Below are 54,053 nucleotides of genomic sequence, written 5' to 3'. Positions count from 1 at the left end.
CGAGATCAGGCGTCCGTAATCGGGCTCCTTGCGATGCGTGGTGCGGCGGTAGCTGAAGAACCGCTCTTCATCGGAATAGGTGCAGAGCCCGAGATTGGTGAAGCCGCCGATCCCGGCTGCGTTCAAGCGGGCGCCGATGAAGCCGGGAAGATCGAACATCGCGTGATCCGGCTTCTCGGAGGGGCGGAAGAAGTGTTCATGCCCAGGCGCTACTTCCGCGAATCGCTGCACGAATTCCGGGCCGACCTCGTAAGCCGCCTGACTGATCGTGGGGCCCAGCACCGCGACGATCCGGCTACGCTCCGCGCCCAGGCGTTCCATCGCTTGGATGGTGGACTCAAGGATGCCGGTCACCGCTCCGCGCCAGCCCGCATGAGCTGCGCCGATAACGCCGCTCTCGCTATCGGCAAACAGCACCGGGCCGCAATCCGCCGTGGTGATGGCAAGCGCCAGTCCCGGCACCTTCGTCACCATGGCATCGGCTTTCGGACGCTCGGATCCCCAAGGGCCCTCCACGAGCACCGCATCCGGCGAATGCACCTGATACACGCTGATCAGTGCATCGGGTGCCATATTCAGCGTGTCCGCCATGCGGCGGCGGTTTTCCTTCACCCGTTCAGGCTTGTCCGATGAGCCGATGCCGCCGTTGAGCGAGGCATAGATGCCCTCCGACACGCCTCCTTGCCGCGTAAAGAACGCATGGCGGATTTTAGAAAACGTAGAGAGGGCGGGGGCTTGAATGAACATGATGCAAAACTTCAGGGCGCTGACGACAGGGGCGGCAATCCGGGAACGGCTTGAAGGCTCATATGGGTAATAGCGAAAACCTTAAAGAGCTCACCCATGCCTTTATCGCCGCGTTCGGTCAGGCGCGAGAGTGCTGCGTCGATGGCGACGGCTTGGGCTGGCGTCGCGCGCTTTTTCAGCGAAGAGGCGCGTGCATCGATGCCGAGCGCCTGAAGGAATTCTCCTTGAGTGCTGAGGCCGTGCACCTGAAGGCCTTGGGCCGAGGCTGCCTGCGCCAGCCGGTGAAAATCCACATGGGTCGTCAGGTCGGCCTCACCCGGTTCCTCCAGCGGATCGACATAGGTGTGCCGTTTCAGCGCCTGCAATGTGTCGCCGAAGGCAGGGCCCCAATAGCCGTAATCGATGACGAGCGCGGCGCCGTTATCGCGCGCGAGCCTGCGGGAGAGATCCTGCATGATGTCGATGGACAGGGCAGGCCATTCGAGCACGTCCCCGATGCGCAACGGCTTGCCGAGCGATTGCTCGGCCTCGGCGCGAAGACCGAAAATCAGGTGGTCATCTTCCAGCCCAACGAGGCGCTCGCTCCAGCCGCGTTCCGTCGCGATGAACTGGCGGATGGGAAGCGCGTCGAAGAACTCGTTGGCGATGAGGAGCATCGGGCCTTCGGGCACATCCTCCAAGCGCTCATGCCAATGGACGGGCAGGCTTGATGAAGCGAGCGTCGCTTGCTGCCGCTGCTTCAGGACGGGGCTCATCTCCACGAGGTGCACTTGCGCGGCGCTTCCAAAATCCGGCAGCAGCTTTGTGGCGCGAAGAAGATCGGCCATGAGAGTGCCGCGCCCCGGTCCCAACTCCACGAGGTGAACGGGATTGGGCCGGCCCATGGCATTCCACACCTCCAGCATCCAGAGGCCGATCAGTTCCCCGAACATCTGGCTGATCTCGGGCGCCGTCGTAAAGTCGCCTGCCGGTCCCAGCGGATCGCGCGTGGCATAGTAATGCTGCAGGCACAGGCTCATGTAGCGCTCGACCGTGATCGGCCCCTCAAGGGCGATCAGCTCGCGCACATGTTGGCTGAGTGACTTCATGCGGCTTCGGCGGCCTTGGCAGGCCGGGTATAGCCACGCGCTGCCATGACGATGAAGGCTGCGCCGACAACCGCCATCGGAACAGACAGCAGCATGCCCATGGTGATGCCGCCGCCCAGGCCCTCAACGGACGAGCCGAAGAGGAAGCCGAGCTGCGCATCGGGCTCGCGGAAGAACTCGCAGACAATGCGGGCAATGGCATAACCCAGCACGAAGATGCCGCCGAGCAGGCCCGGGCGCTTGAAGCCGAACTTGCGCGCGGCGACCGCCATCACGATGAACAGGATCAGGCCCTCGCCGAGAGCTTCATAGAGCTGGCTGGGGTGCCGGGGTTCGGGGCCTGCATGGGGAAACACCACCGCATAAGGAAAATCGGGGGCGGGGCGGCCCCATAATTCGCCGTTGATGAAATTGGCGATGCGCCCGAAGAACAGGCCGATGGGCGTCACCACGGCGGCCATGTCGAGCAGCGCCAGGGCGTTGAGCCCGCGCGAGCGGGCAAAGAGCACGAGGGCGAGGACCGCGCCGAGGAAGCCGCCGTGGAACGACATGCCGCCGCGCCAGATGGCGAACATCTCGAGCGGGTTCTGGAGATAGGCGTCGAAATTGTAGAACAGGACATAGCCCATGCGGCCGCCCAGGACGACGCCGAGCGCGACCCAGACGATGAGGTCATCGATGTCCGTGGGCTTCGGCTGAGGTGAAGAACCCCAAAGTTCCGCCTTGGCGGCCAGGCGCTTGGCGTAGAACCAGCCGCCGAGAAGGCCCGCCACATAGGCAAGCGCATACCAGCGGATCGCGAAGGGGCCGATGCTGAAGGCGACGGGGTCGAGAAGAGGAAATGACAGAGGCATGGCAGGCCTTGGATTAGCGGTTCGCCATTGGACCTTGTGGGGACGGATCGTCAACCCTGTTGCAGTTTTGCCTGAATGCGCCCACATCTGGCTTTCCCGGGCTTATAAGCCTCTCGAAAGGTGTGGACTTCCAATCATGGCTCAATCCTCCAATCGGATTTTCGATGAACTCGCCCGTCTGGCTACCGATGCCGCAGGGGCTGCGCAGGGCGTCCGGCGAGAGGTCGAAACCGTGGTTCGCAGCCAATTCGAGCGCCTGATCAAGGACATGGACGTCGCCACCCGTGAGGAGGTGGAGGTGCTGCGTGAGATGGTGCTGGCTGCACGCGCCGAGAACGAGCGCCTGGAAGCCCGCCTGAAGGTCCTGGAAGAAAAACTTGCCCAATCCGCCGCAGGCACCCCTTCTGCCTCCTAGCCTTTGTGGGTAGACACCCCTGCTTCAGGCGCATCCCTCCTGTTGTGGACAGGGTTGGAAGGCGCATTGTGACAAGGGTCAAAATCTAAGACTGTGATTCATGAGTTGATTCGGGCCTGCCGTGATAAGAAGCCTGGATGCTTTTGTGTATTCAGGAAGCTCTTCTCAAATATTGCTCGAGTTGATGCAATGATATTGCCTGGATGTGTTTACTGTAATTCAGGCGTTCGAGCTTTTTTTGGGTCAACATGTCTCAGCATCACATCGAAATCGATCGTCTGGAACATCCTCTCGACGTGGTCGAGCGGCTCGCTTCGCTGCGCCACTGGATCTTCGATCGTGCGGATGCTGACGAAATGTCGGTCTCCGTCGCCGGGCGCTGGGCCGATTACGACATCGCCTTCACCTGGATCGAGGATGTGGAGGCGCTCCACGTTGCCTGTGCCTTCGACCTGAAGGTGCCGGAGCGTCGGCGCCAGGATGTGCTGCAGCTCATCTCCCTTATCAACGAGCAGCTCTGGGTCGGCCATTTCGATCTGTGGAGCACGGAGAACGTCGTGATGTTCCGCCACTCCCTGCTATTGGCAGGCGGCGCGGACCCGACGCAGGGCCAGTGCGAGACCATGCTGCGCGTGGCGGTGGAAGCCTGCGAGCGGTACTTCCAGGCCTTCCAGTTCGTGATCTGGGCCGGCAAGTCAGCACGTGAAGCTCTCGACAGTGTTCTGTTCGAGACCGAAGGCGAAGCTTAAACCTTAAACAATAGACCGGCCTCGACAGGGCAGGGGGCCTTGTGAATAGTAGCGGCCTTCGCTTCATTCACATGCCGGAAGATTCCTATGCCCGCCAATCATCAGCACCTGCCCTCGTCCCTCATTCTCGTCGGTGCCGGCAAGATGGGCGGCTCCATGTTGGAGGGCTGGCTTAAAGTAGGCATGAAGCCTTCCGGCGTGACGGTCATCGATCCGCGGCCCTCGGAGGAGATGACGCGCTTCTGCTCGGAGAAGGGCATTGCGCTCAACCCCGCCAATCCGTCGCCTGCCGATGTGCTCGTGCTCGCCATCAAGCCGCAGATGCTGGAAGACGCCGCACCTGCGCTCAACGGCTATCTTGGGCCCCAGACGCTCATCATTTCCATTCTCGCGGGCAAGACGATCGGGAATCTGAAGGCAAGGTTGCCCGCTGCCTCGGCAATCGTGCGCGCCATGCCGAACCTGCCCGCCAGCATCGGGCGTGGCGCAACGGGGGCGGCTACCAATGCAGAAGTGAGCGAGAAGCAGCGCCTGATGGCCGATGCGCTGTTGTCCAGCAACGGCATCGTCGAATGGCTGCCGTCCGAGGATCTGATCGATGCCGTGACCGCCGTGTCCGGTTCGGGCCCGGCATATGTGTTCCACCTCGTGGAGTGCCTCGCAGAAGCGGGTGCCGCGGCCGGCTTGCCGCTCGAACTCGCGCAGCGTCTTGCACGCGCCACGGTGACGGGAGCCGGCGAGTTGCTGTTCCAGAGCGATTTGCCTCCCGCAACGCTGCGCCAGAATGTGACCTCGCCCGGCGGTACTACGGCCGCGGCGGTCGAAGTGCTCATGCGGGATCCCGACGGCCTCAAGGCCCTCATGCGCGAGGCCGTGGCTGCGGCGAAGCGCCGTGCGGAGGAACTCGCGGGCTGACAGATCAGGTAGGAGGCCTAGATCAATCGGCAGATCGCAGTTCAGGAGAGTGCCATGACGACGGACGCCCCGGTCGATAAGCGCAAGGCCATCATCGATGCGTTGATGAGGCTCGCCGCCACGCGCGCCTGGAGCGAGATCGAGATCACCGATATCGCGCGGGAAGCTGGCGTGTCGCTCGCGGAATTCCGCGACCTCTTCCCTTCCAAGGGAGCGGTTCTTGGTGGCCTCTCGCGCCAGATCGATCGCAAGGTGCTGGAGGAGACGACCGACGATCTTGCCGGAGAACCCGCGCGCGAGCGTATCTTCGACGTGATCATGCGCCGCTTCGATGCGCTGGAGCCTTACAAGGCGGCGCTCCGGCGGATCAATCGCGATCTGCAATACGATCCGGTCTCGCTTGCGGCGCTCCGTCAGGTTGCCGTCAATTCCATGCGTTTCATGCTGGCTGCCGCAGGCATCAGTACGGAAGGGCCGCTCGGCGCGCTCAAACTCCAGGGCGCGGTGCTCGTTTACGCCAACACGATGCGCACATGGCTTGAGGACGACGATCCGGCTCTCGCCAAAACAATGGCGCGTCTCGATCGCGAGTTGCGGCGCGGCGAGCGCGTGCTGGAGAGAGCCGATGATCTGCGTCGTCTCACGGCACCTTTGCGCGCACTTGGACGGGCCCTCATGGAAGGTCGCCGCTCGCCGCGCCGTGAGCGGCAGGAAACCGACGAGGGCGATGCGGACAATCCCGCAGCAGCAATCTAATCGAAAACGGGGGTATCATGGACCAGGCACAATCGCTGACACCAACGATTACGTTCGACGACTTTCTGAAAGTCGATATCCGTGTTGGCCGCATCGTCGCTGCCGAGCCGTTCCCGCAGGCTCGCAAGCCTGCCTTCAAGCTCACTATCGATTTCGGCCCCGAGATCGGCACCAAGCGCTCGTCCGCGCAGATCACGGTGAATCACACGAGCGAGGGACTCGTCGGCTCGCTGGTGCTCGCAGTGGTCAATTTCCCGCCGCGCCAGATCGGCCCCTTCATGTCGGAGGTTCTGACGCTCGGCGTGCCGGATGCGAACGGCGACGTCATGCTTATTCGTCCTGATCGGGACGTGCCGATCGGTGGGCGGCTTTATTGAAAGTTCGTCCTGTCCCACCTCCACGTCATCACCGGCCTTATGCCGGTGATCTCGATTGGGAAAGGCGCCGCGCTTTTCCGCATCGGGATGGCCGGGACTGATTCCCGGATCAAGTCCGGGGACGGCTATGACAAGGTGAGTGTCGTCAGGCCGGCAACCGCACTGTTGCGCGCAAACCGCCGAGCGGGCTGTCGCCTAGCGTGATATCGCCGCCATGAGAGCGGGCGATATCACGCGCGATTGCGAGGCCCAGGCCTGAGCCGCCCTCATCCTGGTTGCGCGCTTCGTCGAGACGCACGAAAGGTTTGAATACTTCCTCGCGCATGTCGGGCGGAATGCCTGGGCCGTCATCGTCCACATGCAGAATAAGCCAGCGCGTTTCGTGATTGGCGGTGATCGCAATCCGCTCTCCATGGCGTGCGGCGTTGGAGACGAGATTGAAGAGAAGGCGGCGGAACGCATCAGGACGAACGATGATGATCGGATCGCCGACGATATCGAGTTCCGTCACATGACCCTGGCGCTCGGCATCGGATTGCGCCTCTTCGAGAAGCTGGCGCAGATCCGTCTCGCTGGCCTGCTCGCCCGCATCGCCTCCTTCGCCACGCGCAAAGGCAAGATAACCCTCGAGCATGCGGCTCATCTCGTCGACATCTCGCTTGAGATCCTCGACCTCGGGTGTTGGCTGCATGAGCGCAAGCGATAGCTTGAAGCGGGTGAGGATGGTGCGCAGATCGTGGCTGACGCCGTTGAGCATCGTCGTGCGTTGTTCGATGTTGCGCTCGATGCGCCGCTTCATTTCGAGGAAGGAGTATCCGGCCTGGCGCACCTCGCGTGCGCCGCGCGGGCGGAACTCGATCTCACGTCCCATGCCGAGCGCTTCCGCCGCTTCTGCAAGGCGCAGGATCGGCCTGATCTGATTGCGCAGGAACAGGATGGCGATGCCGAGCAAAACGAAGGATGAGCCGCCCATCCATACGAGGAAAATGTGCGAGTTCGAGGCATAGGCCTGGCTGCGCCGTGCGAGCACCCGCATGACGGTGTTCTGGTTGAGCTTGACGCGAATCTCCACGTAGTTCGAGCGTCCGACGGTATCCAGCCAATAGGGCCGGTCGATCTGGCGGCGCAGCTCGTTGGAGAGGGTCTCGTCCAGAATCGAGAAGAATGGCTTCGGGCCAGGTGGCGGCAGATCGGTGTTGTGCAGGATGTCCACGTCGAGCTGCAGGCTGTCGGATGCGATGCGCGTAAGCGTCGTTGCTTCCCTGTCCTGCGGATAGCTTTCGTAGATCTGGATGAGGGCTGCGATATCTGCTGTGACGGCCGAGGAGAGACGGCGCGTCACCAGCTCGTAATGCCGCTCCATGAACACGTAAGCGACGACGGATTGCAGCAGGATCACCGGCGCGATGATGATGATAAGCGCGCGCGCATAAAGCCCCTTTGGCAGAAATCGGCTGAACCAGCGTGCCGCGCGATCGAGCGGCGTGTAGTGAAGGACCGCGCCAATCTTCATCGGTCAATCACGAGGCGATAGCCGATGCCGCGCACGGTCTGCAGGAAGATCGGATTGGCCGGATCGTTCTCGATCTTGCGGCGTAGGCGATTGATCTGCACGTCCACAGTGCGCTCGTTCGCGGCTGCACCATTGCCGGCCAATGCCTCGCGTGGAACGTTGTCGCCTGTTGCTGATCCCAAGATCGTCAGGATCTCGCGCTCGCGCTCGGTGATGCGCACGATGTCATCGCCGCGCCGCAGCTCGCCACGATCGAAGCGATACGAGAAAGGGCCGAAATAGATGACTTCAGGCACATCGCCGCTCGGTGCACCCGCCGCGGGCAAGGCGCGCTTGAGGATGTTGCCAAGACGCAAAAGCAGCTCGCGCGGCTCGAAGGGCTTGGGCAGGTAATCGTCCGCGCCGATCTCGAGGCCTTTGACCCGGTCGGACGTATCGGACCGGGCCGTGAGCATGAGAATTGGAACCTGCGAGTTTTCCCGGATGCTGCGCGCGTAGTCGAAGCCGGACTCGCCGGGCATCATCACGTCGAGCACGAAGGCGTCGAACAGGAAGCTCTCGGCTTTGGACCGAGCTTCCGCCGCGCTGGCCGCCGCCGTCACGCGATAGCCATTCTCGGTCAGGAATCGGGTGAGGAGGTCGCGCAGGCGCCGGTCGTCATCCACCACGAGAACGTGGGGGGCGTGGTCGGGAATGTCGATGCGGGGTGCTTCCATGGGCTCCGGGGCGCTTGTTCAAGGGCCCCCTGCTTTATCAGGTTTTGTCCGGCCCGAATACGAGGTGCTTCACATGCTCACGGTCGTCGGGGTCGATGAGGCACAGGAGGTATTGGCTGATCGCCTCCTTGGCCTGCGGTTCCGCACCCGACAGCGCGCGCATGATGCGGCGGGTCTGGAGCTTGGCGAGCTTCAAGGCGAGATCATGACCTTGGGGCGTGGCATGGAGCAGCCGCTGACGCCGGTCGGCGGTCCCCATCCGGCTCTCGATGAAGTTCTTCTCGATCAGCTCCTTGAGGACGCGGTTGAGGCTCTGTTTCGTGATCCTCAAGATATCCAGAAGCTCGGCAATCGTCAGGCCTGGCTGGCGGCTGACGAAATGCAGGACCCGGTGATGCGCCCGGCCAAAGCCATATTCGTCCAGGATCCTGTCCGGATCGCTGACGAAGTCGCGATAGGCGAAGAAAAACAGCTCGATCAGGTCATAGGCCGGCATCTCGGCCAGGATGTCCCTGTCGAGGCTCTGTTCGGGGGCCTGGGGTTTGAAAGCCGGGATCGCGTCTGGCACCGTCCTTATCCAATTTTATGTCAGCCTTGTTGACATATCTCAGGACGATTGTTACTCGTCAAGCGGCTTTCGTGAAATGAATGAAACTGAAATGGCACGGAAGCGACCGGAAATTACACGGCCCCGGTTGCCACAGAGGTCGACAGTAAAGGAGAAAACGATGTCCGCGACCCCTTTCGATCAACGTGATGGTTGGATTTGGTACGACGGGCAACTCGTACCCTGGAAGGATGCCAAGCTCCACGTCCTCTCGCACGGCCTCCACTACGGCTCGAGCGTGTTCGAGGGCGAGCGCGCCTATGGGGGCGAGATCTTCAAGTCGACTGAGCATTCCGAGCGCCTGAAGAAGTCCGCCCAGATTCTCGATTTCGAGATCCCCTATACGGTGGCCGAGATCGATGCCGCCAAGCGCCTCGTTTTGGAGAAGAACGGCCAGACGGATGCCTATCTGCGTCCGGTTGCCTGGCGCGGCTCGGAGATGATGGGCGTGGCCGCTCAGACCAACAAGATCCATCTCGCCATCGCCTCCTGGGAATGGCCGAGCTATTTCGATCCGGCCCAGAAGATGAAGGGCATCCGCATCGACATCGCGGAATACCGCCGTCCCGATCCGGCGACTGCTCCGTCGGCCGCGAAGGCTGCGGGTCTCTACATGATCTGCACCATCTCGAAGCATAAGGCGGAACGCAACGGCTATGCCGATTCCCTCATGCTCGACTGGCAGGGCCGCGTTGCCGAATGCACCGGCGCCAATGTGTTCTTCGTGAAGGACGGTGTGGTCCATACTCCCATCGCCGATTGCTTCCTCGATGGCATCACCCGCAAGACGGTGATCGAACTCGCCAAGCGCCGGGGCCTCGAAGTGGCCGAGCGCCGGATCATGCCGGAGGAGCTCTCGAGCTTCCAGGAATGCTTCATCACCGGCACGGCGGCGGAAGTCACGCCCGTGTCCGAGGTCGGCCCCTACACCTACACGCCGGGCAGCATCACCAAGACGCTGATGGACGACTACACGGCCGAGGTGCAGCCCAAGGCCAGGGCCGCTTGAAGCCTCTCATATCCATGCGTCTCGTCATGCCCGGCCTTGTGCCGGGCATCCACGTTTTTAAGCCTCAGTGCCTCCTAAGACGTGGATCCCCGGGACAAACCCGGGGATGACGGTGGAAGGCTATGTTCTTCCTCAAAAATCCTCAGCGTCGGGAATGCGGTTGAAGGCGATCTTCGCTCCCGCATAGCCGCCAGGGATGTCGACCCAGGGCCCGAAGTGCAGAAGCGTCTGCCCATGGCTGGTGTTGAGCCGGTCGGCGATGACGGACAGATATTCCATGCTTGATGCCGAGCGCCTTCGCCTTGCGACTGACGGCAATCAGTCCCGTATGTTCGGAATCGACCGGAATAACTCCGATAGGCCGGCCGCGAAGATGCGGCTGTAGGTGCTACTCAGCACTGGCAAAGAAGGTATCGAAATCGACATAAAGCCGCTCCAGGCCCGCTGGCCTGCGTATGGTTGCTCACCGGTCTTTCTGTGGGGCGAACGAACAGAGAACATAAGCCTAGCCATAAGTCGAGCACTCAACCTGTGGATAATGGGGACGAGTCGCCGGGGGTAGCCCGTCTTTCCGTATGGGAACCAAGGGCCTGATTCCGATGTTCTCATTTCAGAACAAAAAGCGAACAATAGGAGTCTCACATGTCGTCGAGAAACCCAGCCTCCCACCACGGCCCTCATAAGCGTAAGCACGCGGCAGAGACTGATAATCCAAAGGTCAATCCAGATGCCACGGGCAACCGGGTCAAAGATCCGGAAGATTGGGTGACGGGTCACGAACCCATGACGGAGGCCCAAGCGTCCTACCTTAAAACCCTCTCCGAGCAGGCGCATGATCCGAAGGCCTTCGACCCTGACCTCGACAAGGCCGAGGCGTCGAAGCGCATCGATCAGCTCAAGAAGGGCAAGGGCCACTGAGCTTCTCCGGACCAATCTGACCCGCATGGCGTCGCGATTTGCAGGCCCGGCCCTTTGAAAAGGCCGGGCCATTACCACATAAAGGTCTGGAGCGTCGTGCTCCTTTGGGATGAAAACGAAACGATGATGAAATTTGCTTCTCGCCGAAGCCGCGTCATGGTCGCTCTGGCTGCCGCCTTGGTTCTGGCCGGCAGCGCCGCCGAAGCACGCGTCGGCGGCGGACGAGGCAGCTTCGGATCGCGCGGCGCGCGCACCTATACGCCTCCTCCGGCAACCCGAACGGCGCCTGAGGCTGCTGCGCCCATTCAGCGCTCGCAGACTCCGAACCAGGGCCCGACCTACAACAATCCGGGTCTGCAGGGCCCGAACGTGGCGCAGCCGCGCCGCTTCGGCTTCGGTACGGGCCTGATGGCCGGCCTCTTCGGCGCGGGCCTGCTCGGCCTGCTCATGGGCAACGGCTTCTTCGGCGGTCTCGCAGGTCTGGCCTCGGTCGTGGGGCTTCTGCTCCAGATCGGCCTGATCGTGCTGCTGATCTCGTTCGCCATGAAGTGGTTCCGCCGGCGTGAGGCACCGTCCTATGCGGGTCCGCAGGGCTATCAGCGAACTACGGCAGGCGGCAGCGTGCCTCCGAGCGGCGGTCGCCCTATGGCGAGTGGCTTAGGCGGTTTGGCTGGTGGCGCTCTTGGCGGTGCATTGGGCGGCATGAACCAATATCGTCGCCGCACCGATGTGCGCGATGAGATCGGCATCGGCGAGCAGGATTACGCAGGCTTCGAGCGCTCGCTTGTCGAGTTGCAGGATGCCTATTCGCGTCAGGATATCGAAAAACTCTGGACATTGGCCACGCCTGAAATGGCGGGCTACATCCAGGAGGAGCTCAACGACAACGCTGCGCGCGGTGTCGTGAACAAGGTCTCGAACGTACGCCTGCTTCAGGGTGATCTCTCCGAAGCCTGGCGTGAGGGCGCGACGGAATATGCGACCGTTGCCATGCGCTTCTCGCTAATCGACGTCCTGACCGACAAGGCGACTGGCCGGGTGTTGGAGGGTGATCCCACGAAACCTGAGGAAGCCCGGGAGGTGTGGACCTTCCGTCGCGTCCAGGGCGGTCCGTGGAAGATCTCCGCGATCCAGCAGGCGTAAGCTTTGATACTGATCGACATCAAAGCGGCCGGTGCGAACCGGCCGCTTTTCGTTTCACGATCGCGAGACGATCATTCTGCCGCCTGGCGGCGACCGGCGTGAGACCCTTCGCGGATCTCCTCGACGATCTTGCTCACGAAGGCGTCGAGATCGCCTGGATTGCGGCTCGTGATCACGCCTTGATCTGTCACGACTGTCTCATCGCGCCACTGGCCGCCGGCGTTCATCACGTCCGTCTTGATGGAGTGATAGGAGGTGCATTGCTTGCCCTTGATGATGCCTGCTTCGACAAGCAGCCACGGCGCGTGGCAGATGGCGGCAATCACTTTGCCGGATGAGTAGAAGGCGCGGATGATCTCGATGGCTTTCGGCTCAACGCGCAGCTTGTCGGGGTTGATCTGTCCACCGGGCAGCACGAGCGCATCGTAGGCGGACGCATCGATCGTCTCGATATCTTTGTCGACCGTCACGCTCTTGCCCCAATCCTTCTCGTCCCACCCGCGGATCTCATCCGGCTTCATGCGTGACCGAGGCGCTGCGACTTCAACCGTTGCCCCTGCTTCCGAGAGCTTTTTCTGCGGCACCATGAGCTCTGACTGCTCGAAACCATCCGTCGCCATAATGAGGATCTTGGCCTGTTGTATGTCAGGCATGACGCTCTCCATCGTTTTGTAGCGGACGCCGGTGGAACGGGTGAAGAGGGCAGGGGTTCCGAAAGCCATTCGCATGCGGAACCTGACCTGCATGGCCTTGTTGACCCAATCACGAACAATTCAAGAAGGATGCAAAGGATGGCCAATCCAGGCGCTCCCACGAACGAACCACTGCCCGGCGGAAACATTCCGAGCGAGGTGCCGCCCGGCACGGATCCTGACGATCTGCCGGATACGGGGCCGACAGGTCCGCGCACGCCTTACCCCGTAAACGATCCGGGGATCACCGATCCGAGAGGACCCGGCTCCGAACCTGATTACCTGCCCGGCAATCCGACAGGTCCGGGAACACGGTTCTGATCCTTGAGCATCGGACCCAAAAGTTCAAATCCACTTTTCACGTCCGATGCTGTAGCGAATAACCGCGTCCACTTGTCCGCACGTGCGCTAGCGGAGTTAGATTTCGAGAATGGCGTAGGATTTCCCTCCTGGCTTCTCGATGTGCTTGGCCACGTTGTAGACCGGCTGCCCTCCAGGCGTGCGTCCTTCGAAGCGGCCGCGATGCGCGTGGCCGTGCACGATGGCGCTCACCTTGAAGCGGTCGATGGTCTCGGCCAGCCGTGAGGAGCCGAGGAAGGGATAGATCTCAAGCGGCTCGCTTTCAATGGTGTCAACGACAGGCGCATAGTGGAGAATGACGACGGATCGCTTGGCTTTGACATGCCGCATGGCATTCTCGAGTCGCAATGTCTCGTTCATGGTCTCGTTGACGAACTGCTTCATGGCAGGCTCGCCGAAGTAGCCCAGCATGCGTCGTCCGAAACCGCCGGCAAATCCCTTCACGCCGACGAAGCCGACGCCGTCGATCTCGACGGATTGCCCGTCGAGCAGTTTCATGCCCGCGTCGCGAAGAATATGCGCCACCTGTTCATGGGCTCCGCACTCGTAATCGTGGTTGCCGAGCACGCCGACAACGGGGATCGAGCAAGCCTTGAGGTCCTGCGCGAGGAGCTCCGCTTCCTTCGGCTTGCCGAGATCCGTCAGGTCGCCGGCAAGGACGAGGACATCCGCCTCTCGCGAGATTTCGCCAAACAATTCGCGGTAGCATTCCGCATTGTCTTCACGCACGTGAAGATCGCCCATGGCCGCGATCTTCAAGGTCTTCTCAATTTCACTCATTCCGCCATTCACCTTCGCCGCCGACATCGGCGAAGCCCCATTGCTTCACGTCAATTTCATAGTCGATGCGGGAGAACATCCGCCCGCGGCACACCTTCATCTGCGGCGGCGGGAGGTCGAGCTGCTTTGCAAGCCTGTCGAGCAGTTCGTCCATGACCCAGCGCGGAACCTTGTCACGCTCGGACGGATAGATCCAACGGAAGTTGAGCAGGTGCATAAGCAGCACTTCCCAATGCACTTCCATGTAGGCGAGCAGGCCATGCCAGTCGATCTGATCATGAGCCTTGAGGATGGTGTGCGCCACATCTGCACCATCATAGCGGTGACGAAGCTGAATGAAGCACTTGGACCAGACGAGTTCCGTCGGTCCTACGATGCGGACAGACGAGCCGAACACTTCGATTTGCCGCGCGTGCTCGAACCATTGATCGCCAATGGGCATCGTGCCGTTCGAGGAGGCGAAGATCACATCGAAGAAATACTGCCCCTTGAAAACTTTGCCGAGCCAGCGGTCATCCTCGATCTCGACGGAATATCCAAGATTCTTGAAATGCGATAGCACGCGCGTGTAGTCGCCCGCCTTGCAGAAAATGTCGAGATCCTTCGTCGGGCGCGTGATGCCGGTATAGGCCGAGAGAGCATAGGTGCCGGCGAGCAGGAAGGGTAGGCCGAGTTGGTTCAGCTCCCGCAGAGCCTCGGCGTAGAACGCCTCGGACTCCGGGTATTTCAGCGTCGGCTCTGCCTTGGCATCCATGATCGGGACGCTCTGGGGAGGATGGGAGGTAAGGTTTGGGTCGTGAGCTGCCATAGGCTTTGTCCAAAGCGGAGCCGATGATGACCCGCGTTCGACAACCGTATGGCCGTAATGAAGTTCCGCAGCGGCTCAGCTTAAGCTGAGAGAGCTCGGATGTTCCCGTGAGCATGCCCGCATCACGATGGACATCGATGTGGCTAATGATCCCCGTGAGAAGTGCGGACGTCCCTCGGGCTGTTGAGGATCTCCAGCAGGCTTGTGGCGATGTGCCGGGCCTCGTCATCCTTGAGACGCAATAAGAAAGGCGGCAGCATACCGGCCTGCAGACCCACCACCGCCAGTCCATGCTCATCCGTGCCGACATCGATGGTTGAGGACGTGACCTCCACCAGTTCTTCCGGGGCGTCATCGCCTGTCTCGCCGCCTTCGCCGATAGCAATGAGGAGTTGGCTCAGGGCCTTGACGAGCGAGCGGGCGGCATGCGGGTCCATGACGACCGCGGTTGATTGTTCGCCCTTCTGGAAGGCGAGCTGGATGTTGTCGCCCTCGAGCGTAACGGAAATACCTGCCATTGCTTGTCCTCATCCTTCCCAATGGCATATGGGGTCGCGCGCATTCGGGAAAAGGTAAGGTCTTGGTACGACAGATGCGCCCCGTCCCCAAGAGGTAGAGGCGCATCTATGTTGGCAGCGGTCAGCTTTTCAGGGGAAATCCTCCCCTGAAAAGCTGGAAGTCAGGTGCTGCTCTTGCGCCCCGAGGACCCGCCTTCACCTGTTCCTGTCGTGCTCATTTCAGGCCGCCCGACCGTTCCGGCCCCTGCTGCGCCCGTGCCGGAAAGTATGCTGCCGCCCATGCCCATGTCGGCATATTGCTGGACGCGCAGGTTGTTCTGCACATGCGTGACGCCCGAGACGGTTTCCGCGATGTCCTCCGCATGACGCTTCTCGAAGCGGCTGTTCACCGTACCGCTCAAGGTAACCTCGCGATTGGACACCGACACCTCGATCTCGGAAGCATCGATATGGGGATCGTCGGTCAGGCGATCGTTCACGTCTTCCATGATCCGCGCGTCGGAGCGCTGATAGCCTTTCGGGCCGCGGCCGCGATGGTGGCTCGCCCGGCGCACATCCTGCTCGCGGCGGCGTTCGGCTTCCTCATCGCCGAACCAGGAGCGAACCTCGTCTCCGGCGCGCTCGAAGAAGCCTCTGTCCTCATTGTAATCCCGAGAGCCCCGGCCGAAGCTGGCGGAGCTGAAGCGGTCTTGGTCGCGGCCATAGGAGCCGACGGCGCGGGGACGATAGCCCCGGTCACGGTCCCAGGTTCTGTCGGAGCTGAAGATGGATGAAGGATCGTAGTCACGGTCCCCGCCGACGACATCCCGCCAGTCGCGGGCCGAGCCGCCCGTGCCATAGCCCGCAGAATCCCCGTAATCGCGCCTGGGCGTCCTTTCGTAGCCGGGATCACGGCTGCGGTCGGGGTCGTAGCCGGCGCGTTCATTGCCGAAGCCTCGACGGGCAATGTAACCATCATCGTCGCGATAGCGATTATTAGCCATGGGAGCGCTCCTTCCATTGTTTTGGGGATAGGCCCGCCATTGGGCGAAAGCCTTGCTCCATCAACGTGAGGCCGCACGAGCCGTTCCTCTCGGTGCATCCTGAAAGGCCGCGCTTGAACGCCTTCGCCGGGATCGCATTGACGGGGTGGTTCAATCATCCGAAGCCGAGGTTCCCATGGCGGATCTATCAGGTTTGAGCGACGAGGCTTTGGCGGTTTTCGCCTTTGCGGCCTATCACCAGCTCTCCAGCGGCCAGATGGTGAGAAGCGTGGTCCGGCGCGACGGAGCAGGTCACAAGGCCAGCGACAAGGCCGTTTCCGAGTTGCAGGGCAGAGGCCTCATCGAGGCCGACTGAGAAGAGATCCGCTTCACGAGCGAGGGGGAAAAGGTCCTCCAAGCTCTTGTCTCAGGCTTCAGGGGCGCGGGGACTACCTAACATGGCTTTGCCGTCCTGCCTTGCAATTGCCCTATCCTTACCCTACCTTTCCGTCATCGACATTTGGCCGGACGACTGGGCTACTTCGCTTTGGCACTGCCGGGCGCACGTTCCTTCTCTCTACCAATATCGACTAACGGGCGAATTGGCCTCGAGCCCCCGCCCACGTGCAAGCGACAGTGAAAGGATTTCCCATGGAACAGGGAACCGTGAAGTGGTATAATGAAACCAAGGGTTATGGTTTCATCCAGCCCGACAACGGCGGCAAGGACGTGTTCGTGCATGCGACGGCGCTTGAGCGCGCCGGTATGCGCGGTCTGCGCGAAGGTCAGAAGATCTCCTACGAGCTTCAGACTGACCAGCGCACCGGCCGTACCTCTGCAGTGAATCTGCAGAACGCGTAAGGTTTGATACTTGAGAGCGTGCCGGGCACGCTCTCTTGCCTATCGGCCGTTCCGCTTGAGGGGCGGCTTTTTTGTTATGAGAAAGGCTTTGCATGGCAAAGGAAGAACTGATCACCTTCGAAGGACTTGTGACCGAAATTCTGCCGGATGCGCGCTACCGCGTGCAGCTCGACAATGGCCATGAGGTCATCGCTTACACGGCCGGCAAGATGAAGAAGAACCGCATCAAGACCCTCGCGGGTGACCGCGTCACGGTCGAGATGTCGCCCTACGATCTCGAAAAGGGCCGGCTCATCTTCCGCCACAAGGATTCGGGTGCATCGTCCGGCCCGCGTCCGCCGCAGCGTGGCGGCCAGCAGTTCCGGCGCCGGTAAGCCGATTGCGCGTACTTTAAGCGGCGCAATTCCTGTCCATCATTCGATGAATGAAAGCCCGGGAGCGGTCTTCCGCTTCGCCGGGCTTTGGCGTTTGAGGTCGACGGTGATCAGGCGACCGCGTGCATGACCGAGAGAGTGACGCGATCGGGGCCGATATCCTCATCCATGTCTTCGAAGTGCATGAGCTCTGCGAGGCGATTGCGCGCACGGTTCACGCGGCTCTTGATCGTACCCACCGCGCAGCCGCAGATCTCCGCCGCCTGCTCGTAGGAGAATCCCGATGCGCCGACCAGCAGCAGCGCCTCGCGTTGATCATGCGGCAGACGCGCGAGAGCCTTCTGCAGATCCTCGAAATCGAGGTGGGGTATCTGATCCGGCTGCACCGAGAGGGCGGCTGCGTACTTTCCGTCCGCATCCTCCACCTCGCGCCGCCGCTTGCGGTACTCGGAGTGGAAGAGATTGCGCAGGATGGTGAAGAGCCATGCCTGCATGTTGGTGCCGGGTTGGAAGCGATCGATATTGGCGATTGCCCGCATCAATGTTTCCTGCACGAGATCGTCCGCGCGGTCCACGTTGTTCGTCAGAGAAATGGCGAAGGCGCGCAGGTTGGGCGTTGCCTTGAGCATGGAATCGCGAAGATCGGTATCGATGCTCATGATTGCTGTTTCTCCGGCTTCCGCTCGTCCAAACGATTGATGATCTCGATGAAGCGATCCGGAACCGGCTGCTCGCCGAGCGCCAGCGTTTCGTAAAATTGACGCAGACGCTGACCGAGCTGGGCCTGAACCGAACGGCTAAGCGCTGGTGACGAAGATTTTCTGAGGCCCGGAACAGGCTCTGGATCGTAATGAGGCATGTGATTTGGATTCTTTTTCTGCATCGGGTCGTCCTGGTCCGTAGAGAGCGGCGACCTCCCGCAGGGGTCGCGCTACACGGCGGCACCCAATCGCCGTGAGGGTAACGCCAAGCCATCTTGATCGTTCCGTTACGGCAAAGATTCATTCCGGACGCTTTCATAAGGCGTTTGGGAACCAAATTGTTACAGCCAAGTTTCCCTGCAACAGCTCAGTTCCGGCTGAGGAATGCTGATCCTGTCTTGTGGATCGTCCATGCAGGAAGAAGTGCTCCTCCAGCCGAAGCCAAAATGGAGGCACTCATGGCCGTCAGCACCATCTTGCTTATCCTTGTCATTCTCCTGCTCATCGGCGCTGTGCCGGCGTGGCCCTACAGCCGCGGCTGGGGCTACGGTCCAAGCGGTCTTCTCGGCGTAATCCTGCTGATCCTGATCATCCTGCTGCTGATGGGAAGGCTCTGACGGGAACCGGACACGGTGAAAAAGGAAAGGCGGCCTTCAAGCCGCCCTTTGCCTTTGGGCTAGAGCATCGGATCCAAAAGTGGGATGCACTTCTGGGATTGATCCGATGCTCCCTTTTTGGAATCGCGCATCGTTGAGTGCGGAAAACCGGATCCACTTTTCGCTGACGCGGACCTTCGGTTCCGCACGATGCGCTAAGATCTGCTCTGGCGTCAGGGTTGCTGCTCAGCTCGTGCGCATCCGCACATCCTCGTCGGCAAATGCATCATAGTTTCATTGCCGTCGCTGGCATTCAGGAGCTTGCCTCTTGAGGGATGCAGGCCCCTTGAATGGCACGGCCGACTTTCATCAAGCCATTGTGCTGAGAAAGCCCCCCGTCATCTGTTATCCCCTTAGCGAATGACGGGGGAAGCTCCTCAACGTCCCTTCCGTCCACCCTTGTATTTCGGCTTCTGTCCCGCAAAGCCCTGTGTCGAACGGCCCGTCGGACGTTCGCGGAAGTTCAGCGGTATTTCGCGATCCGTGCCTGGGCCCATCTCGTCGAGGCCAGGCTTGCGGATGCGCGTGCCTTCATCCGAGCGACCCTTGCCGAGCGGGCCGTAAGCATCCGAATCCTCGTCACCTTCGCTCGCGCCTTCCCCTGAAGGCGGCAGTCCCTTCGGTGGCAGGTTGGCATTGCGGCCATATTTGCGCGAGCCGCCATACTTGCCGGCATCGCGCTCCACATCGCTCTGGCGCGCCATGGGGTCGTCGCTGATGGCAAGCTCCGTGGCCTGCAGGCGCTTGAGTTCGTCGCGCAGGCGCGCGGCTTCCTCGAACTCCAGGTTCGCGGCGGCTTCGCGCATGCGCTTTTCCATATCCGCGATCACGGCCTTGAGGTTGTGGCCCACGGTCTTGTCAGCGAGACCTGTATCGACGGAAACATGATCGCGCTCATAGACGCTTTCCAGAATGTCCGCGATGTTCTTCTTCACACTCTGCGGCGTGATGCCGTGCTCGGCGTTATAGGCGAGTTGCTTCTCGCGGCGGCGGTTGGTTTCCGCAATCGCGCGCTCCATGGAGCCCGTAATCTGATCCGCGTAAAGGATCGCCTTGCCTTCCACGTTGCGCGCTGCGCGGCCGATGGTCTGCACGAGCGAGGTCTCAGATCGCAGGAAGCCTTCCTTGTCCGCATCGAGAATAGCGACGAGCGCGCATTCCGGAATGTCCAAACCTTCGCGCAGCAGGTTGATGCCGATGAGCACGTCGAAGGCGCCAAGGCGCAGGTCGCGGATGATCTCGATGCGCTCCAGCGTGTCGATGTCCGAGTGCATGTAGCGCACGCGCACGCCGTTCTCGTGGAGATATTCCGTGAGGTCTTCCGCCATGCGCTTGGTGAGCGTGGTGACGAGGGTGCGGTAGCCTTTCGCGGAGAGCTCCTTCACCTCGTGCAGCAGATCGTCCACCTGCGAACGGGCGGGGCGGATCTCCACCACCGGGTCGACGAGGCCCGTCGGGCGAATGACCTGCTCGACGAAGACGCCGCCGGTCTGCTCCATCTCCCATTTGCCGGGGGTCGCCGACACATGGATCGATTGCGGGCGCATGGCATCCCACTCCTCGAAGCGCAGGGGGCGGTTGTCGAGGCAGGAGGGGAGGCGGAAGCCGTATTCAGCGAGCGTCGCCTTGCGGCGGAAGTCGCCGCGATACATGCCGCCAATCTGCGGCACGGTGACGTGACTCTCGTCGGTGAAGACAAGCGCGTTGTCGGGAAGATATTCGAACAGGGTCGGCGGGGGCTCGCCGGGCTTGCGGCCGGTGAGATAGCGCGAATAGTTCTCGATGCCGTTGCACACGCCGGTGGCCTCGATCATCTCGAGGTCGAACTGCGTGCGCTGCTCCAGCCGCTGCGCTTCGAGCAGGCGGCCCATGCGGGCAAGCTCCTGCAGACGGTGCTGCAGCTCTTCCTGAATACCCTTCACGGCCTGCTGCAAGGTCGGGCGCGGCGTGACATAGTGCGAGTTCGCGTAGACCTTCACAAAGGAAAGATCGTTGGTCTTCTTGCCGGTGAGCGGATCGAACTCGACGATGCTCTCGATCTCATCGCCGAAGAGGCCGATGCGCCAGGCGCAGTCTTCCAAGTGGGCCGGGAAGAGTTCAATGACATCGCCGCGCACACGGAACGTGCCGCGCGCGAAATCGCTCTGGATGCGCTTGTACTGCAACGCCACGAGATCCGCGATGAGCTGGCGCTGTTCGATGCGCTCGCCCACCTTCACGGAGAAGGTCATGGCGGTATAGGTTTCCACCGAGCCGATACCGTAGATGCACGATACCGACGCCACGATGATCACGTCGTCGCGTTCGAGCAACGCACGCGTCGCCGAGTGGCGCATGCGGTCGATCTGCTCGTTGATGGAGCTTTCCTTCTCGATGAAGGTGTCCGAACGTGGAACGTAGGCTTCCGGCTGGTAGTAGTCGTAGTACGAGACGAAATATTCCACCGCGTTGTCGGGGAAGAACGACTTGAACTCGCCGTAGAGCTGAGCGGCCAGCGTCTTGTTGGGCGCGAGGATGAGCGCGGGGCGCTGCGTCTCCTCGATCACCTTCGCCATGGTAAAGGTCTTGCCCGAGCCGGTGACGCCGAGCAGCACTTGGTCGCGCTCGGCGCGCCGCACGCCGTCCACGAGTTCGCGGATCGCCTGCGGCTGGTCGCCGGAAGGCGTGAAATCGGACTTGATCTTGAACGGAATGCCGCCTTCCGATTTCTCGGGGCGGGGCGGGCGATGAGGCACCCAGGGCTTGCCGTTCTTGAAGCGCGGATCGCCTTCGGTCAGCAGCTTCGTGAGCGCATCGACCGTGGCCGTGACGCCGGAGCCAGGCGCGAGGTCTCCCAGCTCGTCCGCCACATCCGGCCCATCGTCAGGCCCTTTGAGGCCTAGCTTCTTGGCCAGCGCCGGATCGACATCCGTAATGTCGCCGTGGATGAAGGTTTCCTGAGCGCGCTCGGCAAAACCCTCGGCCGCCTCCCGTTCCCGGTTGACGGCGGGATTCAAGAGATCGGCCAGATACGGATCCAGCGGCTTGAGCTCAGGTTTGGACGCCTTCCCGGTGGAAAGCTTGGGCTTCTTGGGTGACTTGGCCATAGAACGAATATGGTACAAAAGAGTGAAGATTGAAAGGGTCGGGGATCTCTTCCTGACCGTCATCCACCCGTCATGAGACTGACGCAGAACAGCCCCGCCAGGCTCAACCATGTCGCGGGGATATCATGAACCGTTCTCTCGTTGTCGGCTCGCTTGCCGCCATCCTTCTGTCGGGTACTGCTCTTAACGCATCAGCCGCCGAATATTTCGATCGCATCGCCAGCTTCCCGATCACAGCCAATCTGCCGCCGGCCGATGCCGATCAGAAGGCCGAGACCGTGGCCGAGATCGTCTCAGCGAGCGAGGACGGCAAGCTCCTGATTTATACCGATAGCCCGCGCAAGGCGCTGGGCTTCATCGACATCGCCGATCCTGCCCAGCTTAAGGCGGGCGGATCGATTCCCGTTGGCGGCGAGCCGACTTCGGTGAAGGTGGTGGGTGGAACCGCCTACGTGGCTGTGAACACCTCCGAGAGCTTCACCAATCCCAGCGGCAAGCTCGTGTCGGTTGATCTGGCGAGCCGGAAGGTTTCCGCCGAATGTGCGCTCCCCGGACAGCCGGACTCGGTTGCAGAGAATGCCGGGATCCTCGCCATCGCCATCGAGAACGAGCGCAACGAGGAGGTCAATGAAGGGGCGCTGCCGCAACTGCCGGCCGGGGCGCTGGTGGTTGCCTCGCTCAATGGCGACAAGCTGGAATGCGCGGCTCTCAGGACCGTCGATATGACCGGCCTTGCGACTGTTGCGGGCGAGGACCCGGAGCCCGAATTCGTCGACGTGTCGAGCGAAGGCAAGGTCGTCGTGACCCTGCAGGAGAACAACCACCTCGTTGTGGTGGACGGAAAGACCGGTAGGGTCGAGACGCACTTCTCCGCAGGCAAGGTGGATCTGAAGAACATCGACACCAAGAAGGATGGCAAGATCGATCTGGGCGGCTCGCAGGACAGCGCTCCTCGTGAGCCCGACACTGTGCGCTGGCTCGACGCGAACCGTTTCGTGACAGCCAACGAAGGCGACTGGAAGGGCGGCTCGCGCGGCTTCACCATCTTCAACAAGGATGGCTCGGTCGCCTACGAATCCGGCGCGAGCCTGGAGCACGAGATCGTGTCGCTCGGCCACTATCCTGAGAAACGCAACAAGAAGGGCGCAGAAATCGAAGGCGTGGAAACGGCCCGCTACGGCAACGACCGGCTGATCTTCGTCGGCTCCGAGCGCGCTTCCGTCGTGGCCGTTTATCGTGACACGGGCGCGGCACCTGAACTGCTGCAGGTCCTGCCGACGGGCATCGGACCCGAAGGCTTGCTCGCCATTTCCTCCCGCAACCTGTTCGTCGCGACGAGCGAAACCGATCTGCACGGCGACGGCGGCGCCGCCCCGCACGTGATGATCTATCAGCGCGCGGAGCGTGCGGCTCCTGCTTATCCGACCATCCGCTCGATCAAGAACAATGATGGCCTGCCGATTGCTTGGGGTGCGTTGTCCGGCATCGCGGCTGACAAGGCGCAGGCTGGCAAGCTCTATGCCGTGACCGATAGTGCCTATGCCGGTGCACCCCGCATCCTCACTATCGATGCGACGAAGAGGCCCGCGCTGATTACCGGTGAAGTGCTCGTGACGCGCAGCGGACAGGCTGCGGAAAAGCTCGACCTGGAAGGCATCGCCGTTTCCAGCGACGGCGGCTTCTGGCTCGCCTCCGAAGGCAATCCCGAGAAGGGACTCAAGAACCTCCTGGTCAAGGTTGATGCTAAAGGCGTGGTCCAGGAGGAGATCGCCCTTCCGGCAAACATTGAAGAAGGCGCCAAGAACTATGGATATGAGGGCGTCACCGTCATGGGCTCCGGCAACAGCGAGATCGTGTGGCTTGCCGTGCAGCGTGAATGGGCGAATGACGGCAAGGGCGCGGTGAAGCTCCTGGCCTATAAGCCTTCCGACAAGAGCTGGGGCGCTGTGCGCTATCCTCTCGACAAGACGGAGACGGGCTGGATCGGCCTTTCCGAGATCACGGCCGCGGGCGATCGTGTGATCATCATCGAGCGCGACAACCAGATCGCCGGGAGGGCGAAGGTGAAGAAGCTCTACTCGGTTGCGGCTTCCGACATGAAGCCGGTGGCCCTCGGTGGGGAGCTGCCGCTGGTGAAAAAGACCGAACTGCGCGACCTGCTGAGCGATCTTAAAGCGGCGAAAGGCTACGTGCTCGACAAGGTGGAGAGCTTCGCCATCGACGCTGCGGGAGATGCCTACATCATCACGGACAATGATGGCGTGGACAACTCGTCCGGCGAGACGCAGTTCATCAGGCTCGGAAAGCTCTGAGCGACTGCTGTAACGGCTTGAAAGAATGCGAAAGGGCTGCTCCCGAGCAGCCCTTGTTCGTTTTAGGCCGTGTGCTTCTGAGCCCTCTTAATACCCCGCAGCGCCTTCACCAATGGCACGGCCACGAAGTGGATGAGCGGGATCAGCACAGCGCCCAGGACGAGACCGAAGACGCCCGAACCTGCTGCCGTGACCAGCCATTCCACGGCGCCGCTCAAGGCGGGGACAGCATGAGCTGCTGCAACCGCAATATCGTGGATTGCGTGACCGAGCCAGCTGAAGCCGTAGCCTTCGAGCCCATGAATGATGATGCCGCCGCCGACCCAGATCATCGCAGCCGTGCCTACGATCCCGAGGATGCGCAGGAGCACCGGCATGGCGCGCACGAGGCCGCGCCCGAAGCCGCGCGTGAGGGGAGCCAGAGCCCTGTCGGCCGAGGAGGGGACAATCCCATTGCGCCGCATGAGCCTTGAGATGGGGCGGTCATTGGTAGCCAGTGCGACGCCCGCGTCGTCCGCCTTCACGATCAGCGCCACGCCACCATAGACCAGCCCCGTGATGCCGATGCCGACTGCTGCGAGCACAAAGGCCTGCATCGTCGTCGAGGCCCCGGAGACGGTACCGAGCGTGATTGCCATGATCTCGGCGGAGAGAATGAAGTCGGTCTTGATCGCGCCGTTGACCTTCTCGTCCTCAACACTCTGGGCCGTCTGCACCGCTTCGCCGAGAGCGGCCTCATGCTGATGCGCACGGTGAGGGAAGAGCGCCTCGAAGACCTTCTCCGAACCCTCATAGCAAAGATAGGCACCGCCGATCATCAGCAGCGGCGTGATGGCCCAGGGCGCGAGGAAACTCAGGAGCAGTGCTGCCGGCAGCAGATAGATCAGCTTGTTCTTGAGAGAGCCCCAAGCGATCCTGCCGACGATCGGCAATTCGCGCGCGGCCGCAAAGCCCACCACGTAGCGCGGCGTGACCGCCGCATCGTCGATCACCACCCCCGCTGCCTTTGCACCCGCCTTGGCCGCCTGAGCCCCCACGTCATCCAGGGAGGCTGCGGCCACCTTGGCCAAACCGACAATGTCGTCCAAGAGGGCGATCAGGCCGATGCTCATGAGGGCTCCTGTCGAAAGGGAAGCGGAAGAGGGTCAGAATGTTCGGGAACAGCTAAACCGCTTCTCCCGGTTTCGACAACGCCCGAGGTGCAATTTCGGTGCAAAGACAATCAGGGCTTCGTTCTTGAGCCTGCGTGCATAAGGCACTCATTGGCCTTTGTAGAACCGACGCATGAAAGGGGCGGCTTTCGCCGTGGAAAGCCGCCGCCTGAGGAAAGCAACGCATGAAGCGTAAGGGTCTAAGGATCAGCCTGGCAGCAGCACCGTGTCCATCACATGGATCACGCCGTTCGACTGCATGACGTCGGAGATCATGATCACAGACGTCGGTCCTTCCTGTTTTGGATGCTCAGCCCGTTGTCGGAGGGACCATGACCGGATGCAGGAGAGGAGAAAAAATTTTCAGGAAAAGGTTCTAGGAGGGTCAAGCTGAGAAGACCGTCGGCCCTCTCAGGTAAAGTTCGACGCGATCAAGCTCAACCTTGGTGTCAGGTGTCTCTTCTGGCTGCACATTCAAAACCGGTGTGCTCTCCGGCACAGAAACGACCGGAGCCTCCGTGTCATGATTGAGCACTTCGCGGATGGTCTGCAGAGCCTTGTCCTGCTTCTTCTCTTCAGGGCTTTCGTCAGGATTGCGCGGAGTCATGGTGTCCTCCTTAGGCAGTCGGCGGGAGTGTTTGCTCAATCCGTGTCGCAAATAGGGCACCGTCACAGTGCCATCGATGCTGTGCCTTTCATGACGACAGGATCCGTCGACATTCCTCTCGGCGAACCAATCAGGGGCCCGACGGAGATCGCAAAGAGTTGATCCGAATGCGGGTGGGGCATGTTCTGCATATTGAGCAGAACTGTCCTGGCAGCGTGGATCATGCCCACGGAAACAGGCGCGCCGGCCGGGTTCGGAAACGCCCAGACCTGGATGGAGTAGGTGTGTTGGAACCTGCAAATCGCCGCTCAGGCGCAACTGCGACCCATGGCGTTGAGGCCCTCATCGAGAAGATCCGCAAGGTTCGGGATGCCGATGAGCCAGTCGGCGGTGGAGAGCGAGCTGGCTTCCTCCCGCTCGCGGGCCAGGCGGACGGCATCCCCCCATTCCTCGGGTTCCATATCGCCCCGGCCGATATAGACGAGAGCGATCAGATCCGCGCGCTCATCATCGTTGAGGCCTGCAATCACGTCTCGAAGCTCCGCTTCCGTGGCATCATCAGGCGAGGAGGTGAGAGCGTCGATAGCGCCATCGTCGATGGGGTTCGAGCCCGAGGCCGGATCGGTGGGGCCCTCTTTCACGTCAATGGCCCTGACACGGAGAATGAGTTCGCAGACCTTGTCGAGCGCGATATCCATCGAAGTCCTCTTGAGCATCTTTGCTGAATTCTGTGACAGGAAAACCCTCAAGACGGCTTTCGGTTCGGTGAGCGGCCAGGCTTTCGGCGCTACGGAAGCCAACCGTATCGTTCAGCAGAGGGGCAGGGGTGAAAACGCACTCAGCCCCACCCAGACGCACTTGCCACGGCAAGAAGAACATTATTTCATGGTCCAGATGGAGACGGGTTCTCAAGGAGAGAGAGATGAGTTTTGAAACGCGAGGCCTGAAGGCATTGATTGCCTCCATGGCATTGGCCATCGGGCTCTCCAGCGCTGGCCTGGCTCAGCCTTCCTCCGCCAGCCGCCTTGCCCCGTCCCAGCCAGGGACTGATGTTTACATTCTCTCCTTTGGCCTATGGGGGCCGCAGAGCGTTTTCGAGAGTGAAGCAAAAGGGGCAGCCCGCGTGCTTGAGGCGAGCCTGAAGAGCAAAGGCCGCACCATTGTGGGCTTCAACAGCAAGCGCAGCGCAGGCGCGACGCCGCAGACGATCCGCAATGCCATACAGACCGTCGGTCGGGTGATCGACCCTGACGACGTGCTGGTGTTCTTTCTCACGTCCCATGGCAGTACGGATGGTGCTGCCATTGTGACTCGAGACGATCATAATGTGATTACTCCCGACAACGTTCAGCACCTGCTGCAGGAAAGCCGCGCGCGTTATCGCGTCGTGATCGTCTCCGCCTGCTATTCTGGCGTCTTTGCGAGGAAGCTCGCGGATGAGCGCACGCTCGTCATCACGGCGGCATCTGCCGACAGGTCTTCGTTCGGATGCAGGGATGGGGCGACCTGGACCTATTTCGGCGATGCTTTCTTCAACAAGGCCATGCGCGGCGAGAGACGCCTCGATATCGCTTTCGAGAAGGCGCGTCTCCTCGTCACCCGGCGTGAGCAGCGTGAAGGGTTCGATCCTTCCAATCCGCAGATCGCAGGCGGTTCCGAAGTGCTGGCGCGGCTCAGCGAGCGTGAGACTGCTCCCTCGCAGCAACCATGCCGAGTGCCGCGAGCCAACGCTCAATCCGCCGCCTGTTGACTCCGAAATCCGAGCGGCCGATCTGGCTGCGGGAGTAGAGCGCCAGAGTGGAATGCCCTTCATCCAGCGCGATCACCTGCGCCACAACGGTGTCAGGATAGCGCATGAGCTTCGTGCGCACGAGAAAGCGATCCTGCTCCGCGCTCGTTTCCAACAGCGACGTGTTGGGTTGTGATAAGACCACTTCGGAAACGATGACGCGAAGGCGGGTGGCCGGCAGGGAAAACACCGGCGGCTCATCGTCAGGCTTCGCGTTCGGGCAGAAGTCCTGTGGGCAGGTGAGGGCGTCGTTCGGGGTCTTTCGCCGTGTGAGCGTCTTGAAGTCGACCGCGCCGAGATCGGGGGAGCCGAAGATCGATTGCCAGAAGCGATCGAGACCTGCCTCCCAGGCACGCCAGGGGAAAGGCTTAAGGGATGGACAGCTGTCTTCTTCGCCATGCCTCGGCCTTGATCGCTTGACACCTCGCCTCAGAAGAATAGGGCAGAGAACAGTATCTCCCAATCGTCCTGCCTCGTGATCCTCATGAATCCTCAGACCGCACCTGTTCTTCTTCTCATTGCCTCGAACGTCTTCATGACCTTTGCCTGGTATGGGCATTTGAAGTTCAAGACTTCACCTCTCTGGATCGCGGTGATGGCGTCCTGGTGCATCGCCTTCATCGAATACTGGTTCGCCGTGCCGGCCAATCGCATCGGCTCGGCGGTCTATTCGGCGGCCGAGCTGAAGACCATCCAGGAGGTCATCACGCTGGTGGTCTTCGCAGGCTTTTCGGTGCTCTACCTGAAGGAGCCGCTGAGCTGGAACCACCTCATCGGTTTCGTGCTGATTGCTTCAGGCGCAGCCTTCATCTTCCACGGGCGGTAAGCTCGCGCCTATTCCGCGGGCCTCATGCGGAGAATGCGGCCCTGCCGGGAATCCGTCAGGAGATAGACCAGGCCGTCTGGACCCTGGCGCACGTCGCGGATGCGTTCGCCCAAGTTCTGCAGCATGCGCTCCTCACCGGTCACCCTGTTTCCGTTGGTTTCGAGCCGCGAGACGAGCTTGCCGGCGAGCGCCCCTACGAGGATGCTGCCGCGCCAGGCCGGGAACTTGTCTCCCGTGTAGAAGGCCATGCCGGAGGGGGCGATGGACGGGTCCCAGTAATAGATGGGCTGTTCCATCCCGGGCTTTCGCGTGCCTTCGCCGATCTTCTGGCCGGAATAATGCACGCCGTAGGAGATCACGGGCCAGCCGTAGTTCTTGCCCTTCTGCGGAATGTTGACCTCGTCACCACCGCGTGCGCCGTGCTCGACGATCCAGAGTTCTCCTGACGTCGGATGCAGCGCAGCCGATTGAATATTGCGGTGGCCGAGAGACCAGATCTCGGCACGCGCATCCTCGCGGTTAAGGAAGGGGTTGTCGGGCGCCGGGCCGCCCGTCGGCTTGATGTGGACGATCTTGCCGAGATGATTGCTGAGGCTCTGCGCCTGATCGCGCAGATCGTTACGTTCGCCCAAGGTCACGAAGAGGTTGCCGTCGCGACCGAAGATCAGGCGTGAGCCGAAATGATAGGTGCCTGCATAGGAGGGTTCCTGGCGGAAGATGATCTGGGTGTCCTCGAGAGCCGCTCCGTCCTGGCTGAGGCGTGCGCGCGCCACGCTCGTGCCGTTCCGGCCTTCGCCCCTGTCCTCGGCAAAGCTCAGGTAGACGAGGCGATTTTGCGCAAAATTCGGATCGAGCGCCACATCGAGAAGGCCGCCCTGACCACGGGCTGAAATGCCGGGAAGACCCTTGATCGGCTCGGAGAGCTTGCCGTCCGCATCGACGATGCGCAGCCGCCCGGACCTTTCCGTCACCAGCATGCGGTTGTCGGGGAGGAAGGCGAGGCCCCACGGGTTCTGGAGATTGCGGGCGACAGTCTCGACGATCACCTCGACCCTGTCGGTGCGAAGGCGCTGCGTGTCCTGCGCGAGAGCAACCGGAGCTGCGGCAAGAGTCAGAGCGCAGGCAAGAGCAAGGCGAAGGTTTTTCATGGAAGGCTCTCCGTCAGTTCAAGGCCGAAGAGCTAACCTCTCGGCACGGGGCGTCAACCTCGCTGCCGTTCACTCACGTGTTACCTGACGGAATAGACGTGGACAGTATTGGTATCCCGTGCCGACAAAGTCTTCGTGGTCGCCAATACAGAAAGTGTGGCGAGCCCCATCAGCATGATCAATGCCAGTGAGCAGCGGCTTTGCTGGCGAAGATCCATCCGATAAGCCCGGGACGCGACATGATTTCTGGGACGGTAGGTCTTCATGGGTACTTTCCCCAGGAGGGCCAAGGTGGGTTTGGAGAAAAAACCCTTCCATTTCAGGAAAGTTCCGCCGGGTGCTGATGTCTTTCTTTCGAAGATCTTTCCAAGTGCTGTCGTTAGCATATCGTTAACCAATATTAACGCATCGGCGAGTGGAGTGCGGTAGAAGACAGAGCAATAAAATGGCCGGGACAAAACCCGGCCATCTGGCGAAAACTAAGGCCTGTCAGAGTTATTCTGCCGCAATATTGGCGGCTTTGATGATCTCGGCCCAAGTCTGAATTTCCTTGGCCAGATAAGGTTTGAAGGTCTCCGGATCGCGCACGTTCAAAGTAAAGCCGAGCTTCGTGATGCGCTCTTTCACATCCGGCTTGTTGAGGATTGCGATGATTGTGCCAGAGAGCTTGTCGAGGACGGGCTTGGGCGTGTTCACAGGGGCAAAGAAGGCAGCCCAGGATTCCGCATCTGCATTGGTGATTCCCTGTTCGCGCAAGGTGGGCACGTCGGGAGCCAGAGGATTGCGCTGCGGGCTTGCCAAGCCGATGGCGCGCATCTGGCCGGCCTGGAACTGGGAAAGCACGCTCGGCAGGGTCGAATTCGACACGTCGATGCGCCCTGCCATGAGCTCCGTCACCAGAGGGGCCGCGCCCCGGAAAGGCACGTGGGTCATCTTGATGCCTGTACGGGTCATGAACAGCTCGGTCGCCAGATGCGAGCCGGAGCCGATGCCGGTCGAGCCGTAATTGAGCTTGCCGGGGTCTTTCTTCGCCAGTTCGATCAGTTCCGGGATGGACTTCACCGGCAGGTCGTTCTTCACCACGAAGACGTGCTCAAAGGCGCCGGCGCCTGCGAGAGGTGCGAAATCCTTGACCGCGTCATAGCCCGGCTCCTTGAGCAGGAACATGTTGTTCCCGTGGGTCTGGTTGTTGCCGAAGACGATGGTGTAGCCGTCGGGCTCGGCGCGGGCGACGGCCCGGGTGCCGATGGCGCCCGAGGCGCCCGCCACGTTCTCGACGATCACGTTCTGGCCGAGGTCCTTGCCCATCTCCTCCGCCACGATCCGGGCGATCACGTCGGTCGGGCCGCCCGCCGGATAGGGCACCACCATCTTGATCACATGGTTAGGATAGGGCTGGGCAGCGGCCGCCTGGGAGAGGAGGGTGGCTCCGGCGACGAGGCCGAGAGCCATGCGGCGGGTGAGGGAAAAGGTCATGAAAAGGCGTCTCCTGAAAAACCCAGTCTAAAGGGGCTGTTTTGCTTGCTTGGACAGCTTGAGCGGATTAGGGTCCGCCCCCGTCACATTCCCTACCTAACGCCCCGACTGGAGGTTTCCCATGGGCTTTTTGTCTGACGCCCTCTCGCGCATCAAGCCGTCTGCCACGATCGTCATCACGCAGAAAGCGCGGGATCTCAAAGCCCAGGGCCGGGATGTGATCAGCCTTTCGGTCGGCGAGCCTGACTTCGATACCCCCGACAACATCAAGGAGGCGGCTATTGCCGCCATCCGCCGCGGCGAGACCAAGTACACCCCCGTCTCCGGCATCGTCCCTCTGCGCGAGGCCATTGCCCGCAAGTTCAAGCGCGAGAACGGCCTGGACTACAAGCCCTCGCAGACCATCGTCTCCACCGGCGGCAAGCACGTGATCTACAACGCGCTGCTCGCGACCCTGAATCCGGGCGACGAGGTCATCGTCCCGGCCCCGTACTGGGTGTCCTACCCTGAGATGGTGGCGCTCTGCGGCGGCACGCCGGTGTTCGTGGATTGCACGATGGAGCACAATTTCAAGCTCCAGCCGGAGCCGCTCGAGCGCGCCATCACGCCCAAAACCAAGTGGATCATCCTCAACTCGCCGTCGAACCCGACCGGTGCGGCCTATTCTTACGCCGAGATGAAGGCGATCACCGACGTGCTGATGCGCCATCCGCATGTATGGGTGCTCACCGACGACATGTACGAGCATCTGACCTACGGCGATTTCGAATTCGCGACGCCGGCCCAGGTCGAGCCGAACCTCTATGAGCGCACGCTCACCATGAACGGTGTCTCCAAGGCCTATGCCATGACCGGCTGGCGTATCGGCTACGCTGCTGGCCCCGAGCACCTCATCAAGGCCATGGACTTCGTGCAGGGGCAGCAGACCTCCGGCACGAGCGCGATCTCCCAGTGGGCAGCCGTCGAGGCGCTCGATGGTCCGCAGGATCACCTGACGCGCTTCAGACGAGCCTTCGAGGAGCGCCGCGACCTCGTGGTTTCCATGCTGAACCAGACGAAGTACCTGAAGTGCCCGATGCCGGAAGGCGCCTTCTACGTCTACCCGTCCTGCGCCGAGGCCATCGGCAAGACCACCCCGTCAGGCAAGGTCATCAAGACGGACGAGGACTTCGTCTCCGAGCTTCTGGAGACTGAGGGCGTGGCCGCCGTGCATGGCTCGTCCTTCGGCCTTGGCCCGAACTTCCGAATCTCCTACGCCACGTCTAACGCGGCCCTGGAGGATGCCTGCCACCGCATCCAGCGGTTCTGCGGCAGCTTACGCTGATGGATCTGCCTCGGACATTCCACCCGGATCCCGAAGCGGAGCCTTATCGGCTCGACCAGCAATCCGCCTATCGAGTGAAGTCGGATTTCCGGGTCGACTTCACCAATGGCGGCTATGTCGAGGCGAGGGATTTCCTCCTCGATATCGAGGGCGACAGCGTCTCGCCTGAGCGTCTGGCCAAGATGATCGTCTCGGCCATGAACCTCCTCCGGGCCGGGCCAGTGACGATCTTTTCCATGACGATTGTGCGTCGCGGCGAGCACCAGGATACCGTGCCGGCTCCGTTGAGGTAGCCCATACCGTTCCCCGGAACGGCACGCCGTCCTGTGCCGTTGATCGCTAAGCTTCGACAAGCTTAGGAGATCACCATGCTTCGCGTAGCTCTCCCCGTTGCCGCACTTGCTGTGACGTCCCTGCTCGGTTCTTCCGATGCGCAGGCGCAAACAAGGTCCCGGGTTGGCGTTCTGACCTGCAATGTCTCCGGCAGCGTGGGCCTCATCCTCACATCACAGAAGACCACGGCCTGTGTCTTCAATCCTCGGCGTGGCAGGAACGAACATTATGTCGGCGTGATCCGGCGGTTCGGTCTGGATATCGGGGCAACCAACCGAGGTATTCTGACCTGGGCTGTCTTCTCTGGAGGCAGCGTTATGCCCGGTGCCCTGGCAGGGAGCTATGCCGGAGCTTCCGCCGAGGCAACAATCGGCGCAGGCCTTGGCGCAAACGTTCTGGTGGGCGGATCGAACCGGTCCATCGCTCTCCAGCCTCTGTCCGTCAGCGGCCAAACAGGCTTGAACTTTGCCTTGGGCGTTGGCGATTTCGAACTGCGGGCCATCCGATAAGCATCACGTCTGGGCCTCCTCCGAACGGTCAAGCCAGAGCTTGACCGTTTCTTTTTGCGCAAAAGACCCCTTGCCAACTCCTCCCGACAGGCAGAGCATTCCCCTCAACGCGACCGCTAAGAGCGCGCTGACGGGGGCAGGGAGGAGACTACCATGGCACCCAACGGCAGAGGACCTGCGGGCCCGCGATGCATTGCCATCGTTGGCCCATTTCAGAGCGGCAAGACCACGCTCCTCGAAGCGATCCTGGAGCGCACCGGCACGATCTCGCGTGCAGGCCGCGTGGCCAATGGCGACAGTGTCGGCGATGCGAGTGGAGAGGCCCGTGCCCACGGCATGAGCATCGAGCCGAATGTGGCGACCGTTCAATTCCTCGGCGAGACGATGACCTTCATCGATTGCCCCGGCTCCACGGAATTCCTGCACGAGATGCGCAATGTCACGCCGGTTTGCGATGCGGCCATCGTGGTGTGCGAGTCCGACGAACGTAAGGTCCCCGCGCTTGAAGTGATCCTGCGGGAGCTGGAGGAAGCGGACATTCCGCGTTTCCTTTTCATCAACAAAATCGACACGGCGACGCAGCGTGTGCGCGAGACCTTGAGCCTCCTGCAGCAGGCATCACGTACGCCCTTGCTGCTGCGCCAGATCCCGCTCTGGAAAGACGGCATTGCGGTGGGCTTCATCGATCTCGCGCTGGAACGCGCTTTCATCTATCGCGAGCATGCGCCGAGCGAAGTGGTGGAGATGCCCGACGGCGAAAGCCTGCGCGAGCGCGAAGCGCGCTTTGCGATGCTCGAGAAGCTCGCTGATTATGATGACGAGTTGATGGAGGAGTTGATCTCCGAGATCGAGCCTCCGCGCGACCGCATCTTCGACGATCTCTCAAAAGAACTGCGCGACCGGCATGTGGTGCCCGTGCTCATTGGTTCCGCCGAGCGCGGCAACGGTGTCACGCGCCTTTTGAAAGCCCTGCGTCACGAAGCGCCGACGCTCGCGGAAACGCGCGCCCGTCTTGGAATCTCCGAAGAGGGCGCGCCGCTCGCGCATGTGATGAAGACATTGCATATGGGGCAGGGCGGCAAGCTCTCCGTCGCGCGGGTGATGCGCGGCACCTTCCGTGAAGGCGACACGGTCGTGGGCTCGCGCGGCGCTGAAAGCCGCGTCGGCAGCCTGCTCACGATGGTGGGCAACACCACCACGCGCAAAGCCGAAGCGGTTGCCGGTGATACGGTTGGCTTCGGACGGCTTGAAGGCATTGCGACAGGCGACAGTTTGGCAGCAAACAAGAACAGGCCTGAAACCATTGTCTCGTCAGCTCCGCCTGAGCCTGTCTACGCAGTCGCCCTCAAGGTGAAGGATCGCAAGGACGATGTGCGGCTCTCGAGCGCGCTCGCGAAGATCACAGAGGAGGACCCGTCGCTCGTGGTAGAGAACCGGCCTGAGATGGGCGAGATTCGTCTGCTCGGGCAGGGTGAGATGCACCTGCGTGTTGCGGTGGAAAAACTCGCCTCACGCTTCCAGGTCGGCGTCGACATCGCCAAGCCGCGCGTCGCCTATTGTGAGACGATCCGCTTGCCGGCCTCCGCCCGCGGACGCCATCGCAAGCAGACCGGTGGACACGGCCAGTATGGCGACGTGATGATCGAGATCAAGCCGCTGCCGCGCGGCGGAGGCTTTGCCTTCGAGGATCGGATCACGGGTGGCGTCGTTCCACGCCAATACATCCCCTCTGTGGAGACCGGCGTGCGCGATGCCCTGAAAAGCGGCCCGCTGGGCTTTCCCGTGGTCGATCTCGCGGTGAGCCTCACGGACGGCTCCTATCACACGGTGGATTCCTCCGATGCCGCCTTCCAGGCAGCGGCGAAGCTCGCTCTGGCGGAAGCCCTGCCGAAGGCTAAGCCTGTGCTGCTGGAGCCTATCCTGTCGGTGGAAATAACCATTCCCACCGAAGCCCTGTCCAAGGCGACCAGCCTTGTAACCGCAAGGCGGGGTCAGATCCTCGGCTATGATGGACGGCCTGGCTGGGCAGGTTGGGAAGTGCTGAACGCCACTATCCCGGAATCCGAAATCGGCGACCTGATCGTCGAGTTGCGCTCGGTCACGGCGGGCGTCGGCACCTTCTCGACCCGCTTCGATCACATGGCTGAGCTCAGCGGCAGGCCCGCCGACATGGTCCTGCAGAAGACTCACTAGCGCATCGTGCGGAAAAGTGGATCCGGTTTTCCGCGTCACACGATGCGCTACTCCAGAAAGAGAGCATCGTCGGTGGGCGTCACGACTCCTCGTCGAGGGGGCGCCCATCGACAAATTCTTCCTTCCGCTCCAATCTAAGCTTTACCGGAGACGCCATCTCGTCTGAAACAGACTCGCCCTGGAGCGGGAGGAAAACAATGAACGCCACAACTCAACCGGCCGCTGTGACGGACCCGGCGGGCCAAGCCTCGAATAGGCATTGGCTCAATTCCTATCCGCCAAACGTGCCTCAGGTCATTGAAGACGCGAATATCGGCACCCTCAACGACATCTTCCGCAACGCCATCACGGAATACCCGAACCGTGTCGCCGCCGAGAGCTTTGGCAAGCGCATCACGTATACGCGGCTCGGGCAGAGCGCTGATGCCGTCGCTTCCTGGCTCCAGCAGCAGGGCCTGAACAAGGGCGATCGTGTCGCGATCATGTTGCCGAACGTGATGGCTTATCCGGCGATCCTCTATGGCGTGCTACTGGCCGGTGGCACGGTGGTCAACGTCAACCCGCTCTACACGCCACGCGAGTTGACCTATCAGCTGAAGGATTCCGGGGCGCGCTTCCTGTTCGTGCTCGAAAACTTCGGACAGACGGTGGAGGAGGCTCTGCCCGATCTCAGGCTTGATCGTGTGGTTATCGTGACACCGGGCGATCTGCTGGGTCTTAAAGGCGCCATCGTCAATCTCGTCTCGCGCCATGTGAAAAAGGCCGTCAAACCCTTCCGCCTGCCGAAGGCCGTGCCGTTCAAGGCCGTGTTGAGTGAAGGCGCGCGCAAGAAACCGCAAGCTGTCACCGTCACGCGTGATGACATCGCCTTCCTACAATATACCGGCGGCACGACAGGCGTTGCGAAAGGTGCGGTTCTGCTCCACCGCAATGTGGTAGCCAATGTGCTGCAATGTGAAGCGTGGATGCGCCCCTACTTCGGTGAGCGTGAGGACCACGTGATGGTCACAGCGCTGCCGCTCTATCACATCTTCGGTCTCACGGTGTGTGGGCTCCTCATGACGAAGATCGGTGGCTGTCAGCTTCTCATCGCCAATCCGCGCGATATTCCAGGTTTCGTGAAGACGCTCAAGAAGAGCAAGATCACGCTCATGTCCGGCGTGAACACGCTCTACAATGCGCTCGCTCACGCGCCGGGCATCAGGGAGGTCGATTTCTCGCAGCTGGTCTTTGCCGTTTCCGGCGGCATGGCAACCCAGGAAGCTGTTGCGAAGAAGTGGAAGGAGATTTCCGGTCAGCCCATCATCGAAGGTTATGGCCTGTCGGAAACATCGCCGGTGGTCTGCGCCAATCGTCTCGATATCGAGGAGTTCACCGGTACCATCGGCTATCCGTTGCCGTCGACTGAAGTGACGGTCCGCGCGAACGACGGCACCATCCTGCCGCCGGGCGAACGTGGCGAACTGTGCGTGAAGGGGCCCCAGGTGATGGCGGGCTATTGGCAGCGCCCTGACGAGACCGCACGCGTGATGACGCAGGACGGCTATTTCCGTACCGGCGATGTGGCGGTGATCCTGCCCGACGGGCAGGTGAAGATCGTGGACCGAATGAAGGACATGATCCTGGTCTCCGGCTTCAACGTCTATCCCAACGAGGTCGAGGATGTGCTCGTGAAGCACCCGGGTGTGATGGAGGCTGCCGTCATCGGCTTGCCGGATGAGCAATCGGGCGAGGCGGTCGTGGCTTACGTGGTGCGCAAGGATCCGAGTCTCGATCCTGAAGACCTGCGCCAATTCTGCCGGGAGAACCTCACCGGCTACAAGGTGCCCCGCCGGATCGAATTCCGGGAGACGCTGCCGAAGACCAATGTGGGCAAGGTCCTGCGCCGCGTCCTCAAGGAGGAGGTCATACCTCACCACTAGAGCATCGTGCGGAAAAGTGGATCCGGTTTTCCGCTCTCAACGATGCTCTCATTCAAGGAGAAAGCATCGGATGGGTCCCAAAAGTGCAAATCCACTTTTGGGTCCGATGCTGTAGAGCATCGTGCGGAACCGAAGGTCTGCGTCAGCGAAAAGTGGATCCGGTTTTCCGCACTCAACGATGCGCGATTCCAAAAAGGGAGCATCGGATGGCCCCAAAAGTGCAAGGCCACTTTTGGGCCCGATGCTCAGGCTTTGCGAGTGCTGAAAAAGAAAAAAGCCGGGCCAAAGGCCCGGCATGAAGTGAGGTCCGACAAATAGAAGTCAAAACCTTCCAGAGGGAACGGCCGACACGGCAGCGCCGGGAGGAAGAAAAGCGGTGCCGCGTTGAAATCAGCCAATGCCCATATCGGCTGCATTCGACTTATTTGCAATGCAACATGCCTCATGAAAGGGCTGCGCTGCACGCATGGCTTGAGCGAGACCATGACATAAAACTGCCATGCCTCCTCTCAGAGGGGGTGATTCAAGGCTTTTCGGAGCTTAGTAGGTCCAGCGCTGGGCTTTGGAAATCAGGAAGTCGCGGAACGCCTGGACACGGGCGACGGAGCGCATTTCTTCCGCATAGACCAGATAGCTGTCGAGTGAGGGCATCTCCACATCGCGCAGGATCTGGACCAGGTTCGGATTGCCCACGGCTGCATAATCCGGCAGCACCGCAATGCCGGCACCGGTTTCGACTGCGAGTTTCAGGGCCGTGATGTTGTTGACCACGTAATGGTACTGACGCGGCTCGCGACCCTCTCGTCCAGCGGTCGAGAGCCAATGCACCGACATCAGGTAGGACGGCTGGTCGCCGCCGAATGAAATGATGCGGTGCTCGTCGAGTTCTTCCAGGGTCTTCGGCTCGCCGAAGCGTTTGATATAGTCGGTCGATGCATAGACGTGGAAATGCACCGTGAAGAGGCGGCGCTGGATCAGGTCCGGCTGCGCTGGGCGGCGCAGGCGGATGGCCACGTCCGCCTCGCGCATGGCAAGGTCCAGCTCCTCGTTGGAGAGGATCAGCTCGATCCGCACATCCGGATAGAGATCCATGAATTCGGCGACGCGCTGGGCCAGCCAGATCGAGCCGAGGCCTACGGTGGTCGTCACCTTCAGCTCGCCGGAGGGGCGTTCGCTCGTCTCGACAAGGCGAGCCTTGGTGGTTTCCAGGCGCATCCGCATGTCGCGGGCGGCGCGGAACAGCAGATCGCCCTGCTCGGTGAGGATCAGGCCACGGGCATGTCGGTGGAAGAGGGGGGCCTTCAGCTCGCGCTCCAGGGCGCTGATCTGACGGCTGACGGCGGATTGGCTCAGGCCCAGATCGTCACCGGCGCGGGTGAAGCTGCCCGCTTCCGCGACGGTGTAGAAAATCCGGATTTTATCCCAGTCCACGGCGTTCCCCTGCTGCCCTGCATTCTCCCGATGCGGGGCACCCAATCTCTTATGAGCTGGACGCAGGATGCAATAGGAATCCTGCCCAAGGGATAACCAGTTGTTAACAAACCCTATTCAGCGGCCTCCTGGGTGGCCTCCAGGGCGGCCAGATAGCGCTCAGCATCCAGGGCAGCCATGCACCCCATGCCTGCCGACGTCACAGCTTGGCGGTAAACGTCGTCCGTGACGTCGCCGGCGGCAAAGACGCCGGGGATATTGGTGCTGGTCGAGCCCGGCTTCACCTGAAGGTAGCCGCCCGGCTTCATGTCGAGCTGGCCGACGAATAGTTCCGTGGAAGGTTTGTGGCCGATGGCGATGAACACGCCGTCGGTCTTGAAGTCGGAGACTTCGCCGGAAACCAGGTTCTTCAGCTTCACATGGGTGACCGAGGAAGGGTTCTCCGTGCCGCAGATTTCCTCGACGGCGCTGTTCCAGAGCACCTCGATCTTGGGGTGCTTGAACAGGCGATCCTGCAGGATGCGTTCGGCGCGCAGGGAATCGCGGCGGTGGACCAGGGTGACCTTGGAGGCGAGGTTCGCGAGGTAGAGTGCCTCTTCGACAGCGGTATTGCCGCCGCCCACCACCACGACCTCCTTGTTGCGATAGAAGAAGCCGTCACAGGTGGCGCAGGCCGAGACGCCGAAGCCCTGGAACAGGCCCTCGGAGGGCAGGCCCAGCCACTTGGCCTGGGCGCCCGTCGCGACGATCAGGGCATCGCAGGTATAGGTGTGGCCGGAATCGCCCTCCAGGCGGAAGGGGCGCTGCTTCAAATCCACCTTCACGATGTGGTCCGAGATCATCTTGGTGCCCACATGCTCGGCCTGAAGGCGCATCTGCTCCATGAGCCAGGGGCCCTGGATCACCTCTGCAAAACCCGGATAGTTCTCCACATCCGTGGTGATCATGAGCTGCCCGCCGGGCTGGAAGCCCGAGATCATGACGGGTTCGAGCAGGGCGCGTGCCGCATAGATCGCTGCCGTATAGCCTGCAGGCCCCGAGCCGATGATGATGAGCTTGGCGTGAGAATGGGCCATCAGGAAATCTCCAGCGAAAAAGCCAGGTCCGGCAAACCGAGCGAGCGTCGGTGAAGGCTGAAGCCCCGGACGATGGCAGCAGCAATCTTGGGCGTTGAATTTAAGGGCTCGTAGGGCTGTCCTACAAGACGGCCCTCGAATGGATGCACAACTCCATGGGCCCTCATGGCCGCCATGTAAACATCAAGTTTGGGATGCCCACCGGAAGGCTCGAAGACCAGGATCGGTTTGCCCGTCGCTGCCGCTTCGCCGATCATGTTGAAGGAATCTGCCGTGGCGACGATGAAGTCGGCAAGACTGAGCATGGAGACGTAAGGGTTCTCGCCGGTACCGTCCCAGAAATAGGCGTTGTGCCGCACGGTGAGGTCGATGAGGGCCTCCCGCAGAGCCGAAGGTGTACGGCGGGAGGCTGTGATCATCAGCCCGGCCCCTGGTTCCGCAAGGGTCGTCAGGTGCTCAACGAAGCGGGCAATATCTCTATCCGTAAACCGATGATGACGGCTGTCGCCCCCGACAAGCACGGCGACTCGAGGATGGGGCAGGGAGGCTAGGCGAGGATCGGGCTGCGCGCGTGCAGCCGCAATCTTGTCTGGAGAGACCCGGTGCGGCGGCGTCAGGGTCGTCAGGACGTTGGGGCCTCGCAGCCGGTCGTAATCCGGCGACCAGATGAAATCGGCGGTCTTCGGTCCCGTCCGAGGATCTTTCAGGAGAACCGTATAAGTCCGCCCGCCCGAGGCGCGTTTGATGAAGCGCAGATAGGGGACGGCCCTGCGCCCGGAGGCGATGAGCAGATCGGGATAGGGCGGGGTGATGGGGCTGCTGGGAGCGCCGGATCGCTCCCGGAAGTCAATAGGTCCCCAAGGCATTGCCCAGGTGAAAGGCGCTCTTGGCTTCACCCGGCGGATCTGGGGCTGAAGGCCCAGGGCCTCTGCCACGCTCAAGGCTTGCAGCTCGTCCCCGGCCTTGCCATCGGTCAGAACCCAGGTGATAAGGCCGGTGTTGTCGCGCAACATTCGATCAATGAGCCTGTGGAGTTCATGTGGTTCGTTGCGACTTAATCGCCCGTCCCGCTTGTGTCGACCCTTTACACGGTCTACTCAGCCAAGACGAGTTTTTTGACTTAAGTGCTGCATGACCTGGGCCTTGAAGAGCCGGGCTTGCGCCTATTGGAGTAACCGTGCGCGGACGCCTCGATTCGATTGACTGGGCTATCCTGAAGGAACTGCAAGCCGACGGCAGCATCACCAATGTGGAGCTGGCCCGCCGCGTGGGCCTCTCAGCGCCGCCATGTCTGCGCCGAGTGCGGGCGCTCGAGAGCGCGGGGATCATCAAGGCTTATCGCGCCATTCTGGACCCCAAGGGCCTGGGCTTCGAGATCGTGTGCTTTGCCATGGTCCAGCTCGACGTTCAGGGCAAGAAGGAGCTCCAGGAGTTCGAGCAGCGGGTGAGGGACTGGTCCATGGTCCGCGAATGCTGGACCCTGTCGGGCGATATCGACTTCATCATGAAATGCGTGGCCCCCAACTTGGCTTCCTTCCAGGGCCTCGTCTCCGAGCTCACGTCCCTGCCCAACGTCCGCAACGTCCGGACCGCCCTTACCCTCGACCTGATCAAGGACGAGCCGCTGGTGCCGATCCAGGACATCGCGGAAGTGACCGAATAGGGCCCTGGCCTTAAGCTCTCATCCGAGTCTGCGCCGCAGCCACCAGACATAATGCTGGGCCATGGCCACTGCGCGACCCTGCTCGTCCGGGTTCAGGCTGCTGGTGTCAGGATCCCGCGCCGCGTGCTGCGGATGACGGGCCAGGATTTGGCCTCTGGGGCCAACGGCCAGGGCCTCGCCGTCCATGCCGTCGCTTCCGCCACCACCACCGCCGCCGTGGCGCCGCCAACCCCTCCCGTTGTCGGGGGACGAGGTGAGGAAGATCCCGGTAATGACCAGAACAAAGCGCGGGCCGCGCGGATCGACCCGGTCGGCGAAGGAACGGCGCAGCTGATCAAGGGCAGCTTGGCCGACGAGATCGGCAAAGGGACCGAGCCCCTTAGCCTTCAAGGGGCTGACATCGACGGAGAACGAAGAGAAATATTTGGGGAAGGCTTGGGCCTGAGCCGAGACATGCGCCAACAGTCCCGCACCGGCAAGGCCGGTGCGGGCGAGGCTCGTCAGGAAGGAGCGGCGGGATAAGGGGAGCATGGCCTGATCTCTCATCATATGCCCCCTCATCATATTGGATATTACACGCGGAACTGAACGCCCACGACTTCGTAGGATTTCCCACCACCGGGGGTGGAGACCTCCACCGTGTCGCCGATGGTCTTGCCCATCAAGGCGCGGGCAATGGGGGAGGACACGGAGACCCGGCCGGAGCGGACGTCGGCCTCTGGCTCGCCCACGATCTGATAGGTCTTTTCTTCCTCGGTGTCCTCGTCCACCAGCTTCACGGTGGCCCCGAACTTGATTCGCTCGCCCGAGAGCTTCGCGATGTCGATGACTTCCGCGCGGGAAATCAGGCTTTCCAGCTCCAGGATACGGCCCTCGTTGAGGGACTGGGCTTCCTTGGCGGCATGGTATTCGGCGTTTTCCGACAAGTCGCCGAGCGCGCGGGCTTCCGCGATCGCCTGGATGATCCGGGGGCGCTCAACCTGTTGCCGGTGCTTGAGCTCTTCCTCGAGCGCCGCAAAACCCTTGATCGTCAGAGGGACCTTGTCCATCGTTTGTCTCGTCCAAAAAGAGGTACGAGGCCGCTGTTTCCAGCGCCCTCGCATGTCAACGAAAACTTACCAGAAGCTTCGCAGTTCCATTGTGCAGGCAGGAACACCTCAGGCGAAATAGTCCTGAAGCGCCCTGACCTCGAGATCACCGCCGAGATAGGCCTTGATGCCCTCGGCTGCAGCGATCGCTCCTGCAAGAGTGGTGTAGTAAGGTATCTTATGCAAGAGGGCAGCTTGTCGTAGCGAACGGGAATCTGACAGAGCACCCGCCCCTTCGGTGGTATTGAACACCAGCTGGATGTCGCCGTTCTTCATGGCATCCACCACGTGGGGGCGCCCTTCAAGCACCTTGTTGATGCGCTTTGCCTTGACGCCCTGCTCCTCGAGATACTTCTGGGTGCCGGCGGTCGCCACGATCTGGAAGCCGATTTCCTCCAGCAGCCGGACTGCGGGAAGGATTCGGGCCTTGTCCGAGTCGCGGACCGAGACGAAGAGGGTGCCGGTCTTCGGCAATTGGCTGCCAGCGCCGAGCTGGCTCTTGGCGAAGGCCACGCCGAAGCCCCGGTCGAGGCCGATGACCTCGCCCGTGGAGCGCATTTCCGGCCCAAGCAGCACGTCCACGCCTGGGAAGCGGGCGAAGGGGAACACGGCTTCCTTCACGCCGATATGCGGCAGTTCCTTCGGGGTCAGAGCGAACTTGGCCAGGGGCTCGCCGGCCATCACGCGAGCCGCAATCTTGGCGATGGGCTCGCCGATGACCTTGGCCACGAAGGGTACGGTCCGCGAGGCGCGGGGGTTTACCTCAAGCACATAGATCGTGCCGTCCTTGATGGCGTATTGCACATTCATCAGGCCGCCCACGTCGAGCGCCAGGGCGAGAGCCTTCGTCTGGCGCTCCAGCTCGGCCATTGTCTCCTTCGAGAGCGAGCGCGGCGGCAGCGAGCAGGCGGAATCGCCCGAGTGGATGCCCGCCTCCTCGATGTGCTCCATGATGCCGGCGATGAACACGTCCTTGCCGTCGCAGAGGCAGTCCACGTCCACTTCGATCGCATCCGAGAGATAGCGGTCGAAGAGGAGCGGGTTCTTACCCAGAACCGTGTTGATCTGACCCGTCTTGTCGTTGGGGTAACGAGCCTTGATGTCGGATGGGATCAGGCTGGGCAAGGTGCCGAGCAGGTAATCCTCAAACTGGTTTTCGTCGCGGATGATCGCCATGGCGCGGCCGCCGAGCACGTAGGACGGGCGCACCACGAAAGGCAGGCCGAGATCGGCGGCGATCAGGCGCGCCTGCTCCACGGAATAGGCGATACCGTTCTTCGGCTGCTTCAGGTGCAGCTTGTCCAGGAGGCGCTTGAACCGGTCGCGGTCCTCGGCCAAGTCGATCGCATCCGGCGAGGTGCCGAGGATCTGCACATTCGCCTCTTCCAGCGCATGGGCAAGCTTGAGCGGGGTCTGGCCGCCGAACTGCACGATCACGCCGTGGAGCGTGCCCTTGGAGCGCTCGGTCTCAATGATCTCCAGCACGTCCTCCTGCGTCAGCGGCTCGAAATAGAGCCGGTCGGAGGTGTCGTAGTCGGTCGAGACCGTCTCCGGGTTGCAGTTGATCATGATGGTTTCATAGCCAGCGTCCTTCAGGGCGAAGCACGCATGGCAGCAGCAATAATCGAATTCGATTCCCTGGCCGATACGGTTCGGGCCGCCGCCGAGAATGATGACCTTCCTGGCGTCCGACGGATTGGCCTCGTCGGCGGGCTGGCCAGCAAACGGAGCCGTGTAGCTTGAGTACATGTAGGCAGTCGGGGAGGCGAACTCTGCCGCGCAGGTATCGATGCGCTTGAAGACTGGGCGCACGCCGAGAGCGCGGCGCGCCTCGCGAACCTCCGACTCGGTCTTGCCGGCGAGAACCGCCAGCCGCGCATCGGAGAAGCCCAGCGCCTTGATCTGGCGGAAGGCGCCCGGGCTCCTGGGCAGGCCGTGAGCCTTCACCTTGGCTTCCATGTCGACGATGTCCTGGAGCTGCTCCAGGAACCAGCGGTCGATCTTGCAGGATGCGTAGACCTCGTCATGGCTGATGCCGAGACGAAGGGCTTGCGCGACCTTCAGGATGCGATCCGGGGTCGGCGTGCCGAGCGCGGCCTTGATGGCGTTCTTGTCGTCGCCCTTGCCGAGCCCCTCGATTTCAATCTCGTCAAGACCGGTGAGACCCGTTTCGAGCGAGCGAAGCGCCTTCTGCAGCGATTCAGGGAAGGAGCGGCCGATGGCCATGGCCTCGCCCACCGACTTCATCGCGGTGGTGAGGGTGGGCTCGGCACCGGGGAACTTCTCGAACGCGAAGCGCGGAATCTTCGTGACCACGTAGTCGATGGTGGGCTCGAAGGAAGCCGGCGTCGCACCGCCGGTGATGTCGTTGGCGATCTCGTCGAGCGTGTAGCCGACCGCGAGCTTCGCCGCGACCTTGGCGATGGGGAAGCCCGTGGCCTTCGAGGCCAGAGCGGACGAACGGGACACGCGCGGGTTCATCTCGATCACGATCATGCGCCCGTTCTCGGGGTTGATCGCGAACTGCACGTTCGAGCCGCCGGTTTCGACGCCGATCTCGCGCAGAACCGCCAGCGAGGCGTCGCGCATGATCTGGTATTCCTTATCGGTGAGCGTGAGAGCCGGCGCGACCGTGATCGAATCGCCCGTGTGCACGCCCATCGGATCGAAGTTCTCGATGGAGCAGATGATGATGCAGTTGTCCGCCTTGTCGCGGACGACCTCCATCTCATACTCCTTCCAGCCGAGCACGCTCTCCTCGATCAGCACCTCGTTGGTGGGGGAGGCGTCCAGGCCACGCTCGACGATGTCGAGGAATTCCTCGCGGTTATAGGCAATGCCGCCGCCGGTTCCGCCCATGGTAAAGGACGGGCGGATGATGGCGGGCAGGCCCACTTCCGCGAGCGCCAGCAGAGCCTCGCCCATGGCGTGTTCCTGATAGCGCTTGCGGCGGTCGTTCTCGGCCCCATCCCACTTCAGCTTGTAGGCGGCGATCATGCGCTTCTTGTCGCCGGGATGGATGTCGAGTGCTTCGAGGCGGGCAAGCTCGGCGAGATAGGCTTCCTTGTCGGCCTTCTTGAGGGCCGAGGCGTTGGCGAGGCGGGACTTCGGGGTGTCGAGGCCGATCTTGGTCATCGCCTCGCGGAAGAGCTGGCGATCCTCGGCCTTGTCGATGGCTTCCGCCGTCGCGCCGATCATCTCGACGCCGAACTTCTCAAGCACGCCCATCTTCTTGAGGGAGAGGGCGCAGTTCAGCGCCGTCTGGCCGCCCATGGTGGGCAGGATCGCGTCAGGGCGCTCTTTCTCGATGATCTTGGCGACGATCTCAGGGGTGATCGGCTCCACGTAGGTGGCGTCCGCGAGATCGGGGTCGGTCATGATCGTCGCGGGGTTCGAATTCACCAGGACGACGCGATAGCCTTCCTCCTTCAGGGCCTTGACGGCCTGCGTGCCCGAATAATCGAACTCACAGGCCTGACCGATGATGATCGGTCCTGCGCCGATGATGAGAATGGAGGAAATGTCTGTCCGCTTCGGCATAGGCCCACCCAGGCGTGTCCAGCCGCGCGGCCGCTCTATGCGGCGCTTCAAGCGCAGCCGGGATGTGTCAGATTGAAGGTTGAGAGAGGCTCTTACACGGAGATGTCAGAAATTCAAAGACCTAAGCCATGATTTGGCGACAGGTCTCCCCATGCGGCATGATCGCCCGCGTTTATGGGGAACCCCCAAGGAGGCAGAGGATGGATGAGGCATCGCGTTGGGCTGTAATTACCGGGGCATCGAGCGGGATCGGTGCGGAACTGGCGCGGGTTTTCGCGGCGCGTGGCTATTCTCTGGTCCTTGCTGCCCGGCGTCATGAGCGGCTCGAGGCTCTCGCGGATGAGATCCAGAGGTCTCACAAGGTGCAGATCGAGGTTATGGCCCTCGACCTGGAGGACAGGGAGGCGCCCCAAGATCTCGTCGAAATGCTCCGGGATCGGGGCATTCAGGTCCATACTCTTGTGAACAATGCAGGATTCGGGCTGAGGGGTAACTTTGCAACCCTGCCCTTCGAGCGGCAGATCGCCATGATCGATCTCAACGTCACGGCGCTCACGGCGCTTTCCCGCCTCATGCTGCCTGGCATGCTTAAGCGAGGGCGGGGCGGTATCCTGAACGTGGCTTCGACAGCCGCCTTCCAGGCTGGGCCCTATATGGCAGTCTATTATGCCACGAAGGCTTTCGTGCTCTCTTTCTCTGAGGCCTTGCACGAGGAGGCGAAGTCCCGAGGAGTTACGGTAACGGCGCTCTGTCCCGGCCCGACCGAAAGCGAGTTTTCCGCAATGGCCGATCTCGAAAGCTCCAAGCTTTTCAAGCAAGGCGCCATGTCCGCCGCCGCGGTCGCGCGGATGGGTGTCGACGGCTATGAGGCCGGCAAGGCCATCGTGGTGACCGGCGTGACCAACCGGTTGGGAACGTTCGGGGCGAAGTTTCTGCCTCGCGCCATGATCCGCAAAATTGCCGGGGCTCTTCAAAGAGGCGAGGTGACGCGATCTGCAGAAGAGGCTAACGGGTAGGCGTGACCGCGTTATCCTCCTTCCACCGTCTCAGCCGGCAGTTCGCAGCCTTCTTCGGGGTCGGACTCGCGGCGGCCGTGGCTCATTACGGCTTGCTCATCCTTCTGGTCGAAGGAGGAGGATTTCATCCTGTCCCGGCAACCCTCGCCGGCTATGTGGCCGGTGGCTTAGTGTCCTATGTGCTCAACCGCAGGCATACTTATCAGAGCAGCCGTCCGCATCGCGAGGCGACGTGGCGTTTCGCCGTGGTTGCCTTCGTCGGCTTCCTGCTGACCTGGTTTCTCATGCATGCCTTCACGGTTTGGATCGGCGGCCCCTACCTGCCGGCGCAGGTCATCACCACAGGCGTCGTAATGCTGTGGAGCTTCATGGCGCACAAGATTTGGACATTTGCATAAGCAAGCAGCGCTTTTGGCCTGCCTCTGAAACGTTCCAGGATTCTGATGCAGGTCAGGGCTGCATCCCAGCGGGTCGCCAGAATCTTTTTGCAGTGCAATAAGCGCATCTGCTCCTTCCAGAATTCCCCGAGGTTTTCGATGTCCGATCTGGCGATTGCAGAGGAAGCGCGCCCGGCTGCGCCAAGTCATCATGGGCCAGGTCATGGGCATGCCGCTACCAAGTCGCGCCTCACTGTTGCTCTCATCGAGCTGGCGCTCGCCGTCGGCAGCTTCGGCATCGGCACGGGGGAGTTCGCCATCATGGGGCTGTTGCCCAATCTGGCGCAGGAATTCGCCGTCACGACGCCACAGGCAGGCTATGCCATCAGTGCCTACGCTCTCGGCGTCGTCGTCGGTGCTCCCATCATTGCCGTGCTCGCGGCAAAGCTCCCGCGACAGACGCTGCTGCTTCTTCTCATGGCGATCTTCGCAGTTGGAAACCTGGTGAGCGCCATTGCGCCGACTTTCGAATCCTTTGTGCTGATGCGTTTCCTGACCGGTCTTCCACACGGCGCCTATTTCGGCGTAGCGGCGCTGGTCGCGGCATCTCTCGTCGAACCCAAGAAGCGCACCCAGGCCGTGGCCCGCGTGATGATGGGGCTGACGGTGGCAACCCTGATCGGCACACCCATCATGACGTTCTTCGGCCAGATCCTGAACTGGCGGATTCTGTTTGCCGCTGTAGGCTTCATGGGGGCGCTGACCGTTGTTCTCATCTGGTTGTTCCTGCCGAAGGATCGGGTGGAGGAGGGCGCAAGCCCGATGCGAGAACTCGGTGCCTTCAAGCGCAAGCAGGTCTGGTTCACGCTCGCCATCGGCGCCGTTGGCTTCGGTGGTCTGTTTTCCGTGTTTTCCTACATCGCTTCGACAGCCACCCACGTTGCAGGCATGCCGGAGAGCACTGTGCCGTTGATGATGGCTCTGTTCGGTTCCGGCATGATCGCCGGCAATCTCGTTGGTGCGTGGTTTGCCGACAAGAACCTGATCGGCACCATCGCAGGAACGTTGGCCGGCAGCGCAGTCGTCATGACGCTGCTCTGGCTGACGGCCCATAATCCTTATCTGCTGTCAGCTTTCGTTTTTCTCGTCGGCTGCAGTGTCGCTCTTGGTCCTGCTCTGCAAACGCGATTGATGGATGTCGCAGCCGATGCGCAGACATTGGCCGCCGCCTCGAACCACTCGGCCTTCAATATTGCGAATGCCCTTGGTGCCTGGCTCGGTGGCCTTGCGATTGCGGCAGGCTATGGTTTCGAGGCGACCGGCTGGGTCGGCGCGGTTCTGGCCGTCGCCGGTCTCGGCGTGCTTGCCTGGTCGATCGCCAGCGAAAAGCGCTCTCTCGCGAGAGCCTAGGCAACCTGTCCGACGAAGGTCATCCGCGCCGGGTTATGACCGAGATTGCGTGCGGCGCGTTTCGGCTCGAAACCCGCGTCGCGCAGAATATCGACGATCTCGTCTTCGCTGTACTGTGCGAGCCCAATCTCCTCTCGGATCTTGCGATACTCGGAAAAGGCCGTGCGAGCGAGGCCGAGAAGGGCCGACGTCAGAAAGCCACCCTGCCAGGCGAATGAGAGAAGCGCTTTCGCATCCGTGACCGGGCTCACATCGGGTGGGATCACATCGGCGATGACGAGTTTGCCGCCGCTCTTCAGTTTCGAGCGCCAGAGCTTCAGCAGGCTGCGCAACTCATCAAGAGAAAGATATTGCAGAAGCGAGTTCACGACGATGAGATCAAGCGATGCGTCCGCAAGGCTGGCGACCTCATCGGGAGCGAGGATCACGATACGCTCATTCGCGCCGAACTTCTCCTGCAGGCGTTCTCTCACGAGGGGAGCGGCATCGCTCAAATAGAGCTTCGCGCACTTCGCGGCGACCTGATCGGCAAAGAGGGCTTCGCCGCAACCGTAGTCGAGTACGACCGCCTCTCGGGAGGGGATGAGGCCGATAATGTCGTTCGCCACGAGCTTGTAGTGCAGCAGCTTGTGCCGCTCGCCCGAATAGATCGGCGTGTCTTGGTTCCAGTAATCTCGCCAGTTCAACATGAGGCGAGTTCTAGCCCAAGCTTAGGCCTGCGTCATCATGCTTAAGCCCAGAGCTTCGTCAGCGGTCCATCCGTGCCATCGACAGGGTCCATGTCGGGCAGGGGCACCCGGGCGATCTGCTGCTGCGAGGCGGCAAGCGCGTTGGGGTCGTCCCGCACGGTATCGTAGCTGCGGCCACCCGGATAGGCGCCCACGACGGCGAAGTCATCGCTCGAGTTGATGAGGGCATGGGCCACACCCGCCGGAACGATCACGACATCGCCTGTCGATACGGCAACGGTCTCGCCATCCTCGCCGCCGAAGCGGACGGTGGCTGAGCCCGAGAAAACGCCGAGCACCTCATGGGTGTTGGGGTGATAGTGATGGAATTGGAAGATGCCGTTGCGCCAGGAATTGGTCCAGCCATTCCGGGCGAAGGTGGTCTCGAACGCTTTCGCGGGATCGTCCTGATCCGGCGTGACGGCGCCGCGGCGGACGATCAACGGCAGAGAATTGTTAGGCACGATGCCGTTGCTTTGGAAAACGTAAGTCTCCGTACCCAGCGGCGTGTTGTAGCCCGTCGGATCGCCATATCCTTTTGCCTGAGCCATGCTGATCTCCCTTCTCGATGGGGAAGGAACGCGCGGCTCACGCGAAAGATCGAGCTGAAGCGTTGGGCTTGAAGCTCTTCCGCTCACATGCCCAACAGCATCGCCGCAACGGCGCGGTCGATGGAGAGATAGAACATGACGAAGGCGACGACGGCCGCAATGCCGAACTCGATGGCTTGGTTCTTCAGGAGGCGGAACTTGGCAAAGACGTTCTGTCCGAAGATGGAGATCAGCCACGCCATCGTGAGCACGACAGGGAAGATGAAGAGATACGACCAGGTGCTCTCCACCGTACCGACATTGGTGGGGTCGATGAGCGGTCGGATGTTGCGCACCCACGGCGCATAGACGGCGGCATAAAGCGAGGTCAGCCAGGACAGCGTGACGGCAATGCCGAGGTGGAAGGTGAACAGGTTGTGCAGACGGCCGAAATCGCCGGAATCGTGATCAAAATCCATCGGAGAAACCCCCAAAAATAGCCCGGAATCATTGGTTTTTATGATTAATGACTGGTTAACGTGATTTGGGGGGACGAGGCAACGTCCGCGTTTGTCGCGGCTGCATCTGCGTGTGAAAAAGCACGTCCCGAAGGCCAGCGTGACGTTTAAGAAGAAAGCGCCGTCACCCGGCGTGAGTGACGGCGCGATCTGGAAGATCCACGTAAAACAAGCCTTTTACGCGGATTGCTTCGTCTTGCCCTCGTCCATCAGCTTCACAAAGCGGTCGAAGAGATAGTGGCTGTCCTGCGGGCCGGGGGAGGCTTCCGGGTGGTACTGCACCGAGAAGGCCGGGCGGTCGGTGAGCGCGATGCCGCAATTCGAGCCATCGAACAGGGAGACGTGCGTCTCCACGGCGTTCTTCGGGAGCGTCGCCGGATCCACCGCGAAGCCGTGGTTCATGGAGGTGATCTCCACCTTGCCGGTGGTCTTGTCCTTGACCGGGTGGTTTGCCCCATGGTGCCCCTGGTGCATCTTCTGGGTCTTGGCGCCCACGGCCAGGCTCAGCATCTGGTGACCGAGGCAGATGCCGAAGGTCGGGATCTTTTGCTCCAGCACCTTCTGGATGACCGGAACGGCATATTCGCCGGTCGCCGCCGGATCGCCGGGGCCGTTGGAGAGGAACACGCCATCGGGCTTCAGCGCCAGGACCTCGGCAGCGGTAGCGGTGGCAGGCACAACCGTCACCTTGCATCCGGCGCGGGCGAGCAGGCGCAGGATGTTGCGCTTGACGCCGTAATCGATGGCGACCACGTGATGCTTCGGCTGGCCGTCCTGATGGCCGTAGCCCTCGTCCCTTGTCCAGGTGGTCTCGTCCCAGTCGAAGCGCTGGGTGCTGGTGACCAGCGGCACGAGGTCCTGGCCATCCATGGAGGGAAGGGCGGCAGCCCTGGCCTTGAGGGCCGGGATATCGAACTCGCCCTTCGGGTCATGGGCGATCACCGCGTTCGGCATTCCCTTGTCGCGGATGAGGGCCGTGAGGGCACGGGTGTCGATGCCCGAGAGGCCGACGATCTGGCGGGCTTTCAGCCAGGCGTCCAGGTCGCGGGAGGCGCGCCAGTTGGAGGGCTCCGTGATTGAGGCGGCCAGCACCACGCCACGCACGCCGGAGGACGAGGCGGCGTTCACGCTCTCGATATCCTCTTCGTTCGTGCCGACATTGCCGATATGCGGGAAGGTGAAGGTGATGATCTGCCCGGCGTAGGAGGGGTCCGTCAGGATCTCCTCGTAGCCCGTCATCGCCGTATTGAAGCAGACTTCGCCGGTAGCCTCGCCCTCGGCGCCGACGCCGAAGCCTTCCAGCACCGTGCCGTCCTGGAGCACGAGAACGGCCGTTGCGCGTGGCTCTTCCCAGCCACCCGAGTGGGACCCGGCGGTGTCTTTGTCTTGCAGCATCGTCATGATCTCTTGTAAGTCCGGGGCCAACAGGCCGTGCTTGAGCAGGCCCGTTAAGGGCCGTCCGTGAACTGTCCCCGTGACTTAAGGGGCCGCTCGCGTCCCGTCAACGCTTGAAGCCACCTTAATTTAAAGGAGATCCGCATGCTGCGCGAACGTTTCACCGCCGATATGAAAGAGGCCATGAAGGCCGGCGACAAGGGCAAGCTTGGCGCGATCCGCCTGATTCAGGCTGCCCTGAAGGACAAGGACATCGAGGCCCGCGGCAATGGCAAGGAGCCGCTCTCCGATGAGGAAATCCTGGCTCTGCTGCAGAAAATGGTGAAGCAGCGCCAGGAATCGATCGCCATGTACGAGCAGGGCGGACGCGAGGAACTGGCTCAAGCCGAGAAGAACGAGGTCGAGGTGATCTCCGCCTACCTGCCGAAGCAGATGGATGAGGCGGAGACGAAGGCTGCCATCGAAGCCGCCATTGCCGAGACGGGCGCCGCCTCCATGAAGGATATGGGCAAGGTCGTGGGGATCTTACGCGCCAAGTATGCCGGCCGCATGGATTTCGCCAAGGCCAGCGGCCTCGTGAAGGACATGCTGCCGAAGGGGTGAGCTGTCCCACCGCTCGGCATCCCCGGCACAAGGCCGGGGATGCCGATAGTGCGAAACGCAGCGTTCTTCTGATCGGGATGGCCGGGACAAGCCCGGCATGACGGGAAGCATGTTCTCAGGCCGCTTCGGCTCCCGTGAGCGTCTGAGCCAGCTCCCGCGTCGTGACGACCTTGGCGAACTCGAAGCCCAAGGTCGCCACATGCGTCGCGTGGACGGTTTCCGCCGGAATGGTGCCGCCCCTGCCGTCGGGCAGGTCGAAGCAGTCGCAGGCATCCTCGACCAAGATCATGCGGTAGCCCAGATTGGCCCCCATGCGCATTGTGGTCGACACGCACATATCGGTCGCGATGCCGAAGGCGACGATGGTGTCGATTCCAAGCCGCCGGAGGCGCAGGTCGAGGTCGGTGCCGATGAAGGCCGAGTTCACGCTCTTGGTGACGAGCGGCTCGTCACCTTTCGGCCCGAAGCCCTCCCGGAAGGCATTGCCCGGCTGGGCAGGGCCAAGGCTCGAGTTCGGCTCAACCGAATCGTGCCGGACGTGGATGATGGGGCGTCCCGCCGCCCGCCAGGCTTCGATGAGCAACAGACCGTTGGCATCGACGGCCTTGTTCCAGCGGCGCGGCCAGGATGGGCCATCGAAGGCTTTCTGCATGTCGATGGGCAGAAGAACCGCGTTCGTGAGGTCGGAAGGCATCGGAAGCTCCTTGTGAAACTGGGCTCAAGCTTCCATGAATGTTCGGCCGGTTTCACTCGACAAGATGACGGCCTGACCGGCTAAATGCCGGTTGGACCGCCTCAAGGCGGCGGATGGGGCGCCATGCTGGACGACAAAGACAAGATCCTCGTTGCCGCCTTGCGGAAGAATGCCCGGGAGAGCCTCGTCGGCCTCGCCCGCAGTGTCGGCCTGTCCCGCAGTGCGACCCAGGAGCGAATGCGCCGCCTCGAGCGCGAGGGCATCATCAAGGGCTATACGGTGGAACTGGCCTCCGAGCACGACCCCGCCGTGCGCGCCATGATCGCCGTGACCTTCGAGCCGGGTTTCCGCTGCAAGCAGGTGGTGCCTTGTCTTTCCGGCATTCCTGAAATCGTCGCCTGCCACTCGCTGACCGGATCGATCGACCTGATGGTGATGGTCGCTTGCGACTCCAATGCGACCCTCAACACGATCAGGGATACCGTTGCCGCTGTGAAGGGCGTTGCCACCGCCACAACGCATATCGTGCTGGCGACCGAGTGGTCGCGGGGCTGAAGGGGTTCACCCGGCTGAGTTTGCCGTCGTGTCATTCAGGATGTTTTGTCAAAGAGCGCGCGGAGGCGTCCCCGGGGCGTGAGAGCCGTCCGAGGTGCGGCATCAATCGAGGGGGCGCGAGGAGCGGTCCGGCTCGATGTCTGACGTGGGAGAGAGCCTGTGTGGAAACAGGCTGATTGGCACGCTTTGATGATCCAATGGGGTGGTGTGCGGACGGAATGCGGTGTGACCCTC

62 protein-coding genes (1 of these 62 running past the window's edge) are annotated in these 54,053 nt (G+C 61.8%); 27 read left to right on the top strand and 35 right to left on the bottom strand.

The window, feature by feature from the left end:
• The 3 genes in view from pgeF to lgt are tightly spaced (at most 11 nt apart) and all read right to left on the bottom strand, a layout consistent with a single transcriptional unit that may run on beyond the window.
• Positions 1-747: the 5' portion of a peptidoglycan editing factor PgeF gene (gene pgeF / locus DC522_RS20580; RefSeq protein WP_116530510.1), read on the bottom strand. The gene continues 21 nt to the left of window position 1, outside the view; only the first 747 of its 768 coding nucleotides appear in the window; its start codon is at positions 745-747; its stop codon lies beyond the left edge, outside the window.
• Between the two features lie 11 nt (positions 748-758).
• Positions 759-1,835, bottom strand: a complete 1,077-nt coding sequence (locus DC522_RS20575; RefSeq protein WP_116530509.1) for a class I SAM-dependent methyltransferase — start codon at positions 1,833-1,835, stop codon at positions 759-761.
• On the bottom strand, positions 1,832-2,689 hold the full coding sequence (lgt, locus tag DC522_RS20570) for a prolipoprotein diacylglyceryl transferase (protein WP_116530508.1): 858 nt from the start codon (positions 2,687-2,689) through the stop codon (positions 1,832-1,834). Before lgt ends, DC522_RS20575 begins: the two co-directional genes overlap by 4 nt.
• A 136-nt stretch (positions 2,690-2,825) precedes the next feature.
• On the opposite strand from lgt, the gene DC522_RS20565 reads away from it, so the two are divergent.
• The 5 genes from DC522_RS20565 (at position 2,826) to DC522_RS20545 (ending at position 5,901) form a co-directional block, all read left to right on the top strand.
• Positions 2,826-3,104, top strand: a complete 279-nt coding sequence (locus tag DC522_RS20565; protein WP_116530507.1) for an accessory factor UbiK family protein — start codon at positions 2,826-2,828, stop codon at positions 3,102-3,104.
• A 248-nt stretch (positions 3,105-3,352) separates the two neighbouring features.
• Entirely contained in the window at positions 3,353-3,853 is a 501-nt protein-coding gene (locus DC522_RS20560) for a YbjN domain-containing protein (RefSeq protein WP_116530506.1), read from the top strand.
• An 87-nt stretch (positions 3,854-3,940) separates the two neighbouring features.
• A complete protein-coding gene (proC, locus tag DC522_RS20555) occupies positions 3,941-4,768 on the top strand; it encodes a pyrroline-5-carboxylate reductase (RefSeq protein ID WP_116530505.1) in 828 nt (275 codons plus the stop codon).
• 54 nt (positions 4,769-4,822) lie between these two features.
• Entirely contained in the window at positions 4,823-5,524 is a 702-nt protein-coding gene (locus tag DC522_RS20550) for a TetR/AcrR family transcriptional regulator (protein WP_116530504.1), read from the top strand.
• A 17-nt stretch (positions 5,525-5,541) separates the two neighbouring features.
• On the top strand, positions 5,542-5,901 hold the full coding sequence (locus DC522_RS20545) for a tRNA-binding protein (protein ID WP_116530503.1): 360 nt from the start codon (positions 5,542-5,544) through the stop codon (positions 5,899-5,901).
• 145 nt (positions 5,902-6,046) lie between these two features.
• Here DC522_RS20545 and DC522_RS20540 read toward each other — a convergent pair whose 3' ends face one another.
• From DC522_RS20540 to DC522_RS20530, 3 genes are read right to left on the bottom strand one after another with little or no spacing between them, the layout of a single operon-like run.
• A complete protein-coding gene (locus DC522_RS20540) occupies positions 6,047-7,414 on the bottom strand; it encodes an ATP-binding protein (RefSeq protein ID WP_116530502.1) in 1,368 nt (455 codons plus the stop codon).
• Positions 7,411-8,130, bottom strand: coding sequence for a response regulator (locus tag DC522_RS20535; RefSeq protein WP_116530501.1), 720 nt, complete (start codon positions 8,128-8,130; stop codon positions 7,411-7,413). The genes DC522_RS20540 and DC522_RS20535 overlap by 4 nt, the downstream gene beginning before the upstream one ends.
• A 37-nt stretch (positions 8,131-8,167) precedes the next feature.
• Complete coding sequence (locus DC522_RS20530) at positions 8,168-8,698, bottom strand: MarR family winged helix-turn-helix transcriptional regulator (protein WP_371680093.1); 531 nt, start codon at positions 8,696-8,698, stop codon at positions 8,168-8,170.
• A gap of 160 nt (positions 8,699-8,858) precedes the next feature.
• Between DC522_RS20530 and DC522_RS20525 the strand changes: the two genes are divergently transcribed.
• On the top strand, positions 8,859-9,746 hold the full coding sequence (locus tag DC522_RS20525; RefSeq protein ID WP_116530500.1) for a branched-chain amino acid aminotransferase: 888 nt from the start codon (positions 8,859-8,861) through the stop codon (positions 9,744-9,746).
• A 132-nt stretch (positions 9,747-9,878) separates the two neighbouring features.
• On the opposite strand, the gene DC522_RS34960 is transcribed toward DC522_RS20525, so the two are convergent.
• A complete protein-coding gene (locus DC522_RS34960; protein ID WP_165820230.1) occupies positions 9,879-10,025 on the bottom strand; it encodes a hypothetical protein in 147 nt (48 codons plus the stop codon).
• Between the two features lie 363 nt (positions 10,026-10,388).
• Between DC522_RS34960 and DC522_RS20515 the strand changes: the two genes are divergently transcribed.
• On the top strand, positions 10,389-10,664 hold the full coding sequence (locus DC522_RS20515) for a DUF3072 domain-containing protein (RefSeq protein ID WP_116530499.1): 276 nt from the start codon (positions 10,389-10,391) through the stop codon (positions 10,662-10,664).
• A 123-nt stretch (positions 10,665-10,787) separates the two neighbouring features.
• Complete coding sequence (locus DC522_RS20510) at positions 10,788-11,807, top strand: Tim44 domain-containing protein (RefSeq protein WP_116530498.1); 1,020 nt, start codon at positions 10,788-10,790, stop codon at positions 11,805-11,807.
• A gap of 71 nt (positions 11,808-11,878) precedes the next feature.
• On the opposite strand, the gene DC522_RS20505 is transcribed toward DC522_RS20510, so the two are convergent.
• Positions 11,879-12,460 (bottom strand): type 1 glutamine amidotransferase domain-containing protein, encoded by a 582-nt coding sequence (locus tag DC522_RS20505; protein WP_116530517.1) that lies wholly within the window; start codon positions 12,458-12,460, stop codon positions 11,879-11,881.
• A 138-nt stretch (positions 12,461-12,598) separates the two neighbouring features.
• Here DC522_RS20505 and DC522_RS20500 point away from each other — a divergent pair, with 138 nt between their 5' ends.
• Positions 12,599-12,820, top strand: coding sequence for a hypothetical protein (locus tag DC522_RS20500; RefSeq protein ID WP_116530497.1), 222 nt, complete (start codon positions 12,599-12,601; stop codon positions 12,818-12,820).
• Positions 12,821-12,916: 96 nt separating this feature from the next.
• Here DC522_RS20500 and DC522_RS20495 read toward each other — a convergent pair whose 3' ends face one another.
• The 4 genes from DC522_RS20495 to DC522_RS20480 form a co-directional block, all read right to left on the bottom strand.
• On the bottom strand, positions 12,917-13,639 hold the full coding sequence (locus tag DC522_RS20495) for a metallophosphoesterase (protein WP_116530516.1): 723 nt from the start codon (positions 13,637-13,639) through the stop codon (positions 12,917-12,919).
• A complete protein-coding gene (locus DC522_RS20490) occupies positions 13,632-14,447 on the bottom strand; it encodes a nucleotidyltransferase family protein (RefSeq protein ID WP_371680089.1) in 816 nt (271 codons plus the stop codon). The genes DC522_RS20495 and DC522_RS20490 overlap by 8 nt, the downstream gene beginning before the upstream one ends.
• Before the next feature lie 143 nt (positions 14,448-14,590).
• Positions 14,591-14,965 (bottom strand): hypothetical protein, encoded by a 375-nt coding sequence (locus tag DC522_RS20485; RefSeq protein WP_116530496.1) that lies wholly within the window; start codon positions 14,963-14,965, stop codon positions 14,591-14,593.
• A gap of 161 nt (positions 14,966-15,126) precedes the next feature.
• The gene (locus DC522_RS20480) at positions 15,127-15,948 is read right to left on the bottom strand and encodes a BON domain-containing protein (protein ID WP_116530495.1); all 822 of its coding nucleotides are present in this window, start codon (positions 15,946-15,948) and stop codon (positions 15,127-15,129) included.
• A 175-nt stretch (positions 15,949-16,123) separates the two neighbouring features.
• On the opposite strand from DC522_RS20480, the gene DC522_RS20475 reads away from it, so the two are divergent.
• The 3 genes from DC522_RS20475 (at position 16,124) to infA (ending at position 17,162) form a co-directional block, all read left to right on the top strand.
• On the top strand, positions 16,124-16,303 hold the full coding sequence (locus DC522_RS20475; RefSeq protein ID WP_116530494.1) for a hypothetical protein: 180 nt from the start codon (positions 16,124-16,126) through the stop codon (positions 16,301-16,303).
• Positions 16,304-16,578: 275 nt separating this feature from the next.
• Positions 16,579-16,788: a cold-shock protein gene (locus DC522_RS20470; protein WP_047188264.1), complete on the top strand. Its 210-nt coding sequence runs from the start codon at positions 16,579-16,581 to the stop codon at positions 16,786-16,788.
• A 92-nt stretch (positions 16,789-16,880) separates the two neighbouring features.
• Positions 16,881-17,162 (top strand): translation initiation factor IF-1, encoded by a 282-nt coding sequence (gene infA / locus DC522_RS20465; protein ID WP_047188265.1) that lies wholly within the window; start codon positions 16,881-16,883, stop codon positions 17,160-17,162.
• A 110-nt stretch (positions 17,163-17,272) separates the two neighbouring features.
• On the opposite strand, the gene DC522_RS20460 is transcribed toward infA, so the two are convergent.
• Positions 17,273-17,821 (bottom strand): sigma-70 family RNA polymerase sigma factor, encoded by a 549-nt coding sequence (locus tag DC522_RS20460; protein ID WP_116530493.1) that lies wholly within the window; start codon positions 17,819-17,821, stop codon positions 17,273-17,275.
• On the bottom strand, positions 17,818-18,045 hold the full coding sequence (locus DC522_RS34320; protein ID WP_133239324.1) for a NepR family anti-sigma factor: 228 nt from the start codon (positions 18,043-18,045) through the stop codon (positions 17,818-17,820). The genes DC522_RS20460 and DC522_RS34320 overlap by 4 nt, the downstream gene beginning before the upstream one ends.
• 276 nt (positions 18,046-18,321) lie before the next feature.
• Between DC522_RS34320 and DC522_RS20455 the strand changes: the two genes are divergently transcribed.
• The gene (locus tag DC522_RS20455; protein WP_047188268.1) at positions 18,322-18,480 is read left to right on the top strand and encodes a DUF3309 family protein; all 159 of its coding nucleotides are present in this window, start codon (positions 18,322-18,324) and stop codon (positions 18,478-18,480) included.
• A gap of 416 nt (positions 18,481-18,896) precedes the next feature.
• On the opposite strand, the gene uvrB is transcribed toward DC522_RS20455, so the two are convergent.
• Positions 18,897-21,605 carry an excinuclease ABC subunit UvrB gene (gene uvrB, locus DC522_RS20450; protein ID WP_116530492.1) on the bottom strand — a complete coding sequence of 903 codons (2,709 nt, stop codon included), beginning with the start codon at positions 21,603-21,605 and terminating at the stop codon, positions 18,897-18,899.
• Between the two features lie 125 nt (positions 21,606-21,730).
• On the opposite strand from uvrB, the gene DC522_RS20445 reads away from it, so the two are divergent.
• Positions 21,731-23,917, top strand: coding sequence for an esterase-like activity of phytase family protein (locus tag DC522_RS20445; protein ID WP_116530491.1), 2,187 nt, complete (start codon positions 21,731-21,733; stop codon positions 23,915-23,917).
• Positions 23,918-23,979: 62 nt separating this feature from the next.
• Here DC522_RS20445 and DC522_RS20440 read toward each other — a convergent pair whose 3' ends face one another.
• From DC522_RS20440 to DC522_RS20420, 5 genes are all read right to left on the bottom strand, one after another.
• Positions 23,980-25,029, bottom strand: a complete 1,050-nt coding sequence (locus DC522_RS20440; RefSeq protein ID WP_116530490.1) for a DUF808 domain-containing protein — start codon at positions 25,027-25,029, stop codon at positions 23,980-23,982.
• Positions 25,030-25,275: 246 nt separating this feature from the next.
• A complete protein-coding gene (locus DC522_RS37330) occupies positions 25,276-25,344 on the bottom strand; it encodes a fasciclin domain-containing protein (RefSeq protein WP_116530514.1) in 69 nt (22 codons plus the stop codon).
• A 109-nt stretch (positions 25,345-25,453) separates the two neighbouring features.
• Entirely contained in the window at positions 25,454-25,675 is a 222-nt protein-coding gene (locus DC522_RS20430) for a hypothetical protein (RefSeq protein WP_116530489.1), read from the bottom strand.
• A gap of 62 nt (positions 25,676-25,737) precedes the next feature.
• Positions 25,738-25,950, bottom strand: a complete 213-nt coding sequence (locus DC522_RS37325; RefSeq protein WP_371680098.1) for an anti-sigma factor domain-containing protein — start codon at positions 25,948-25,950, stop codon at positions 25,738-25,740.
• Positions 25,951-25,983: 33 nt separating this feature from the next.
• Positions 25,984-26,373 carry a DUF3775 domain-containing protein gene (locus tag DC522_RS20420; RefSeq protein WP_116530487.1) on the bottom strand — a complete coding sequence of 130 codons (390 nt, stop codon included), beginning with the start codon at positions 26,371-26,373 and terminating at the stop codon, positions 25,984-25,986.
• Positions 26,374-26,597: 224 nt separating this feature from the next.
• Between DC522_RS20420 and DC522_RS20410 the strand changes: the two genes are divergently transcribed.
• Complete coding sequence (locus DC522_RS20410; protein WP_116530485.1) at positions 26,598-27,425, top strand: C13 family peptidase; 828 nt, start codon at positions 26,598-26,600, stop codon at positions 27,423-27,425.
• Here the strand turns inward: DC522_RS20410 and DC522_RS20405 are convergent.
• A complete protein-coding gene (locus DC522_RS20405) occupies positions 27,349-27,927 on the bottom strand; it encodes a DUF1499 domain-containing protein (RefSeq protein ID WP_165820229.1) in 579 nt (192 codons plus the stop codon). The two genes, DC522_RS20410 and DC522_RS20405, sit on opposite strands and share 77 nt — an antisense overlap.
• A gap of 21 nt (positions 27,928-27,948) precedes the next feature.
• Between DC522_RS20405 and DC522_RS20400 the strand changes: the two genes are divergently transcribed.
• The gene (locus DC522_RS20400) at positions 27,949-28,290 is read left to right on the top strand and encodes a DMT family protein (protein ID WP_116530512.1); all 342 of its coding nucleotides are present in this window, start codon (positions 27,949-27,951) and stop codon (positions 28,288-28,290) included.
• A gap of 8 nt (positions 28,291-28,298) precedes the next feature.
• Here DC522_RS20400 and DC522_RS20395 read toward each other — a convergent pair whose 3' ends face one another.
• The 3 genes from DC522_RS20395 to DC522_RS20390 form a co-directional block, all read right to left on the bottom strand.
• A complete protein-coding gene (locus tag DC522_RS20395; protein ID WP_116530484.1) occupies positions 28,299-29,438 on the bottom strand; it encodes a PQQ-dependent sugar dehydrogenase in 1,140 nt (379 codons plus the stop codon).
• A gap of 80 nt (positions 29,439-29,518) precedes the next feature.
• Positions 29,519-29,704: a hypothetical protein gene (locus DC522_RS34315; RefSeq protein WP_133239323.1), complete on the bottom strand. Its 186-nt coding sequence runs from the start codon at positions 29,702-29,704 to the stop codon at positions 29,519-29,521.
• A gap of 229 nt (positions 29,705-29,933) precedes the next feature.
• Positions 29,934-30,914, bottom strand: coding sequence for a tripartite tricarboxylate transporter substrate binding protein (locus DC522_RS20390; RefSeq protein WP_116530483.1), 981 nt, complete (start codon positions 30,912-30,914; stop codon positions 29,934-29,936).
• 121 nt (positions 30,915-31,035) lie between these two features.
• On the opposite strand from DC522_RS20390, the gene DC522_RS20385 reads away from it, so the two are divergent.
• From DC522_RS20385 to DC522_RS20365, 5 genes are all read left to right on the top strand, one after another.
• Positions 31,036-32,238, top strand: a complete 1,203-nt coding sequence (locus DC522_RS20385; protein WP_116530482.1) for a pyridoxal phosphate-dependent aminotransferase — start codon at positions 31,036-31,038, stop codon at positions 32,236-32,238.
• Positions 32,238-32,531: a hypothetical protein gene (locus DC522_RS20380; RefSeq protein ID WP_205769711.1), complete on the top strand. Its 294-nt coding sequence runs from the start codon at positions 32,238-32,240 to the stop codon at positions 32,529-32,531. Before DC522_RS20385 ends, DC522_RS20380 begins: the two co-directional genes overlap by 1 nt.
• Positions 32,532-32,606: 75 nt before the next feature.
• Entirely contained in the window at positions 32,607-33,080 is a 474-nt protein-coding gene (locus tag DC522_RS20375; RefSeq protein WP_116530481.1) for a DUF992 domain-containing protein, read from the top strand.
• Positions 33,081-33,233: 153 nt separating this feature from the next.
• Entirely contained in the window at positions 33,234-35,273 is a 2,040-nt protein-coding gene (locus tag DC522_RS20370) for an elongation factor G (RefSeq protein ID WP_116530480.1), read from the top strand.
• A 197-nt stretch (positions 35,274-35,470) separates the two neighbouring features.
• The gene (locus DC522_RS20365) at positions 35,471-37,195 is read left to right on the top strand and encodes an AMP-binding protein (protein ID WP_116530479.1); all 1,725 of its coding nucleotides are present in this window, start codon (positions 35,471-35,473) and stop codon (positions 37,193-37,195) included.
• A 540-nt stretch (positions 37,196-37,735) separates the two neighbouring features.
• Here the strand turns inward: DC522_RS20365 and DC522_RS20355 are convergent.
• From DC522_RS20355 to DC522_RS20345, 3 genes are all read right to left on the bottom strand, one after another.
• Positions 37,736-38,626, bottom strand: a complete 891-nt coding sequence (locus DC522_RS20355; protein WP_116530477.1) for a LysR family transcriptional regulator — start codon at positions 38,624-38,626, stop codon at positions 37,736-37,738.
• 113 nt (positions 38,627-38,739) lie between these two features.
• The gene (trxB, locus tag DC522_RS20350) at positions 38,740-39,702 is read right to left on the bottom strand and encodes a thioredoxin-disulfide reductase (protein ID WP_116530476.1); all 963 of its coding nucleotides are present in this window, start codon (positions 39,700-39,702) and stop codon (positions 38,740-38,742) included.
• Complete coding sequence (locus tag DC522_RS20345) at positions 39,702-40,715, bottom strand: mitochondrial fission ELM1 family protein (protein ID WP_116530475.1); 1,014 nt, start codon at positions 40,713-40,715, stop codon at positions 39,702-39,704. Before DC522_RS20345 ends, trxB begins: the two co-directional genes overlap by 1 nt.
• Before the next feature lie 164 nt (positions 40,716-40,879).
• Between DC522_RS20345 and DC522_RS20340 the strand changes: the two genes are divergently transcribed.
• Positions 40,880-41,365, top strand: coding sequence for an Lrp/AsnC family transcriptional regulator (locus DC522_RS20340; protein ID WP_116530474.1), 486 nt, complete (start codon positions 40,880-40,882; stop codon positions 41,363-41,365).
• Positions 41,366-41,383: 18 nt separating this feature from the next.
• On the opposite strand, the gene DC522_RS20335 is transcribed toward DC522_RS20340, so the two are convergent.
• The 3 genes from DC522_RS20335 to carB all read right to left on the bottom strand — a co-directional run bounded on the left by DC522_RS20335 (position 41,384) and on the right by carB (position 45,993).
• Positions 41,384-41,896, bottom strand: a complete 513-nt coding sequence (locus DC522_RS20335) for a hypothetical protein (protein ID WP_133239322.1) — start codon at positions 41,894-41,896, stop codon at positions 41,384-41,386.
• 41 nt (positions 41,897-41,937) lie between these two features.
• Entirely contained in the window at positions 41,938-42,414 is a 477-nt protein-coding gene (gene greA / locus DC522_RS20330) for a transcription elongation factor GreA (protein WP_116530472.1), read from the bottom strand.
• Between the two features lie 108 nt (positions 42,415-42,522).
• Positions 42,523-45,993 carry a carbamoyl-phosphate synthase large subunit gene (carB, locus tag DC522_RS20325; RefSeq protein ID WP_116530471.1) on the bottom strand — a complete coding sequence of 1,157 codons (3,471 nt, stop codon included), beginning with the start codon at positions 45,991-45,993 and terminating at the stop codon, positions 42,523-42,525.
• A gap of 200 nt (positions 45,994-46,193) precedes the next feature.
• On the opposite strand from carB, the gene DC522_RS20320 reads away from it, so the two are divergent.
• The 3 genes from DC522_RS20320 to DC522_RS20310 all read left to right on the top strand — a co-directional run bounded on the left by DC522_RS20320 (position 46,194) and on the right by DC522_RS20310 (position 48,796).
• Entirely contained in the window at positions 46,194-47,009 is an 816-nt protein-coding gene (locus tag DC522_RS20320) for an SDR family oxidoreductase (protein WP_116530470.1), read from the top strand.
• A 2-nt stretch (positions 47,010-47,011) separates the two neighbouring features.
• Positions 47,012-47,407 (top strand): GtrA family protein, encoded by a 396-nt coding sequence (locus tag DC522_RS20315; protein ID WP_116530469.1) that lies wholly within the window; start codon positions 47,012-47,014, stop codon positions 47,405-47,407.
• A gap of 138 nt (positions 47,408-47,545) precedes the next feature.
• On the top strand, positions 47,546-48,796 hold the full coding sequence (locus DC522_RS20310; RefSeq protein ID WP_116530468.1) for an MFS transporter: 1,251 nt from the start codon (positions 47,546-47,548) through the stop codon (positions 48,794-48,796).
• Here the strand turns inward: DC522_RS20310 and DC522_RS20305 are convergent.
• The 4 genes from DC522_RS20305 to carA all read right to left on the bottom strand — a co-directional run bounded on the left by DC522_RS20305 (position 48,793) and on the right by carA (position 51,967).
• Positions 48,793-49,485, bottom strand: a complete 693-nt coding sequence (locus DC522_RS20305; protein WP_116530467.1) for a class I SAM-dependent methyltransferase — start codon at positions 49,483-49,485, stop codon at positions 48,793-48,795. The two genes, DC522_RS20310 and DC522_RS20305, sit on opposite strands and share 4 nt — an antisense overlap.
• Before the next feature lie 41 nt (positions 49,486-49,526).
• On the bottom strand, positions 49,527-50,075 hold the full coding sequence (locus DC522_RS20300) for a cupin domain-containing protein (protein WP_116530466.1): 549 nt from the start codon (positions 50,073-50,075) through the stop codon (positions 49,527-49,529).
• Between the two features lie 83 nt (positions 50,076-50,158).
• Positions 50,159-50,533 (bottom strand): hypothetical protein, encoded by a 375-nt coding sequence (locus tag DC522_RS20295; protein WP_116530465.1) that lies wholly within the window; start codon positions 50,531-50,533, stop codon positions 50,159-50,161.
• Positions 50,534-50,749: 216 nt separating this feature from the next.
• Positions 50,750-51,967, bottom strand: coding sequence for a glutamine-hydrolyzing carbamoyl-phosphate synthase small subunit (carA, locus tag DC522_RS20290; RefSeq protein ID WP_116530464.1), 1,218 nt, complete (start codon positions 51,965-51,967; stop codon positions 50,750-50,752).
• Positions 51,968-52,111: 144 nt separating this feature from the next.
• On the opposite strand from carA, the gene DC522_RS20285 reads away from it, so the two are divergent.
• Positions 52,112-52,570, top strand: a complete 459-nt coding sequence (locus DC522_RS20285; protein ID WP_116530463.1) for a GatB/YqeY domain-containing protein — start codon at positions 52,112-52,114, stop codon at positions 52,568-52,570.
• 115 nt (positions 52,571-52,685) lie between these two features.
• Here DC522_RS20285 and DC522_RS20280 read toward each other — a convergent pair whose 3' ends face one another.
• Positions 52,686-53,264, bottom strand: coding sequence for a cysteine hydrolase family protein (locus DC522_RS20280; RefSeq protein WP_116530462.1), 579 nt, complete (start codon positions 53,262-53,264; stop codon positions 52,686-52,688).
• A 123-nt stretch (positions 53,265-53,387) separates the two neighbouring features.
• Between DC522_RS20280 and DC522_RS20275 the strand changes: the two genes are divergently transcribed.
• Positions 53,388-53,819, top strand: a complete 432-nt coding sequence (locus DC522_RS20275) for an Lrp/AsnC family transcriptional regulator (RefSeq protein WP_116530461.1) — start codon at positions 53,388-53,390, stop codon at positions 53,817-53,819.
• Positions 53,820-54,053 lie beyond the last annotated feature (234 nt).

The organism is Microvirga sp. KLBC 81, assembly GCF_003075415.1.
GTDB lineage: Bacteria > Pseudomonadota > Alphaproteobacteria > Rhizobiales > Beijerinckiaceae > Microvirga.
Note: the sequence above shows the minus strand (reverse complement) of the source record. Positions and strands in the feature narration are given on the sequence as shown.

Excerpts from the sequence above, each read along its gene's own strand:
- DC522_RS20575 (WP_116530509.1), bottom strand. The coding sequence starts at position 1,835 with ATGAAGTCACTCAGCCAACATGTGCGCGAGCTGATCGCCCTTGAGGGG.
- lgt (WP_116530508.1), bottom strand. The coding sequence starts at position 2,689 with ATGCCTCTGTCATTTCCTCTTCTCGACCCCGTCGCCTTCAGCATCGGC.
- DC522_RS20565 (WP_116530507.1), top strand. The coding sequence starts at position 2,826 with ATGGCTCAATCCTCCAATCGGATTTTCGATGAACTCGCCCGTCTGGCT.
- DC522_RS20560 (WP_116530506.1), top strand. The coding sequence starts at position 3,353 with ATGTCTCAGCATCACATCGAAATCGATCGTCTGGAACATCCTCTCGAC.
- proC (WP_116530505.1), top strand. The coding sequence starts at position 3,941 with ATGCCCGCCAATCATCAGCACCTGCCCTCGTCCCTCATTCTCGTCGGT.
- DC522_RS20550 (WP_116530504.1), top strand. The coding sequence starts at position 4,823 with ATGACGACGGACGCCCCGGTCGATAAGCGCAAGGCCATCATCGATGCG.
- DC522_RS20545 (WP_116530503.1), top strand. The coding sequence starts at position 5,542 with ATGGACCAGGCACAATCGCTGACACCAACGATTACGTTCGACGACTTT.
- DC522_RS20540 (WP_116530502.1), bottom strand. The coding sequence starts at position 7,414 with ATGAAGATTGGCGCGGTCCTTCACTACACGCCGCTCGATCGCGCGGCA.
- DC522_RS20535 (WP_116530501.1), bottom strand. The coding sequence starts at position 8,130 with ATGGAAGCACCCCGCATCGACATTCCCGACCACGCCCCCCACGTTCTC.
- DC522_RS20525 (WP_116530500.1), top strand. The coding sequence starts at position 8,859 with ATGTCCGCGACCCCTTTCGATCAACGTGATGGTTGGATTTGGTACGAC.
- DC522_RS34960 (WP_165820230.1), bottom strand. The coding sequence starts at position 10,025 with ATGGAATATCTGTCCGTCATCGCCGACCGGCTCAACACCAGCCATGGG.
- DC522_RS20515 (WP_116530499.1), top strand. The coding sequence starts at position 10,389 with ATGTCGTCGAGAAACCCAGCCTCCCACCACGGCCCTCATAAGCGTAAG.
- DC522_RS20510 (WP_116530498.1), top strand. The coding sequence starts at position 10,788 with ATGATGAAATTTGCTTCTCGCCGAAGCCGCGTCATGGTCGCTCTGGCT.
- DC522_RS20505 (WP_116530517.1), bottom strand. The coding sequence starts at position 12,460 with ATGCCTGACATACAACAGGCCAAGATCCTCATTATGGCGACGGATGGT.
- DC522_RS20500 (WP_116530497.1), top strand. The coding sequence starts at position 12,599 with ATGGCCAATCCAGGCGCTCCCACGAACGAACCACTGCCCGGCGGAAAC.
- DC522_RS20495 (WP_116530516.1), bottom strand. The coding sequence starts at position 13,639 with ATGAGTGAAATTGAGAAGACCTTGAAGATCGCGGCCATGGGCGATCTT.
- DC522_RS20490 (WP_371680089.1), bottom strand. The coding sequence starts at position 14,447 with ATGGCAGCTCACGACCCAAACCTTACCTCCCATCCTCCCCAGAGCGTC.
- DC522_RS20485 (WP_116530496.1), bottom strand. The coding sequence starts at position 14,965 with ATGGCAGGTATTTCCGTTACGCTCGAGGGCGACAACATCCAGCTCGCC.
- DC522_RS20480 (WP_116530495.1), bottom strand. The coding sequence starts at position 15,948 with ATGGCTAATAATCGCTATCGCGACGATGATGGTTACATTGCCCGTCGA.
- DC522_RS20475 (WP_116530494.1), top strand. The coding sequence starts at position 16,124 with ATGGCGGATCTATCAGGTTTGAGCGACGAGGCTTTGGCGGTTTTCGCC.
- DC522_RS20470 (WP_047188264.1), top strand. The coding sequence starts at position 16,579 with ATGGAACAGGGAACCGTGAAGTGGTATAATGAAACCAAGGGTTATGGT.
- infA (WP_047188265.1), top strand. The coding sequence starts at position 16,881 with ATGGCAAAGGAAGAACTGATCACCTTCGAAGGACTTGTGACCGAAATT.
- DC522_RS20460 (WP_116530493.1), bottom strand. The coding sequence starts at position 17,821 with ATGAGCATCGATACCGATCTTCGCGATTCCATGCTCAAGGCAACGCCC.
- DC522_RS34320 (WP_133239324.1), bottom strand. The coding sequence starts at position 18,045 with ATGCAGAAAAAGAATCCAAATCACATGCCTCATTACGATCCAGAGCCT.
- DC522_RS20455 (WP_047188268.1), top strand. The coding sequence starts at position 18,322 with ATGGCCGTCAGCACCATCTTGCTTATCCTTGTCATTCTCCTGCTCATC.
- uvrB (WP_116530492.1), bottom strand. The coding sequence starts at position 21,605 with ATGGCCAAGTCACCCAAGAAGCCCAAGCTTTCCACCGGGAAGGCGTCC.
- DC522_RS20445 (WP_116530491.1), top strand. The coding sequence starts at position 21,731 with ATGAACCGTTCTCTCGTTGTCGGCTCGCTTGCCGCCATCCTTCTGTCG.
- DC522_RS20440 (WP_116530490.1), bottom strand. The coding sequence starts at position 25,029 with ATGAGCATCGGCCTGATCGCCCTCTTGGACGACATTGTCGGTTTGGCC.
- DC522_RS20430 (WP_116530489.1), bottom strand. The coding sequence starts at position 25,675 with ATGACTCCGCGCAATCCTGACGAAAGCCCTGAAGAGAAGAAGCAGGAC.
- DC522_RS20420 (WP_116530487.1), bottom strand. The coding sequence starts at position 26,373 with ATGGATATCGCGCTCGACAAGGTCTGCGAACTCATTCTCCGTGTCAGG.
- DC522_RS20410 (WP_116530485.1), top strand. The coding sequence starts at position 26,598 with ATGAGTTTTGAAACGCGAGGCCTGAAGGCATTGATTGCCTCCATGGCA.
- DC522_RS20400 (WP_116530512.1), top strand. The coding sequence starts at position 27,949 with ATGAATCCTCAGACCGCACCTGTTCTTCTTCTCATTGCCTCGAACGTC.
- DC522_RS20395 (WP_116530484.1), bottom strand. The coding sequence starts at position 29,438 with ATGAAAAACCTTCGCCTTGCTCTTGCCTGCGCTCTGACTCTTGCCGCA.
- DC522_RS34315 (WP_133239323.1), bottom strand. The coding sequence starts at position 29,704 with ATGAAGACCTACCGTCCCAGAAATCATGTCGCGTCCCGGGCTTATCGG.
- DC522_RS20390 (WP_116530483.1), bottom strand. The coding sequence starts at position 30,914 with ATGACCTTTTCCCTCACCCGCCGCATGGCTCTCGGCCTCGTCGCCGGA.
- DC522_RS20385 (WP_116530482.1), top strand. The coding sequence starts at position 31,036 with ATGGGCTTTTTGTCTGACGCCCTCTCGCGCATCAAGCCGTCTGCCACG.
- DC522_RS20380 (WP_205769711.1), top strand. The coding sequence starts at position 32,238 with ATGGATCTGCCTCGGACATTCCACCCGGATCCCGAAGCGGAGCCTTAT.
- DC522_RS20375 (WP_116530481.1), top strand. The coding sequence starts at position 32,607 with ATGCTTCGCGTAGCTCTCCCCGTTGCCGCACTTGCTGTGACGTCCCTG.
- DC522_RS20370 (WP_116530480.1), top strand. The coding sequence starts at position 33,234 with ATGGCACCCAACGGCAGAGGACCTGCGGGCCCGCGATGCATTGCCATC.
- DC522_RS20365 (WP_116530479.1), top strand. The coding sequence starts at position 35,471 with ATGAACGCCACAACTCAACCGGCCGCTGTGACGGACCCGGCGGGCCAA.
- trxB (WP_116530476.1), bottom strand. The coding sequence starts at position 39,702 with ATGGCCCATTCTCACGCCAAGCTCATCATCATCGGCTCGGGGCCTGCA.
- DC522_RS20345 (WP_116530475.1), bottom strand. The coding sequence starts at position 40,715 with ATGTTGCGCGACAACACCGGCCTTATCACCTGGGTTCTGACCGATGGC.
- DC522_RS20335 (WP_133239322.1), bottom strand. The coding sequence starts at position 41,896 with ATGCTCCCCTTATCCCGCCGCTCCTTCCTGACGAGCCTCGCCCGCACC.
- greA (WP_116530472.1), bottom strand. The coding sequence starts at position 42,414 with ATGGACAAGGTCCCTCTGACGATCAAGGGTTTTGCGGCGCTCGAGGAA.
- carB (WP_116530471.1), bottom strand. The coding sequence starts at position 45,993 with ATGCCGAAGCGGACAGACATTTCCTCCATTCTCATCATCGGCGCAGGA.
- DC522_RS20320 (WP_116530470.1), top strand. The coding sequence starts at position 46,194 with ATGGATGAGGCATCGCGTTGGGCTGTAATTACCGGGGCATCGAGCGGG.
- DC522_RS20310 (WP_116530468.1), top strand. The coding sequence starts at position 47,546 with ATGTCCGATCTGGCGATTGCAGAGGAAGCGCGCCCGGCTGCGCCAAGT.
- DC522_RS20305 (WP_116530467.1), bottom strand. The coding sequence starts at position 49,485 with ATGTTGAACTGGCGAGATTACTGGAACCAAGACACGCCGATCTATTCG.
- DC522_RS20300 (WP_116530466.1), bottom strand. The coding sequence starts at position 50,075 with ATGGCTCAGGCAAAAGGATATGGCGATCCGACGGGCTACAACACGCCG.
- DC522_RS20295 (WP_116530465.1), bottom strand. The coding sequence starts at position 50,533 with ATGGATTTTGATCACGATTCCGGCGATTTCGGCCGTCTGCACAACCTG.
- carA (WP_116530464.1), bottom strand. The coding sequence starts at position 51,967 with ATGCTGCAAGACAAAGACACCGCCGGGTCCCACTCGGGTGGCTGGGAA.
- DC522_RS20285 (WP_116530463.1), top strand. The coding sequence starts at position 52,112 with ATGCTGCGCGAACGTTTCACCGCCGATATGAAAGAGGCCATGAAGGCC.
- DC522_RS20280 (WP_116530462.1), bottom strand. The coding sequence starts at position 53,264 with ATGCCTTCCGACCTCACGAACGCGGTTCTTCTGCCCATCGACATGCAG.
- DC522_RS20275 (WP_116530461.1), top strand. The coding sequence starts at position 53,388 with ATGCTGGACGACAAAGACAAGATCCTCGTTGCCGCCTTGCGGAAGAAT.